Here is a 57671-nt window from a genome sequence, read left to right as displayed (position 1 = left end):
TGCGTTAGAGCTTTCTCATTTAGTGGAAGAAGCAAACGAAGAGTATGAGATTTTAATGAATGATCTTATGTAATATCGAGAAGATCATTTTATCCTGCACGGCGTGTGGCTCTGTACTGAAAAAATAAAAACCTCCCAAGTGGGAGGTTTTTAATATGGAGTGCGTTATCGTTGGATAGGCTCTTCTCTTGGTGGTGTTAGCTCTTGGACGTTATCTTCATTAAAATCATCGGCGTAACCTTTAGGTGGCGGTGTCCAACCACGTTCTGACCGCGATAGTTTGTCATGACGATCTTTTTGCATCTCTTCCGCCATTTTCTCCTCTAACTGAATAAACAGTTGTCGGAAATTGTTGTCATAGCGTTCACCTTCAGAATCATCCTCCCAAGCTTTGTAAAGTATTTCTGACTTACGTGCTTCAACACGCTTATATGTCGCCTTCTGTTGTTCAACAAAGAAGGGGTGAATGCCAAGGGCTTTCATTGTGTGACCGCCCATCTCCAATGCAGAATGGTAGGTCTCTGATTCAATAATATCAGCCCCCGCTTGACGCAAAAGATAGCCATGTCCACGGTCAAAGGCACGTGCAATCACTGTTACTTTTGGGTACGTGTGCTTAACGTACTTCACCAGTTCTACACTCGATTCTTGGTTATCAATCGCCACAACCAAAGCAGCGGCGTGCTCAATGCCGGCTGTATGTAGCATATCTGGTCGAGTCGCGTCGCCAAAATAGGCGCGAGTGCCAATTTGGCGCATGTTATCGATTTGGTCAGATTGATGGTCAAGTACCACGGTAGTCACGCCGTTTGATACCAATAGGCGATTCACTATTTGTCCAAAGCGGCCGATGCCGGCGATGATCACCGTGCCTGTTTCCTCAATCGTATCGCTTTCGCGTTCATTTGACTGGCTTTCAAAGCGCGGCAGAATCACTCTATCAAACAGAATAAACAAACCTGGTGTCAGGAACATCGAAATCGCAACCACTAACGCAAGAGTTTGTGAAAGTTCAAATGGGATGACGTGGTTTTGCACTGAAAAGCTTAGAAGCACAAAGCCGAATTCACCTGCTTGAGCCAAGCTTAGGGTAAACAGCCAGCGGTTGCTTCCTTTCACCCTAAATATCAGTGCAAGAATAAACAGCACCAAGGCTTTCAAAACCATCACGCCAATGGTCAATGCCATGACCAACCAGAAATCACCAAAAAGGACCGAGAAGTTGATCCCTGCGCCAACGGTAATAAAGAACAGACCTAACAATAGGCCTTTAAATGGTTCGATATTGGATTCTAACTCGTGGCGGAATTCACTGTTCGCCAATACAACGCCAGCCAAGAAGGTTCCTAAGGCAGGAGATAAGCCCACTAAACTCATCAGTGCAGCGATACCAATGACAAGCATGAGTGCAGTTGCGGTAAAGATTTCTCGCAAACCAGAGCTAGCCACATAATTGAGCAGAGGTCGACTTAAAAAGTGTCCACCAACGACGACGATTGCAATCGATGCTGTGATTACGATGCCGTATGCCCAGCCTGGCAACCCCGCAACGAGGCTTAATTCTTCATGGTGCGCTGCGGCTGTTTGAGCCGCGGACTGTGCCTGTTCAATTAATTCAGGTAAGGCCAATAGAGGAATGAACGCCAACATTGGTATCACTGCAATATCTTGAAAAAGCAACACGGAGAAAGCGTTTTGTCCACCTTCCGTCTTCGTTAATCCTTTTTCGCTAAAAGTTTGCAAAACAATCGCAGTAGAAGAGAGGGCGAAGATCAAACCTATGGCTAAGGCTATGGTCCAAGGCTGGTCAAAATACAAGGCAATACCCATAATCGCCGCGACGGTACCGCCGACTTGCAGACCTCCTAAACCCATTAAGCGATTGCGCATCGCCCACAACATTTTGGGTTCGAGCTCTAAACCAACGAGAAACAGCATCATCACCACGCCAAACTCGGCAAAGTGCTGGATTGTTGTTGTTTCTTCACCGACTAAACCGATAATTGGGCCAATGACCACACCTGCGATGAGATAGCCTAAAACGGACCCAAGTCCCAAACGCTTAGCAAGTGGGACTGCAATTACAGCAGCAATCAAATATACGAAGGCTTGTAAGAATATCCCTGTCATGAAGCCTCCTTAATGAGCTCTGGCAATGCGCTGTTAAGCTTGATTAATGACGCCGCAGCTTCAACATCCAACCTATCTTCGACTAAAGCTGCTAGCAGGCTCTTGTACCGCTCAACATGACGAGGGATTCGCCCTTCTTCATCTGCTGTACGTGCGCCAAACATCGCGAGAGGGGCAATGTAGTTCATGCCTGTCAGTGCGGACATTTGTTCAATAGGCGCAAGCAGTTGACGAATCGTAAAGTGGTTGTAGCCCTCTGCCTTATAAGCTTCTTCTTTACCCCCTGCAGACAGCACACAAAGCATGGTCTTACCTTGCAGTGCTGTGCCATCTGTACCGTAAGCAAAGCCATATTCCAAAACCAGATCTTGCCACTCTTTTAAAATCGCAGGCGTTGAATACCAATATAGTGGGAATTGGAAAATCACCACGTCATGCTCACGTAAGCGTTGCTGCTCACGGTCGATATTAATATCGAAACGAGGGTATTCGCCATAGAGATCAACACATGTCACGCCTTCAATTTTTTGAGCTTCTTTGAAAAGTGGAGTATTCACTTCTGAACGATGCTGGGAAGGATGAGCAAAGAGAATGAGTACTTTTTTATTTGCCATAGGGATCCTTGCTATCTAAATAACCATGCCCAGTAGGAGCGCGGGTTGGTTAGAAAATGTAACTCATAAATGATCGCCAAGCTAGTTTGGAAAACTGTTTAAGCTGTTTCAATATCAATAAAAAACCACCAAATAAATTGGTGGTTTTGGGAAGCGTTACGTTTTACTAATCATGAATAGGGACGACTAGAATATCCACCGGTGACTTGTTAATTAAGTGTCTGGAGTAAGAAATGATCTTGCTCCAGAAATCTTGGTGGTGACCACAAATCAGCAGATCCACTTCTTGCTCTTTAATGGTGACTTCCAATTTATCAGCCAAATCACCCGTACCTACAAAGAAGTGTTTAAGTGGGTAGTCCATGTAATCACTAAATGTTTTTAAACATTCCATTGAATGCTCATTCAACGGCCTTTGATCCGGGTTTTCTTTAATGTCTACAAGCTCACGATAGATTTCTCCGTGCGTACCATCAATATGAATAAAGGAGATATCGGAGTCGAGATAGTTTGCCATTGATACCGCTCTGTCGATAAGCACGGTGCTTTCATCTGACAGTTCGAGTGCAACAAGGATATGTTTGTATTTCATAACCACGCCCTTATGTGGATTATCTTTACCCTAAGCATAGTATGGCTTGGATAAAAATTGTGTTGCTAAGATCTCGAAATTGTTCAAAGACTTGTTAAAAAGTTAATGTGATATAACAACTTACTGTGAAATTTTCTTTTTGTTCACATTTGGTTAGAAAGCTTGCTTTTTGAACAAAAAAGCAGCTACACTCTACGCATCATTTCTCTAGGAGATTACGCCAACATGAAGAACTAAACCTGTCATCCATATTTTTACTTATTTTTTGGATCTGCAGGGTTAGTAGGCGTAGCTCACTTTCCGATATTTCTTTGCAACAAGACGACTTTTTGATTTGACGTATATCGTCGAGCTTTACATAGAGCTTAATGCGTTTGTGCACGCGTTTTGTTGCAATCTCAAATCATAGCTACGGCTGTTGTCCCTGTCATACAGGAGGCAAATTATGCCAGTTTTACAAGCTTTTAATGTTAGCCATCAGTTTGATAATGGCGATACGCTATTCCAGTCTATTTCTTGTTCCATGACTAAACGACGTGTTGGTTTGGTTGGGCGCAATGGCATCGGCAAGTCGCTTTTGGCTTCCATTTTGGCGGGCGAAACTCAGCCTGCCAGCGGTGTTGTGACTGCTCCCTCTTCTTTCATGATGTATCGCCAGCAGCCCTCTGATCTGCTTTCAGGTCAGCAATCGATCGCCCAATTTCTGGGAACAGACTCGGCCTTACATGCTTTGAAGCAGATTGAACAAGGTGATGTTTCTGAGCATTGGTTCGAACTGGTTGGCGAACAGTGGGATATTGAACTGAAACTCAAACAGCAGCTTGCTGCGATGGGCTTGCCGCAAGACCCTGATTTCTCTTGTGCTCGGCTCAGTGGTGGTCAGTTGGCGCGTTTGCAGTTATGGCAGTTATTTGAAAACGAAACGGATCTTTTGATTCTCGATGAGCCATCCAATCACCTCGATACCGAGGCGAAACAATGGCTGATAGAGTCTATGACGCATTTCAGCGGTGCGATTTTACTCATCAGTCACGATCGTGAGCTGCTGCGAGAGATGGAGGAAATTTGGGAGCTATCGGGCCTAGGTTTACAGGCTTTTGGTGGAAATTACGATGTGTACGCCGAGAAAAAACGCACTGAACTGCAAGCGGTCGAGAGGCAGTTAGCGCAAGTCGATAAACAGAAAAAACGGTTAGCCGAGCAAGCCCAGAAAAATCGCGAAAAAGCAGACCAACGCGCCGCGCAAGGGAACAAACTGCGCAAAGACGGCAGTCAGCCCAAAATTTTGCTTGATGGAAAAAAGGATAGCGCGACCGCCAGCGCTTCAAATCGCAATAAGAATGAGCAACTCAGACAAGCGCATTTACAAGCCAAAGAACAGGCGTTGCAATCGCGACATGAGCAACTCAAGGCGCAAAAGCTTTATCTTACAGATAATCCGAACCGTTCGCGAAAAGTGTTGTCGATACAAGAAGGTATATTACCTTTTGGGAATTCTACGCCTATCACGTTGCAGATTTTTGCGAACGACAAAGTCCATCTCAAAGGGAGAAATGGCTGCGGAAAATCAACCTTGTTAAAGACGTTGCTTGGCGAGTTATCGTTGCAGAGTGGTGAGTTGCAAGTGAATACGCCTTTGTATTATCTCGACCAACATTTTGGTGCAGTGAATCCAAATCTTTCGTTACTTGAGAACGTAATGGAGAGCTGCCAAGAGATGACGGAAAGTGAAGCGAGGACCTTATTGGCCGGGATCGGTTTTCGTCGAGATGCAGTGTTTCGATTGGGGCGCCTACTGAGCGGTGGCGAGAAGATGAAGCTCGCGATGCTGATAGTCAGCCACCAAAATTCTCAGCCTTTGCTGCTGCTTGATGAACCAGATAACCATCTCGACCTCGAGTCAAAAATAATGCTTAGTCAGGCGTTAAATGTATACAAAGGTGGATTTGTTCTGATTAGTCACGACCAAGATTTCGCTTCTGAGTCTGGGGTTTTGCGCCAAATCGAGCTGACTTAGACGAAAGAGAGTAAACGCCATCGTGGCTCTTCAGTATTGTTCCCAAGTTCTACACTTCCACTTACTAGTTTGTAGAACTGGAAGGAAATGAGGGAGTTAGGATGGCTTTCACAACTCGTTTAATGAAATTAGATTCATTTTGTCGATATATAGTAGAGTTCTGATGTATTGCACAAAAAGACAACAGAAAAATAAAAAGGAATTTCATGAAAAAGAACACCCTAGCACTCACAACGGCTCTCGCACTCGGAAGTGTGTTGTCTGTGGCGTATGCAAATGAAGCGGCGCAATCGTCGGTTGAACAGGTAACCCCGAAAACCATCACGTATCCAACCACACAAAAAGTGGATGTTGTCGATGACTACTTTGGTACAAAAGTGAGTGATCCTTATCGCTGGTTGGAAGACGATCTCAGCCCAGAAACCGCAGAATGGGTGAAGGCACAAAATGCAGTGACGTTTGATTATCTGTCGAAAATCCCTTACCGCGAGCAGATTGAAGAGCGCATCACTAAGCTCATGGACTACGAAAAGCAAAGCCAACCGTTCAAAGAGGGTAAGTTCACTTATTTCTACAAAAATGACGGGTTACAAAACCAAGATGTGCTTTATCGGCAGTTAGGTGATGGTGACGCAGAAATTGTCCTCGATCCAAATACTTTTAGTGAGGATGGCACCACATCGTTAGCGGGAGTGAGCTTTTCACGAGACGGTTCTTTGGTCGCATACAGTATTTCGGAAGGCGGTAGCGATTGGCGCAAAGTCATTGTGTTAGACACAGAAACCAAAAAGCCCGTCGGTGAAACGCTGGTGGATATTAAGTTCAGCGGCATCAGTTGGCTCGGCAATCAAGGTTTCTATTACTCGAGTTATGACAAGCCACAGGGGAGTGAACTCTCCGCGAAGACAGATCAACACAAGCTCTACTTTCATAAGCTAGGGACGAAACAAAGTGAAGACCAATTAATTTTCGGTGGTGTAAAGGACGAAAAGTATCGCTACGTTGGGGGTTACACGTCGGAAGATGAACGCTACTTGTTTATCTCAGCCAGCGTATCGACGTCGGGCAACAAACTGTTCTTTAAAGACCTGAGTAAGCCAAATAGCCCGCTGAAAACCATTTTAGATAACACCAGTTCTGATACTTGGGTGATAGACAACCAAGGCACGAAACTGTACTTGGTTACGAACCTTAATGCGCCGAACAAACGCGTCGTGACGGTGGATGCAAGTCAGCCGCAGCCCAAAAACTGGAAAGATGTGATTCCTGAAACAAAGAACGTGTTACGTGTTTCTACCGCGGGTGGCAATTTGTTTGCGAGCTATATTGTTGATGCGATCTCGATGGTGAAGCAATACGACATGAACGGCAAACTCATCCGAGAAATCAAATTGCCTGATATTGGCAGCGCATACGGTTTCTCGGGGAAAAAAGAAGAAACCGAAGTCTACTACTCTTTCACCAACTACAAGATGCCAAGCACTACCTATCGTCTGAACATCAAAGATGGTGATAGCGAGGTGTACTACAAATCTAAAGCGCCATTTGATCCAGCTTTATATGAATCTCGCCAGGTGTTTTACACCTCAAAAGACGGAACAAAAGTGCCGATGATCATCACCTATAAAAAGGGGACTCCGATGGACGGCAGCGCACCAACCATTCTATATGGTTATGGCGGTTTCAACATTAGCCTCACGCCATCTTTTAGCCCGACACGTGCGGCTTGGTTAGAGCTTGGTGGTGTTTACGCGGTAGCGAACATTCGTGGTGGTGGGGAGTATGGTAAAGAGTGGCACAACGCTGGCATTCAAATGCAAAAGCAAAATGTGTTTGATGACTTTATTGCTGCGGCTGAATTCCTAATTGATGAAGAGGTAACGTCATCAAACAAGTTAGCCATTAACGGTGGATCGAATGGTGGCTTGTTAGTGGGGGCCGTTATGACGCAACGTCCAGAGCTGTTTAAAGTGGCGCTGCCAGCAGTCGGTGTACTGGATATGCTGCGTTACCATACTTTTACCGCAGGTGCTGGTTGGGCGTATGACTACGGCACGGCAGAGCAAAGTAAAGAGATGTTCCAATATCTGAAAAGTTATTCGCCGGTGCACAATGTAAAAGCAGGGGTGGAATATCCAGCAACATTGATTACAACCGGTGATCATGATGACCGTGTTGTTCCTGCTCACTCATACAAATTTGCTGCTGAGTTGCAATCGAAGCAAGCGGGTTCAAATCCGACCTTAATTCGCATCGAAACCAATGCAGGACATGGTGCAGGCACACCAACGCGTAAAATAATTGAGACAAATGCAGATATTTATAGTTTTGCACTGTTCAATATGGGAATAGAGAAACTGCAATAGTGCGAATTGTTTGCGTTTTAGTTATCGAAACGCATCGGCGCCTTATCGCTCGATAATAAAAGGGAATCACAGAGAGTGATTCCCTTTTTATTTATTATAGGCCTACTATTCTAATCTGATGCTAGGCTAATCAAACTAAGGTTTTTAAAATTATTATAATGTTCTAATTAATCTGAAGAGTGTTGTACGATCGAAATGAAACATTGATCGCGATCACCTAAATCCATTGCACTCTCTATTTATATGGTAAAATTGATTAATCATTCGTTCTAATGATAATTGAATTTTCATAAGTTTTAATATTTCCTTCTTCATTGTTATTACCAAATTTCAAGTTATATAAGATATAAGTAGCGGTGATTGAACTTTTACGATGCTTTATTTTATTTTAATTAAAACGTCGAATGTTTCGTCATTATTGAATTTGCTTTGATAATTTATGTTATCCAAAGCGAGTTGTGTTGCTTGCTATTTATGATGACCTCATGACGTGAATAATTTTATAATCATTAAAATGGATACAGTTTTATGAATTTAGTGAAACCGTCTGTTGCCATTATGGTTGCAGCCCTACAACTCGCGTCTTCTGCCTATGCGCAGACAAACAATAACGAAGAACTACAAGATATGTCTGACCCACTTGCGGTATACACCCAAGCTGGCTTTGGTATTACTGATAAAGGCGCGAACATCAAAATCGGTCAAACTTACCAATCTAGCCAGCCTGGTACCATGGCGATGAACATCATTGAAATGAAAGGCATTGGTGGTGAGCTATTTGGCATTCGCGACAATGACGATCCAATATATGGCAACGTTGATGACAGCATTGACTCTTTCCGACTACGTAATTTCCAAGTAGAAGTCGCAAAAGGTCTAGGCCGTCAATTAGATGTAAACTACGACGTTGATAACGATAAATTAGATGCATCTTATAGCTTTATTCAAGGTCTACCTAAGTTTGGTATGTTGCAGCTATTTCCTTTAGCTGGTGCGGGTGTCACTATTGCTAATGATTTTAGTGGTGATGACAAAGGTTATGAAATTCCAGGTACTTTCACCGTTGTCGGTATGTACTCAAAAATTGAATTAACCGATAAAATCTGGATTAACTACAACCCAATGTATATGCATACATTGTCAGGGTCTAGTCAATATAAAGATACTTATTACGCGGGTGAAGATAATATCTTGGCTCATGAGTTTGCGTTGTCTTATCAAATTAATCCTCGCGCAAATATTCGTTACTTTGCAAACTGGAATGATCACGTTAATTTCGGTGATGGTGATCACCGTATCGAATTTAACTACCAATTCTAACTCCCTCGTTTATTTCCAGAATAGAAAGTGTGTTTATCCATATATTTAAATATTTAGGCTAGGGCACTTTCTAAATAAAGTAGGTTTATCATGAAAGCCAAATATAAATTTGCGTTGGTATCTATTGCTATATCTTCTGCATTACTAACAGGATGCAAAACTGGCGATATCGCAACGAAAACTGCCCAAGCACCCTCTGTTGAAACCGTTACCCTAACCGAAACAAAAATCACTCCTTATCATACTTTTATCGGTCGAACTGAAGCGGTAAATGACGTTGATATTATGCCGCGAGTCGGTGGAGAATTAACCGCGATTTATTTTAAAGATGGCGATATGGTCGAAAAAGGCCAATTGTTGTTTGAAATCGACGACCGTCCTTACAAAGCGGCACTGGCGTATGCAAAAGCGTCGTTGCAAAAAGCAAAAGCGCAACTCGTTCAAACTACGCGTGATGCAGAACGTGTGAAGAAACTCATCAAAGATAAAAGCATCAGTGAGCAGCAATACGATGACGCCATTGCTGCGCACGCCGCAGCGATTGCTTCGGTAGAAGAGGCGAAGGCGACGCTGGTTTCAGCAAGGCTCGATCTTGAATTTAGCTCTGTGCGTGCTCCTTTCTCTGGTCGCGTGGGTTTCAGCAACTTCCGAGTGGGTGACCGTATTTCGAAAATTCAACTCGTTCCTCTTGTTTCGATCACTCAAGTAGACCCAATTCGCTTTGGCTTTGATGTGGATGAGAAGCTCTACCGCCGCGTAAGAAGTGCGATTGATGTGGCTCATCGTAACGATGACAAACTGGATGTTGATTTAACACTGACGCTTTCAGACGGTTCATTGTATCCGCTTGATGGCAAGATCTACGCCGTTGGTAATAAGATCGATTTAGAAACAGGCTCAATTCGAGCAGAAGCACAATTCGATAATCCAACTTACGCGCTTATGCCGGGTGAATATGGCAACTTGACCATCAAGCTGCGCAACAAAACCATTGATGGTTTGCTTATCCTATCGGCGGCTGTTCAACAAGACCAAGCGGGTGACTACGTCATGGTGGTTGGTGATGATCACGTGGTGTCTCGTCGTAACGTTGAACTCGGTCAGACCTACGGTGTGAAACGTGCTGTGCTGACTGGTTTGGCGGCTAACGAAAAAGTCATCGTCAATGGTCTACAAAAAGTGCGTCCGGGTGCAACGGTGAAAGACGTTGAGCTACAGAGTGAACAAGGCTGAGTGAGTACTGATGTTAAGTAAATTTTTCATTCACCGGCCGAAGTTTGCTTTGGTGATCTCACTGGCGATGACATTGATGGGTATGCTCGCCCTGAAAGTCTTGCCAATTTCTGAGTATCCTCAAATCTCTCCAGCGGTAATTACGGTGAGCACCATGTATCCGGGTGCAAACGCGGACGTGGTTAAAAAGACCGTAGCACAACCGATAGAAGCCAAAGTCAACGGCGTTGAAGACATGATTTACATGTCTTCTGTGATTGGTAACGATGGCTCATACACATTGCGTATTTACTTCCGAGTGGGCGCAGATGGCGATATGGCGCAGGTTCGTGTGAACAACTTGGTGGCACAGGCGACGTCGTCTCTACCACAAGAAGTAAACCAAATCGGTGTGACGGTTAAGAAGAAATCTTCCGACATGCTGGGCGTTATCACACTGCGTTCTCCGAAACAGTCTCACGACAGTATCTACCTTTCTAACTACGCGGATCTCAATATTGTCGAGCGTCTAAAGCGTATCGAAGGTATGAGTGACATTACGCTTCTGGGTAAGAAAGACTACTCAATGCGAATTTGGTTGAACCCAAATAAACTGGCTACCTTGAAGCTTTCTGCTAGCGATGTTATTGGCGCAATTAAAACGCAAAACATCCAAGTGGCGGCGGGTAAGATCGGTGGTATGCCAGCTCCAGGTGATCAGCAATATCAATATGTTTTGCAAACCAAAGGTCGACTCACTTCTGCGGAAGAGTTCGAGAACATCATCATTCGTGCGAGCAAGAAAGGTTCTTTGATTCGCTTGAAAGATGTGGCTCGTGTGGAAGTTGGCGCACAAGGTTACGAAGCTGATGGTCGTATGAATAACGAACCAGCCGCCGTTCTGGCCTTGTACCAGTTACCGACCGCGAACGCGCTAGACGTGATGGAACGCGTGAAAGAGGCAATGAAAGAGTACGAAAAATCGTTTCCTGATGATTTGGTCTATGACATCGCTTATGACTCTACTGAATACGTAGAGACGTCGATTGATGAAGTTTACGAGACGCTGGTGATTGCGGTACTTCTTGTCACCTTCGTTGTGTACGTTTTCTTGCAGAACTGGCGAGCGACCATCATTCCAACCTTAGCGATTCCGGTTTCCATTATTGCGACGTTCGCAATCATGGGCGTGATGGGCATGACCATTAACACGATCTCGTTGTTTGGCTTGATCCTCGCCATCGGTATCGTGGTGGACGATGCGATCATCGTGGTAGAGAACGTGGAGCGGGTTATCCATGAAGAGCATTTAGACCCGATTCCGGCCACGATCCAAGCTATGAAAGAAGTGACGGGGCCAGTATTGGCAACAACGCTTATTTTGTTGGCGGTATTCGTACCGGTTGCGCTATTGCCGGGTATTTCCGGTCGAATGTTCAACCAGTTCGCGGTCACCATCTGTGTGTCGGTGTTGATCTCTGCGATCAACGCGTTAACGTTAACGCCAGCGCTTTGTGCGTTGATGTTGAAATCTACTCACTCGCAACCTATTGCGCCTTTGCGTGCGTTTAATCGAGGTTTTGAAGCAATAACGCGCAAATACCAAGGTTTAGTTGGCTTTTTGAGCCGTCGTATTATGCTGAGTATCGGTGTGTATGGGGCGCTTATTGCGGTGCTGGCATTTGCGTTCATGACCGTACCTTCCTCTTTCGTACCAAACGAAGATAAAGGCGTGTTCATGGTCGAAATGCGTTTGCCAGACGCAGCAGCATTGCAGCGTACTGCACCATTAATGAAGAAGTACGTTGATGAGCTAAAACAGATGGAAGGTGTGGAGAACGTGGTTTCGGTTGCGGGCTTCTCGGTAATTAACATGGCGTCGATTCCAAACTCGGGCATGTTGATCATCAAACTGGATAACTGGAGCAAACGTAAAGACCCTGAACTACACCAACGCGCATTGATGAATAAAGTTAACCAAATGCTGAACTCAACGCCAGATGCCGCTTCGTTCGTTTTCGCGACGCCGGCAATCAAAGGTATGGGTGCGGTGGATGGTTTCAACCTTGTTCTGCAAGACAACTTGGGCCGTTCTCCACAAGAGTTGGCAAAAACAACCGCTGATTTTGTTGCCCAAATCAACCAATTGCCTGAAGTGGCACGTGCGTTCTCGATTTTCCGTGCGAATATTCCGCAACGTTACATCGATATTGATCGCGATAAAGCGATTTCGATGGGCGTACCGTTGAATGAAATCTTCAGCACACTGCAAGCACAGTTGGGCGGCGCCTACATTTCTGACTTCAACTTGTTTGGTCGTTCGTACCAAGTGAAAGTGCAAGCAGAAGAGCAATACCGTGACAACATCGACGACATCAACCATCTGTTTGTTCGCTCAAGCTCTGGAAAAATGGTGTCACTGGCAACGCTAGTGAAAGTGAAGCCGATCTTCGGCCCTGATACTTTGTCGAACTACAACATGTTCAGTTCTGCAACCGTGAACGGTGCGCCAGCGCCAGGCTACAGCTCGGGTGATGTTGTAAAAGCCATTGAAAAACTGGCTGCAGAATCTTTGCCAAGTGGTTACTCGTACGAGTGGTCAGGCATGACTTACCAAGAGATGAAAGCAGGCAACATGGCACCAATCGCGTTCGCATTGTCTTTGCTGTTCACCTACTTGTTCTTGGTAGCTCAGTACGAAAGTTGGACCATTCCTGCTGCGGTAATGATGGCGGTTCCAGTCGCGATTCTCGGCGCAATGGGAACGCTACTGCTGGTAGGACAACCGTTCGATTTGTACGTTCAGATTGGTGTGGTCATCTTGATCGGTATGTCCGCCAAAGTGGCGATTCTTATCGTGGAATTTGCCAAAGTTCTGCGAGAAGAAAAGAGCTTATCCATCATTGATGCTGCCAAAGAAGCTGCTCGAATCCGTTTCCGTGCAGTACAGATGACCGCATTCGCTTTCATCTGGGGGGCATTCCCGTTGGTGATTGCATCGGGTGCCGGTGCGGCATCTCGTCACTCACTGGGCTTTGCAGTATTCGGCGGCATGATTCTCTCTACGTTTGTAGGCACGTTACTGACGCCAGTGTTCTTCGTGATGATGCAATCCCTGCGCGAGAAGTTTAAGCGAAAGAAACCCACTGAACTTGAGGTGAGCGAGCAATAACGCTGATTTCAACTGACTCCACAACACCCCCACGCTGTGTGCGATTGGCCAATGCCTTTCATTGATATACAACCACCGTCGCAGCGTGGGTTCCCCTAACAATAATAGGTTTTAACATGAAAAATCTTTCAAAAATCGTCGTAGCGAGTTCTCTACTGACTTGTGCTGCTGCGCAAGCGGGTGGGTTATACCTTTACGAAACAACAGCATCGGATATTGGTTTGGCATCCGCTGGTATGGCGGCTCGTGCGCAAGATGCCTCAGTAATGGCAGCAAACCCGGCTGGTCTGGCGAATGTTTCTGGTAAATCTTTCTCTGGTAACCTGATTGGCCTTTACGGTGACGCGCAACTAGACACGATGACTGGCGATGCGGGCAACGTGATTGGTTTTGTTCCTATGGCGTCGGCATTTTACAGCCAACAAGTGAACGACAAATGGACGCTGGGTATTGGTCTGTATGGCAACTACGGTCTTGGCCTCGAGTACGAAGGTCTTTTGGGTGATCATTTAGATATTCCTACAGCAACGACGCAAGCCTTGACCATTCAACCTTCCGCTTCTTACCGCATCAATGATCACTGGTCTGTGGGTGCGGCGCTTGGCATTCAGTACGGTATGTATGAAGTGGAAACGAAGGGAGCCTTGAACTTCAATGACGAAGACCAAGATACTCAGCTCAACGGCCGAGTAGGTGTGCTTTATGAAGCAACACCAGGCACGCGTCTTGGTCTGTCTTACTCTTCTGAAACCGAATTTGAATTCGACAATAGTAACTCCATTGCTCCGCAACAACTGATCTTCAGTGCTTACCACGAAGTGAATGATGACCTAGCGGTGATGTGGAACGTGAACTGGCAAGACTGGAGCGAATACACAACCACGCTGAACGTAGAGACACAAGACACTTACCAAATCGCATTGGGTACTCAGTACAAACTGAATGAAAAAATGATGTGGAATGCAGGTTTTGCATTCGATACCAGCATGTATGAAAGCCAATCAAACGGTGACATTACCGTTCCTACTGGCAAGGCGTACCGCATTGGTACAGGCATTGATTACAAATTGGATTCAGAAAACTCAATTGGTTTCGCGTTTGAAGCGATCTTGATGGAATCGTCAGAAACGCCACGCTTCCAAGCGGGCTTTGATGAGCCTGCACTGTACTTCATGAGCATGAGCTACAACTGGAAAAACTAATCATTCCTAATCGCTAAAACGCCTTCCTTACAGGCCATTCTAACCTAACTACCTGCACTGGATGCTGTCACGCCATCTAAGGTAGTTAGGGCGCTTTTGTCACATCCAGTGAGTGATGATTCAAAAAATATCTGCGCAGCTAAGTGCGGGTATTCAACATCTCAAAGGACTAAAAAATGAAAAACAAACTAGCGTTAGTGTGTACGACTTTGTTGGTCAGTACGCTGGCTCATGGTGCCGAGCATCGAGTAAAAGACAATAAAAACAAGTTGGCGGATGACCCAACAAAAGTCATCACGAAATTTGGCGCGTCTTACGCAAACAACTACGATTTTGATGATCAAAACATCTCATTTTCGGGCTCACTTGCGCTTGACCAAGCGCGCAAAATTAACCTGCGTATCAATGATGATGCGAGCGAGTGGCGTATTGGTGGCTCGTGGCTGTTTCCGGTCGGTATCGTGAACTTCAACTTCGGTAAAAATGAATACGTAAACGGCGCGGATCAAACCAACTACAGCGTTGGTACCTTTATGCCGCTAAGTTATTTCGGGATTGAGCCAGCAGGCTTCCAAATTTTCCCAATGGCAGGCTATACGTACAACACTGGTGATGTTCCTGTTTGTGACGGTGCAGAAAGTAGTCTCTGTAGCGAGCCTAACTTTACGGGTACGCCAAGTGCAGAGAATGGCTTCAATATGATGAGCTCTTCAGGCAGTAGCGGTTACGTTGGTGCATTTGCGCTGAAATCGTTTACCAAAGAGCTGACGTTAATCAGCTTCGCAGCAGGCACTTACGGCTCAGAAAACAGTGAAGGAGAGAACTACAAAGGCTTCTTTGGTGGTATCGGCCTTGGTTACCTCGTGAGCAAACGCCACTCTTTTAACGTAATGACGTTTGTCATGGACAACAACACCTATTTGGATGAAGCAGACAAGCGCATCGTATTATCATATCAATATCAATTTGAATAAATAAAAACGCAGCCCAAATAGCTGCGTTTTTACTTTGATAGAATGAACTAGTGAATTGAGTTGTTTTCTTCGATCTTTTTCTGGTACTGGTGTTTTAATATATACATGCGCTTAACATCGCTGTAAGCGCCGTTAATAAAGTATTCTTCTACAAGGTGACCTTCTTCAATAAAGCCGCATTTTTTGTATAAGTGAATAGCGACTTCGTTATCCACTGCGACTAATAAGTAGATTTTACGTAGATTAAGAATTGAGAATGAGTAATCTAACGCACGATTAATCATCTCTGTCGCATAACCTCGGCCTTGATGCTCTGGGGCGATGATTATCTGAAATTCCGCGCTGCGGTGAATGTAGTTAATCTCGATCAGCTCAACTAAGCCAATTACGATGCCGTCTTCATCTTCGACGACAAAACGCCTTTCAGCGTCATCATGTATATGTTTTCGATAAAGTTCTTCGAGCTCGTCATAAGACTCGTAAGGTTCTTCGAACCAGTAGGCCATGATATTTCGGTTGTTATTCAGTTCATGAATAAAGCGCAAATCAGAACGCTCTAATGCACGCATTTTTAGGCCTTTCTTCATCATTTTTCTCCAATGAGGGCGGAGAATACCTCCGCACTTGATGCTAGAAAATATTACCGTATTTCACAAGAATCGCGCATCTTTTTTTGGAAAATATCCTGTGATTTTCAATGTGGAAACTTAGAGTTCACGACAAATATAAATTAATCTTTACGATAAAAAACTCGATTAGGTGCTTTGCCTAATATCGTATTAAATACCGCGCAACGACTTAGTGTCTTAATCTAAACAAACAAGGTATTCAATATGTTTTCAATCGGTGACGTAGTAGTAGCGACTAAAGGTATCGATCTTGGCGAAATGGTTGTTACAGGTTTAAGCAGTGGCGGTTTTTACACACATGTAAAAGCAGGCGAAAAAACACTAACTTACCCAGCTAAAGATCTTAAGAAAGCATAATTAAATTTGCTCATTCTTATTTTTAACTGGCTTAAAGTTCGTACTAGTTATTTTAAGCGGGTTAGAATCGATAAAAGGTAGCGCAATGAGTCGCTACCTTTTTTTATTTTTTCTACCTTTCTTCACCAATATGAAACTCAACGCGATTTCTTCCGGTTTCCTTTGCCTTGTAAAGTGCTAAGTCTGCGCGTTTAACAAGTGGTTCAAATGAGTCGTCGAGACGACAGACTTGAGTTACCCCAATACTCGCGGTGAAGCTCATATCACAACCTGAATGTTGAACGGTCGTCGTTTCTAGTGCATTACGAATTGTTTCTAATGTGTCTAGAGCTTGCTGTGATGAGCGACTTCTTAATACGATGGCAAACTCTTCACCGCCAACTCTGGCAAGTAAGTCACAATCAAGTAGATGACTTTTAATAATATTGACTGCATGGATCAGTGATTTATCGCCTGCGTCATGACCAAATCGGTCATTGAGGCTTTTAAAATTGTCGAGATCTAAAATCGCAACATGGAAGTCAATGCCCTGGGTTCGGTATTCATTTAGGCGGCTTTCGATTTGTCGCATGAACTCTCTGCGGTTTGGAATACCTGTTAGATCATCCGTCGTGGCGAGGTGCTCCATTTTCATAATCTGTATATGAAGAGCAATGTTTAAAGCAATCCAATTAGCGATGCACTGAAGCTGTGCCGCTTGTTCGTTTGTGTAAATGTGCGTTTGATGATGCGCAACATTAAGCGTTCCTAGGCAGACTTTACCGTGCATTAAAGGCGCGTCCATACACGTACCCATACCATTGGATGCGAGCATCACACAATCAATCTCATCAGATTGTGTAACATCATCGCAGATCATCAGTTGTTGTTTTTTGAACACTCGGCCAACAAACGCTTGATGAATGGGCACTAAAAATTCAGCGGGAATCGCTTTACTACCAGAGAAAGAGTAGACCTTTAGATGATCATTGTTTTCATAAAGTGTGATACTCGCACGGTCAGAATTAAATATACGATTTATCCATTCTGCCACCGTATCAAGTACTTGCTGTAGTGTTTCCGATTGAGCTAAAAAGTGAACAAACCCTATCGGCATACATATCGGACTTTCCATGTTTTGCATCGATAAGTCATCAGGGTTAAAAGTTCTTTCAAGTCTCAATAGACATCTCCTTGGCAATGTTGCAAATACCAACAATAAATTACGTGAAGCTATTTTGTAGAAAATGTGCTTCTTGGTAAGAGTATGGTTCAATTATCGCCGTTTGTGTGCGTTTGGTTGCTTAATGTGGGCGTTAACTCACCCTAAATAAGTAAATCTTATACCTATTTATAAGTAAGTCATTACTCAATAAGTGGTGTTTTTAAGATGGAAGTACAGAATGAGCCCTTCTGGAAGAGAAGGGCTAGAAAAGGATACAAATAGGGTCAGGTGAGTGGTGACTTAATTGTCTTTGTACTTTTGTAAAATCAACTGACTTATCTGCGCAACGAGTTGGTCCCTAGCTTGAAGTGAGAGCTCGGTTTCTGTGACATAAATACTAATGTAAACAGGTCGATGATTTTCCTTCCATATAATCGCGTTAATGCCACGCGAACCATGACCTCCCGCACCAGAACGGTCTGCAATAGACCAACCTGTTGGTAATACAGAACGCATTAACGAGTCTGAAACTTTGTTGTCCTGCATCCAGATTTTTAATTGTACACGAGACTCATAAGACAACGTTTCGCCTTCGACCAAAGTTCGAAGAGTGTTTAGTATGGCGTTAGGTGTGGTTGTGTCGCGGCTGTCGCCTGGTGTGGCTTCGTTCAAGCGAGGTTCTATTCTGTCTAGGCGCGTTGCTTTATCTCCAATTGTTCGCAGAAACATTGTTACGGCCTTAGGGCCGCCAATTTCATTTAATACTAAGTTGGCTGCGGTATTATCACTCATTAACATAGCGGCTTCACACGCGTGCTCTATGCGTGTGTTTTGGCCTGCGAGCTTATCCATCACTGGAGACCATACAACGATACTGCGCTCATCGACTTTTGCGGTCGCATTTTTACTTAGCTTACCGCTGTCCATATCACTTAGCATTTTGGCACAAGCTAGGGTTTTGAATGTGCTCATGAGTGGGAAGCGTTCATCGCCACGGTAATCCCAACGCTCGTCTGCTTGGGTATCCCAAACTGACACCCCAATTCTGCTTGAGGTTTGTTGCTCGAGGAGAGAAATGTCCTCATTCAATTGGGACGCGTAACTTAGGGTTGAGCAAACCATTAGCCCAGCCAACAAAAATAACTTTTTCATGGATCGTGTTCTTCAATTTTAGTTTTAGTTCGCACGGTAGCGATGTCACGTAAACTATAACGAGCCAATACTCTAAACACTGTTAAATCTATGTCTATTTTATGTAGGATTCTTTGCAATACGCTTAAACGGTCTCAATATGGGGAGAAGAGTGTTGCTATCAAGGCCTGTAGTTTGGCTTATATATTACGTCGGTGATTCGGTCACAAAAATATCTTAGCGAGAGACACTGGCTCAGAATTTCTTATCATGAGCTAACGAATAGTTTGATCCAGAAATAAAAGGAGCTGAATCATCAGCTCCTTTGTCTATTTGGATAATTACTTACAGTTCAATCTTTTTAACCATGCCCGATTCTGCATGGCCCGGAATGTTGCACGCGAACTCAACCTTGTTGTCAGCGTGGAAGTGCCACAGTAATTGCTTCGCTTTACCTGGTTCTACCGTAACTGCGTTGCCTGAGTCATGCATGTGATCGCCGCTCATCGTCTTCATCATTTCGCGATGTTCTAGCTGCTCTTTAGCCGAACCGATTGTGAACTCGTGGTTGATCTTACCGGTGTTCATCACGACAAATTGCACCACATCGTTTGGTTCAATCTTTACGTCTTTCTTGAACTTGATGGTCATGTCATCACCCAAGATAACGTGTACCACCTTGTCTGGTTTTGCGCCTTTTGCTGGCATACCTACTGCCGACATGCCCGGCATATCCATCATGTTTGAATGGTCCATTTTACTGTGGTCCATCTTCATGCTGCCGTGGTCCATATTTTCATGCTTCATATTGCCATGATCCATGTTCGCGTGGTCCATGTTTGAATGATCCATTTGGGCAAACGCAGTCGTTGTTGTTAGGGCTAGAGCAAGAGTGATTAGTGTCTTTTTCATTTTTATATCCTTGTTTTAATTCATTAATAACTTGGTTGCTTCCCCCCAAACGAATTGATTGAGGGGAAGGTAGGGATTAAGCCTTGTTGCCAGTTTGCGTGCTTGTTTGGCTCGGAGTTGAGTTGTTTGGGCGCAACTCGCGTTGTTTCCACAGCTTGAAGATGGCAGGAAGCACCAACAGCGTCAGTAGCAGTGCTGATGCCATACCACCAATCATTGGCGCAGCGATACGTTGCATTACTTCTGATCCTGTACCTTCGCCGTACATGATCGGAATCAGACCAATAATGACCGTAAGTACCGTCATCATTACTGGACGAACACGCAGGCCTGCACCTTCACGAATGGCATCGGTTAGGTCTTTCGCCTCAAGCTTCTGTTGGCTCTCTTCCGCATCGAGTTTTTTGTAGTGCCATGCTTGGTTGAGGTAGACGAGCATGATGACCCCAATTTCAACCGCGACGCCTGCTAGGGCAATAAAGCCGACCCCAACGGCAATCGAGAAGTTGTAGTTGAGGATATGCATGAGCCATAAACCACCGACCATAGCGAGCGGTAGGGTAAGCATGATGATCATTACTTCGCCGACACGACGGAAGCTGAAGTAAAGCAGCAGCATAATGATGGCGATGGTGATTGGTACCACGACACTCAAGCGGTCTTTCGCACGCTCCATGTATTCGTATTGACCAGACCAAGCCAGCGAGTAACCCGCAGGAAGCTCCAACTGATCGGCCACGACTTGCTGTGCTTCCACGACGTAAGAGCCAAGGTCACGGCCATCGATGTCGACAAACACCCAGCCGTTTGGACGTGCGTTTTCCGTCTTGATCATTGGAGGACCGTCTTCGTAACGAATATCCGCTACATCAGCCAGCGCAATACGAGCGCCATTTGGTGTCACTAACGGTAGGTTTTGCAGTTTAACCACTGAATCACGGTAGTCTTGTGGGTAACGAACGTTGATTGGGTAACGCTCCAAGCCTTCGATGGTTTCACCTACATTCATGCCGCCCACCGCGGTCGAGATCACCTGCTGAACGTCTTTGATGCTCAAGCCGTAACGCGCCGCTGCACGACGTTTAATGTCGATCGTGACATAACGACCACCTGCGACACGTTCTGCGTAAACCGATGCTGTACCTTGTACGCCATTAAGAATTGGCTCCAGCTGGGAACCGATCTTCTCAATCACTTTCAGGTCGGGACCCGCGATTTTAATGCCGATAGGGGTTTTGATGCCCGTTGCCAGCATGTCGATACGCGTTTTGATCGGCATTACCCAAGCATTAGTAAGACCAGGGAACTGAACCAGTTTGTCGAACTCTTTGCGTAGTGACTCGGTTGTTACGCCTTCACGCCATTGGTCGCGTGGCTTCAACTGAATCACGGTTTCGATCATGGTGAGTGGTGCTGGATCGGTTGCGGTCTCAGCTCGGCCAATCTTGCCCCATACGGTTTTCACTTCTGGAACGGTTTTGATCAGCTTGTTGGTCTGTTGTAGAAGCTCGCGCGCCTTACCAATTGAGATACCCGGATAGGTCGTTGGCATGTACATCAAGTCGCCTTCATCCAGCGGAGGGATGAACTCGCTACCCAGTTTACTGGTTGGGTAGTAAGCCGATGCCATTAGACCTAATGCGATAACAATCATGGTCTTAGGGTATTTTAAGCTGGTGTTCAACAGCGGGCGGTACAACGCGACCAAGCCGCGGTTAACCGGGTTTTTGTGTTCCGGTAACACCTTACCGCGAATGAAGTAGCCCATAAGTACAGGCACGAGCGTGATTGCCAAACCTGCTGCCGCTGCCATGGCGTAAGTCTTAGTGAAAGCAAGCGGCGAGAACATCTTGCCTTCTTGGCCTTCTAAGGCGAACACCGGTACGAAGCTAAGTGTAATGATCAGCAACGAGAAGAACAGCGGAGCGCCGACCTCTTCTGCGGCTTTACCTATTACTTGCCAGCGGTTTTTGTCGGTCAGTGGTGTTCGTTCAATGTGCTTGTGAACGTTTTCAATCATCACGATTGCACCATCCACCATGGCACCGATAGCAATCGCAATACCACCCAAAGACATGATGTTGGCGTTGATGCCTTGCCAATGCATTACGATAAACGCACTAAGAATACCGACCGGTAGGCTCAGAGCGATAACCAATGAAGAACGAATGTGGAACAGGAACAACGCACACACAATCGCAACGACGATGAACTCTTCTGCAAGCTTCTTCCAGAGGTTTTCTACCGCTGAATCGATAAGGGTAGAGCGGTCGTAGGTTGCAACAATTTCCACGCCTTCTGGCAGGCTGCGTTGTAGGTCTGCGAGTTTGTCTTTGACTTTCGCAATCACTTCACTGGCGTTTTCACCAAAGCGCATCACGATAACGCCACCGACCGCTTCACCTTCGCCATTCAGCTCTGAGATACCACGGCGCATTTGTGGACCAAGGTTAATGTCTGCGATGTCTCCTAATAGCAACGGCGTGCCTTTCTCAGTGACTTTGAGAGGCAGTGATTTAATGTCTTCAATGCTGGTTAGGTAGCCCGTGGTACGAACCATGTGCTCGGCTTCGGCCACTTCGATAACGGACGCGCCAGTTTCTTGGTTGCCGTTTTGGATTGCCATGTTCACTTGTTGCAGAGTGAGGTTGTAAGCACGCAGCTTGGCAGGGTCAATCTGCACTTGATACTGCTTCACCATACCGCCCACGGTCGCGACTTCAGAAACGCCATCAACGGTTTGCAATTCGTACTTCAAGAACCAGTCTTGCAGGCTGCGAAGATCGGCCAAATCATGCTTGCCGGTTTTGTCTTGTAATACGTAGCTGTAAACCCAGCCCACACCCGTTGCATCAGGACCTAGGGTTGGTTTTGCGTTCGGTGGCAGCTTTGGTGCTACTTGGCTTAAGTACTCCAACACGCGTGAACGTGCCCAGTACATGTCGGTATCATCGTTGAAAATGATATAAACGTAAGAGTCACCAAAGAAGGAGTAGCCACGAACCGTCTCAGCACCCGGCACGGCAAGCATGGCGGTGGTGAGTGGGTAAGTAACTTGATCCTCGACGACTTGAGGAGCTTGACCCGGATAGCTTGTCTTGATGATCACTTGCACATCAGAAAGATCCGGAATCGCATCAACAGGCGTATTCTTTACACTGTAAAGTCCGCCTAATATAAGGGCTAAGGTCGCGACCAACACTAGGAATCGGTTGCTCAGTGACCAACGAATAATTGCATTGATCATAATTAACCCTCGACGGCTGTTGTTGCAGGAACTAGCTGTTTAAGAACGTAGTCAGATCCTTGTTTTTCAACTAGAAACCGAACTTTCTGTCCTTCTTCAAAAACCGATAGATCAACGTCTTCACCCACAGAGAAGTTCATCTCGCCCGCATCCCAGTTCCATTCTGCAACCGGTAGGTGGTTTAAGGTAATCATGCCAAAATCAGCCATCAGCATTGTGATGTCACCAGTCAGCCAAACTTCAGCTGCAATGACGCTGTTGTCTGCCTTATAGTCGATGATTTGGTACTGACCGGACTCTGTCTTTTGCATTTCAAATTCGATAGCCTGACCTTTTTTCAAGTCACCCATCTCAACGCTATCTGCGAAAGTGAAGTTCATTACCATGCCCGGCCAATCCCATTCTGGTACAGGTTGGTGGTTGATGGTCAGCATGCGGTGATCTTTCATCACATCCGTGATCTCACCTTTGGCCCATGCCGTTTCTGCTGCCGCTTCTACACCATTGATGCGAGACAGATCCGCCGACTGGCTTGATTCAGAATCGAGCATGAAGTGAGATGAAGTAACGATCTTGTCGCCCTGTTTAAGTCCTTGTAATACTTCGATTTGTTCGCCAGCTTCACGGCCAACTTCAATTCGAGCAGAACGGTATTTGCCATCACCTTCCGCCAGAACAACGCGAGTCATACCGCCAGAGCGGATAACAGATGATTTAGGAATCGTTAATACTGCGTCGTCAGTGACAGGCTGCAGGGCAATATTGGCGAACATGTTTGGCTTCAATGCGCCATCTGGATTAGGGAATTTAAGGCGCACACGCAACGTACGTGTTTTCGGATCGAGGATTGGGTACACGTAGTCTACGACCCCTTGCCATTCATTGCCCGGAATCGCGTCAAGGGTCATCGTGGCTTGAGAACCCGCTTTCATCCAGTGTGCTTGACGCTCAAAGACTTCTGCATCAACCCAAACATTGTCCAAAGGACCTGCACTGATCACCGCTTGAGCAGGGGACAAATAGCCACCTTCACGCACGTTTAAGCTCGCGATAACGCCATCAGCAGGCGCTTTGATTTCAATGGTTTGCGATGCTTTACCACTACGAGTAATGGATTTGATTTGAGCACGGTCAACCCCAAGCGTTACCAAGCGTTCGGTCGCGCCTTTTACAAGACCTTTGCGGCCTGTGCGGTACGCATTCAGCAATTCTTCTTGTGCTTTAACCAGTTCGGGAGAGTAGAGCGTGAAAAGCACATCGCCTTTCTTCACTTTCTCACCCACGGCATTGATGTAGAGTTTTTCTACCCAACCCGCCACACGAACGTTGGTTTGCCATAACAGACTTTCATCAAAGGCAATATAGCCAACCGTTTCGATGCGTGGTGATAGCTGTTGTAGTGTTGCGTTTGCGGTTTTAACCCCGAGGTTGTTCTCTACTGAAGGGTCAATAGTCACTGTACCCGGTGCGTCTTGTTCACCGGATAGGTCTTCTGCGTAAACCGGAATCAAATCCATGCCCATTGGGGACTTACCCGGCTTGTCGCGTTTGTAGTTCGGATCCATTGGGGCAACCCAGTAAAGCGGATCATTAGAGCTTGCAGCAGACTCGCCACCCATCGCACTCATGTCATGAGTTGAGCCCGTAAGAAAATGATTAGCACCAAACCCTAAAGCACCACCAACAATCAGCGCGATGGTTGCAACTTGTAATGTTTTCATTGTTTTACCTTATTATTTTTTAAATTCAGACAGTTCTGGTTGCTCGACTTGATAGTCGAAACCACCGAGTAGGGTGGCTAAATTGCTGTTTGCGATGTTGAGATCGGTCAGCAGACGTTGTTGCTCCAATTGCAGAGCCAACTCGTCAGTCGTGGCAGAAATCACATCGTTAAACTGCGCTGTGTTGTTTTGATAACCCCGCTCAACGGCTTGAATGCGCGCTTTCGCTTGAGGCAATAAGGTGGATTGATAACGTTCTAAGCGTTGGGTTAAGTTGCCGCGATCAACCAGCAAAGTGTTCACCTTGGCATTCATCTGCGTTAGTAAGGTGTCCTTTTGTGATTGTGCCGCGCCAACTTGGTATTGAGCGGCAGCAAGATTGCGATCTTGGCGGTCACCCGTAAACAGCGGAATGTCCATGGTGAGGTAAGCGCTGACCAAATCTGATGCTGGCTCACCCATCATGTTGTCGGCTTGGCGGTAGGCGTACATTACTTCGACGCCAAATTGTGGGGTGTAGGCTTGCTCAGCAATTTCCACCTGAGTTTTATTGGCAGAGATGCTGACGTCGGCCATCTTAACCATCGGGTGTTGGCTGAGTTGCTGATAATGTTTGGTGGAACCCTGACTCACAGCAAGTTTGCTGTTCAGTGTGTCCCAGTTCAATTGATTGCTCGCGTGCAGAGCCTGTTCGTTTGCTAACCAATCTGACCCCAACCATTCGGAGAGTTGAGAGATAAGACGACGTTGCATTTGTGCATTGGCTTGCAGTTTCTCATCCAACTTGCTGACTTGTAATTGAGCGTTGAGTAGGTCTTGCGCTTCACTCTTACCAATCGAATAGTTGGTTTGAATAAAGCTTTCCATCTCCTTCATCAACTTGCGGTTCTCAAGCATGATTTGCTCCGCGCGTTGCTGGTAACCAAGCTCTAACCACAGTTGAGTCATGCTGTTAGCCACCTCAAGTTCACGAGCGTGAACTTGAAGTCCAAGGCCGTCGGCTTGTTGATTGGCTTTCTTCTGCTGTAAATCAAGCGTAGAGCCACGCTCAAACTGTTGCATTAAACCAACGGAGATGTTGGTCATTGGGTCTTCATCGAATTTGAAGCTGTCGACAGGCAAGCCACCAAAACCCACTTTTAGTTTTGGGTCCATCAAGGTCGCACTCGCGACGCCCGTTTCACGCATGGCAGCAGATTGCGCTGAGTATTGCTTACGATTGCCATCGTTACTCAAAGCGACGTTGATCAGTTGGGCAAGCTTGGTCGTTGAAGCTCGCTCACTTGATGCGGAATTTTGCGCTGCGTGCGTCTCTTTAACTGCGGCGTTAACCAAGGTTGGCGCAGCGACCAGAGCCACCATAAAAATAGGTGCAGCTAAGCGGTATGGTTTGATATCCATAATCTAAATCCAGTGTTCGCCGGATCGATGGAGGTGCGGATTTTATTGCGGGAACAGTAAAGCCTTGTTACCTCATCGTTCAGGCGCATTAAAACAACCTGCGATACACGTGCAGGGTCGAATGCTAGGACGGATTTAGGCTATAGGAGGTCGGTACAGGTCGCGGCTGACGTGTACGACTGGGGAAGCAACTTCAGGAGTAATAGTTGCGCGATAGACGACGGGCATCGGGCTATTGACAGGATTCGGTAGGGGGACGAAAACTATCGTACACGCGGCAGTACAGCAGGTATGAACCATGCCGGAGCCTCCACCACAGTTCATGCTGGTTTCTCTTGCATCGCCATCTTCGGACATAGAACCGTCAGTCATGGAGACGTCCATCATGCCAGGCATACCGCAGTGTTCGCTGTCACTCATCATAGAAGGATGGTGAGCCATGCCAGTAGACATCATTTGAATATTCATCAACGGCTCACTGTTCGCCACACTAGATACCAATAGCACTAGCGTCGTGAAAAGAGTTAACCAGATTGTATGCAGCGATTTTAAGTGCATACCCTTTCCCATGTGTTTGATGAAAATGATGAAAACCCTTCGATTCTAAAGGTTAACCTAAGGGTAAGGTCAATCATTTATTACTCTTATTATCAAAATAGTCCAACCCTTCAGTTTGCGCACTTTCGAGGGAGTAAAACGTTTGTTAAACACCGAGTGTTGAAAGTTAGCGAAAGAAGCCCTCGCTTTTTATGACACGTGAAAAATGTGGTTTATAAGTTTTACATCACACTAACTTGTCTTACAAATGATTATCCTTATAGAATGCATGGTTTTACTTGTGCAGATTTGGATTTGCTTTGCTGCGGGGGTTGCATGATAGAAATTGTCATCGATGGAAAATATAGAATTGTAGAAGAGGGTCTAACCCTTTTAGAAGCAGCAAAAGTGTGTGGGGTCGAGATCCCATCGCTGTGCGGAATGAACAAAAGTAATGAAAAAGTACCGTGTGACTTGTGTGTGGTTGAAGTCGAAAGCGGCGGTACTAAGCGTGCGTGTGAACTCGAAGTTTACCGCGGCCTTAATGTGGTCACGCAATCAGAACAATTAAGCGAGCACCGCAGAAAAGCACTCAACCGCATCATGACGGACCATTACGCCGATTGTGAAGCGCCATGTAAAACCGCGTGTCCTGCGGGCGTTGATATCCAATCGTACCTTTATCACATCGCACAGAACGATCATCAAAAAGCGATTGAAGTGATTAAGCGTACGCTTCCTATGCCGTTATCGATTGGCCGCGTATGCCCGGCATTTTGTGAGAGCGAATGTCGCCGTTCGTTAGTCGATGAGCCTATTGCAATTCGTCAGCTTAAACGTCATGCCGCGGATGCGGATTTGTCTGCGCATGAAGCCTACGTACCAGAAAAGAAACCAAGCAAAGGTTTGAACATTGCCGTCGTCGGCAGTGGTCCTGGTGGTCTGACAGCTGGCTACTACCTATCGAACGAAGGCTACGACGTTACGGTCTTTGAATCCATGCCAAAAGCGGGTGGTTGGTTGCGTTATGGCATTCCAGAATACCGTTTACCAAAAGACATTCTCGATAAAGAAATCGAACTGATGTGCCGCAATGGCATGCAAGTTCACACCAATCAAAAGCTGGGTGTGGATTTCACGCTTTCTCAATTGAGTGAAGAATACGACGCAGTGTGTTTGGCTGTTGGCGCGTCTCAAGCGGTTGAAATGCATTACACAGGCAGCGACCTTGAAGGTTGCTACTTAGGCGTTGATTACCTTAAAGATTACGTTACTGAGCAAAACTATGTAACGGGTCATAAAGTCGCGGTGATCGGTGGTGGTAACACAGCAATTGACTGTGCTCGTACTGCGCGTCGTGCTGGTGCAGACACCACGTTGATTTATCGTCGTACCCGTGACGAAATGCCGGCAGAAGACTACGAGATTGTCGAAGCGGAACACGAAGGGGTGAAATTCCACTTCTTAACCAACCCGGCAGAAAACCTTGCCGATGAAACCGGACGCGTGAATGCGATTCGTCTAGAACGCATGGCGTTGGGTGAGCCGGATGCATCTGGTCGTCGAAGCCCTAAACCAACCGGCGAGTTCTTCACCGAAGAGTTCGACACCGTGATTGCGGCAGTATCGCAAAAGCCAGATCTGAGCTTCCTCGAAGGCGAAGATTTGTCGATTCCACTTACGCGTTGGAACACCTCCGATGCAGATGAAAAGACCATGCACACCGGCACGGGTAACATCTTCAGTATTGGTGATTTCCGCCGTGGTCCAGCAACGGCAGTTGAAGCGGTGGGTGATGGCCGCGTGGCGGCAAAAGCCATTGATCTGTTTTTGAATGGTGATATGGCGGATATGCCAAAGGCAGCGTTCAACTCGCGTAAAGAGAAGAAGCTCTCTCAAGTCGATCCGCTTCACTTCGAGAACATCCAGAAAGTCGCTCGCTCTATCATGCCTGAGCTGACTCCAGCACAACGCGAGCAAAGCTTCGCTGAAGTGGAGTTGGGTTTTGATAACGAAGAAGCAATGAAAGAAGCAGCACGCTGTTTAGAATGTGGCTGTCAGGCAAATACCGATTGTTCGCTGCGTGATTACTCCACCGAATATGAGGCTGAGCAAAGCTTTGACTTCTCCTTGCAGATTAAATCGCATCAAGATTGGTTAGCTCTTCGTGCGAAAGACTTACGTCATAAGTACGAAGTTGACCGCAGCTCTGAGTTTATTGAGTTTGATGCTAACCGCTGTATTAGCTGTGGTCAGTGCATCCAAGCGTGTCGCGACAAAGCCGTGCACGGTGTACTGAACTTTGTGTGCGATAAACAAGGTCGTCCGGCATTACGTCCTGACGATCGTCCGCACTTTGGAAGTAACAAGAATGGCTTAACCCTAATGGGTGATTCGAACTGCGTGCAATGTGGCGCGTGCGTTCAAGTGTGTCCAACGGGCGCAATGGTCGATAGTCGTGACCGTTCGCAAGGCCGTACTGAAGATCTGAAAGCGGTCGACACCATTTGTACATACTGTGGTGTGGGCTGTAAGTTGACCATGTTCGTGGACGAAGCAACCAATACGATTCGTTACGTGAAAGGCGGTGATTCGCCGGTTAACCAAGGCATGCTGTGTGTGAAAGGGCGCTTTGGTTTTGACTTCATTGGCAGTGAAGAGCGTCTTACCACGCCATTGATCCGTAAAGATGGTTGGTTGCAGCCTGCAAGCTGGGAAGAGGCGATTCAACTGATTGCGAGCAAGTTCTCTGGCATCAAGCAAGATTTTGGCAGCAACGCATTGGCGGGTTTCTCTTCAGCGAAAACCACTAACGAAGACAACTACGCGTTCCAAAAATTTGTCCGTCGTGAACTGGGCACTAACAACGTCGACCATTGTGCGCGTTTGTGCCACGCATCGAGTGTAACCGGTCTTGAAGCGTCACTGGGTAGTGGTGCAATGACCAACGACATCCCAAGTATTAAGCACTCGGATGTGATCTTTATTATTGGTTCGGATACCACATCAGCACACCCGATCATCGCTTCACACATTAAACAAGCAATTCGTCACCACGGCGCTCGTTTGATTGTGGCTGACCCGAAACGTGTCGATATGGCAGAGCATGCTGAGCTGTATATGGCGCACCGTCCGGGTACGGATGTGATGCTCCTAAACGGTGTCATGCAGCAGATCATCAAGAACGGTTGGTACGATCAAGAGTACATCGAAGAACGTGTTGACGGCTTTGATACCTTACTGCAAGAAGTGATGTCGCCAGCTTATAACCTCGATAAAGTGGAGTTGGTTACGGGCGTAAAAGCCGAAGACATTCAAGCAATGGCGCGCATGATCGGTACAGCAGATCGTACGGCTGTTTACTACTCGATGGGTATTACTCAGCATACGACAGGTCATGACAACGTCCGTTCTATCGCTAACCTGCAATTGCTGTGTGGCAACATCGGTATTGAAGGTGGTGGTATCAACCCGTTGCGTGGTCAATCAAACGTGCAAGGCGCGTGTGATATGGGCGCTTTGCCAAACAGTTTCCCGGGCTACCAAAAGGTATACAACCCAATTGTGCGTCAGAAATTCGCGATTGAATGGAATGCACCAAATCTGCCTTCTGAGCAAGGTCTAACCCTGACAGAAATCATTGATGCGGCTTGCCATCGTGACGTTCGGGGTATGTACATCATGGGTGAGAACCCAGTGTTGAGTGACCCGAACCAAGCGCATGTGATTGAAGGTTTAGAAGCACTCGACTTCTTGGTGGTTCAAGACATCTTCCTAACGGAGACTGCACAATACGCGGATGTGGTGCTGCCTTCTTGCTCGTTTGCAGAGAAAGCGGGTCACTTCACCAATACGGAGCGTCGTGTTCAGCGTGTGAATCCGGTCGTAACGGCGCCGGGTGAAGCGAAAGAAGATTGGTGGATTATCCAAGAAATCGCCAATGCCATGGGTAGTGATTGGGATTACCACTGCGTGTCTGATATCACCAATGAAATCGCACGTGTGACACCTCAATACGCGGGTCTTCGTTGGGATGCCATTACGCCAAACGGAGTGCAATGGCCGAGTAACAAGAACAACCCAGCAGGTACTCGCATCATGCACCAAACTCAGTTTACTCGTGGTAAAGGGCAAATGGTGGGCGTACCGTTCCGTTATGCGGCTGAGCTGCCAGATGAAGAGTACCCACTTGTGTTAACGACGGGTCGCGTACTTGAGCAGTTCCACACTGGCACCATGACGCGTAAGACCAAAGGGTTGGATAACCTTGCTGGCCCTCGCGCGATGGTGAGCGTGGAAGACGCAGAAGCACTTGGCATCAGTAATGGTCAGCGTCTGACAGTGTCTACACGTCGTGGCAGCATTGAGATTGATGCCTTTGTGACTAAGCGTATTCAAAAAGGTGTGGTGTTCATTCCATTCCACTTTGTTGAGTCGCCGGTTAACCGTTTAACGACAACGGCTACTGACCCGCATGCGAAGATCCCTGAGTTCAAGGTCGCTGCGGTTAAAGTGGAAGTGAGCGAAAAAGCGCAGCTCACAGAGCCAGCAACGGAAGCGGTTCATTCCATTTAAGCCAATCTGTTTAGATACAGTTCAGCAGCGCACTGGCGAGTTGGGCAATTACATATAAGCTTATGATATGTAATCGCTAAATGAGCTGTGCGTGTGCTGAGAGTCATTCAATGGATTGTGTTGTTTTTACCCGCTTCAATTTGGCTGGTGGCAAGGCAATATCATGATATTTGGTGGGCGGAGAATCTAACCTCGATTCCCGCTCTTCTTTTATTCGCCTACCTAGGTTTTGCTTTGGCACTTTTGGTTTGCCGTCACTGGACGAAAGCCACTGCTGCCACTTTGATTGGTTTCGCTTCTATTGCGTATCTCTTACCCACTCAGATCACGAACAACCAAACCTGCGAAAATCCGCTGACGATCGTCCAATTCAATCTGTTTTACGAAAACCCGGACATCAATCAGTTCATCAATTACTTGCTTAAACACCCTGCGGATTTGGTGGTGATGCAAGAGCTCTCGCCTCAAGTGGGGGAGAAACTTCACCTTCTCGACGATGTTTATCCTTTCTATTACGGCGGCCAGCGCGGCGTTGGTTACCCGTCAAATCAGATGATTTTGAGCCGTTATCCTTTGGAGCCAGTTTCGATTTATCACACCCCAGATGGTCAAGAGGTGATTCGAGCAACATGGCAAGTGGACAACCCTATTACCTTGATGACAGCGCATCCTCCTTCGCCAAGAACTGAGCCGTTATGGCAACGCCGCAATGCCCTGATTCGAACCATAGAAACCCTAACTGATTTGTACCCAACACCGGAAATGATCGTGATAGGGGATTTCAATCTTTCTGCTGCAAGCCCAAGGTTTAATGGGCTGTTTTCTCGTTTCCAAACTCAACCTGTTGCCAGTTGGCCAACATCAGTGAAAGGCTTACCGGTTCCTGCTTTTGCCATGATAGGTATTGATCACCTCTGGCTTAAGTCAGAAAACTCAAATCGGAGAATCTGTTCAAGAGCATCGACAGATCAACCGAATGGCTCTGATCACAGGTTGGTGACGACTCTAATCGGGCAATGAGTTAGTACTTTTTATTGGCAAAGTGTCTAGTTATTTAGAATTAGGTTAAATCGCGGTGTGGCTTGTCATGGAATTGACGGAGTCTGACCTTAAGTTGTTATTTGGGTGAATTCTTTAACCTAAACTCCATCCGCTTCCTATACTGAGAATATAGAGAAAAGCAGAAATTCATAATGATAAGAGGCAACTTGTATGACAAGAACTACCTCAGCAGTGTTAATACTTATTTTAATGAGCGCCTATTTTGCCTATAACCGTTTTTACGTTTATCCGCAAAAGCTAGAAACACAGGCGGAATCGATGCTGATCCAAATGGCCAACCGTGAAGAGTGGCTTGACGTACATGAGATGATGGAACGTGTAGAAGCGCACAAGGCGCATCTGGAGTTGAACGCAGATATCACCTCAACCAGCGGCAAACGTGCATACAGCGAAGGTTACATTACCTATAGCGACCGCAGTCGAAATGTATGCAAACAAGTGGTTTTCAATTTCAAAATCAATTCGCTAAGAAGTTATAGCATTTCAGATCTACATGATTGCTCTCTGGGTGAGTACTACTGATCTCGCTACGATAATTGATGATTCAATAAAAACGCCTCCAAATCCGGAGGTGTTTTTAGTTTTGGAATCTGATGGGTTAATCGAGTGATTTTTTGAAACGTAAAGACGCAACAACTAAACCTATCACCGTAAAGCCCAGTAGCCAGACTGTATCTCGCCATAGCTCCATTAAGTCTGCACCACGCAGCACCACACCACGAATAATGCGCATAAAGTGAGTAGCTGGTAGGGCTTCTGATATCCATTGTGCCGCGACGGGCATTCCTTCATAAGGGAACATAAATCCGGACAGAAGAATCGATGGCAAAAGAATAAACACCGTCATCTGCATGGCCTGAAGCTGTGTTGTCGCAATGGTGGATATCACCAAACCTAAGGTTAAACTCGCGGCGATAAACAGCAGCGTGCCAAACAGTATCTGACTAATGGCGCCGTTTATCGGCACGCCAAATATCCAGTGCCCTAATCCTAAAATGATAAACACCTGTATCAGACCAACAAAGATATACGGAATGATCTTCGCCACCATGAGTTCGATGGAGTGAATTGGCGTAGTAATCAGTAACTCCAAATTGCCGCGTTCCCGTTCACGAACAATGGCTGCACTGGTGAACAAGATCATCGTCATGGTCAGAATCACGCCCAATAAACCGGGGACAATGTTCACCGCCGAGCGCCGACTCGGGTTGTAATACAGCGCAACTTCAAAGGTTTTGGTTGGGGCAGGGCGTATCTCAAAATCAAAATCCGTTAACGGCATGGTTTGCAGTGAGAGAATCGCAGAACTGATCATGGTGTCTGAACCATCCACAATCCACTGCCCAAGCTCTCTGCCTTGCACCATACGTTGGGTTAAGTCGCTAGGCAGAATTAAAGCCGCTCGCACCAAACCGTCTTGAATGGCTTGCTCGGCTTCTGAAGCGGTAGCAAAGGTTTCAACCACATCGACCACTTGCGTTACTTTGACGGACTCAGTGATCACGCGCCCGGCAGTACTGCCACTTTGATCGACGACGCCAACGGGAATGTTGCGAATATCGGTATTTATGGCAAAGCCGAACAGCAGGAGCTGAATCAACGGGATCATCACGACCATGCCAAAGGTAATGCGGTCACGTGAAAGCTGACGGATCTCTTTGATCATTACCGCTTTCATACGGGCAATAGATTTCATCATTGGCGACCTTCTCCCGTAACACTGACAAATACATCTTCCAAGCTAGGACGAGCAATGTTCATCTCGCAGCCATCAAGCTCAGGAAAGGTCTGGGTTAACCATTCGATCGGTTGTTCGATGTGCTGGTGGATCAAAATGCGTAAGCGAATGCCGAGCTGTGCGGCTGAGCGTACCTCTTCGCGCTGAATGACTTTCTCTTTTAGCTCGCGTAAGTTATCCGCTTTGACTTCGACGATGTTAACGCCCATTTGCGCCATGAGTTCTTCTGGCTCACCATCGGCGCGGATTTCCCCAGCTTCCATAATCGCCAGACGATGGCAGCGTTCCGCTTCATCCATGTAGTGTGTTGTGACCAAAATCGTCGTGCCTTGGTCAGAGAGATCAAACAATTGCTCCCAGAAATCGCGTCGGTTCTCTGGGTCAACCGCAGACGTGGGTTCATCAAGAAACAACAGTTCTGGTTTATGCATAGTGGCTGCGGCGAGAGACAAGCGCTGCTTCTGGCCGCCACTCATTCCGCCGACGCGCTGCTTACGTAGTTGGTCGAGACCGTAGGTGGCTAGTTGTTCTTCGATGCGAGCTTTCAGCGCCTTGGTTTCCATACCAAAGATTTGTCCAATAAACTCAAGATTCTCTTGAACCGTCAGGTCATCATAGAGGGAGAATTTTTGTGTCATGTAGCCGATCTTGAGGCGCAGCAGTTCCGATTGTTTTGGGATCTCTAGCCCAAGCACATCCACGTTGCCCTCACTTGGGCTAAGCAAGCCCGTCAACACACGGATGGTTGTCGATTTACCGCAGCCGTTGGGACCAAGAAAACCATAAATACTGCCTTTGGGTACATTGAGCGTGATGTTGTTGATGGCGGTGAAGTCACCAAACTTCTTCACTACATTTTCAGCTTGAATCGCGTATTCGGTCATTGGCTTACTCCACCAAATCCACTTGCGCTGGAATGCCCGAAGGCAAGGATTGTGCTGAGTCTTGTAGGTCGACTTCTGCAAGGTACATCAAACGCGAGCGTTCTTCCTCGGTAAGCGCGAAATAAGGTGTGAATGAAGGTTCAGTTGCAACCCAACGAACGGTGCCGCTATATGGTTGCTCAACGCCATCTACATGCACGTTAACCGTTTTACCCGGCACAAAGTCGACTCGATAGTTAGCAGGAACATAAACACGAGCGTATGGGACGCGGCTGGCTTGTATTACAGCAACCACGCCATTCACCGGAACGCGTTCACCAAGGTTAAACGGTAGGTTATCTAACAAGCCATCTCGCGTGGCCGTGATGGTGAGTTCTGCCAGTTTCTGTTCTTGTAGTGCCACATCGGCTTTTGCTGCCATGAGTGCGGCTTTCGCTTGTTCAATATCTTCAGGACGAGAGCCAGCCGTTAGTTTGCTGAACTCTTCTTGTGAGGAGTCTAGCTCTGCACGGGCAGAATCTCTGGCTGCTAAAGCGGTGTCTTTCTCTGATTGGCTGATGAGTTTCTTACGAACTAACTCCGCTTTACGTTGGTAGTTCTTTTGCGCTTCAACCAATTGAGCTTCCGCTCTGGCAACGCGTGCTTGCGCTGCGGCAATGTCTTCTGGTCGCTCACCATTGGTCAATTTCAAAAGATAGGCGTCAGCCTTGGCTTGTTCGGCTACGGCGTGAGCTAAAACGGCTTCTTGGTTCTTTGTATCGAGCTGAACCAGCACTTCTCCTTCGGTGACTTGGCTGCCTTCCTTGATGGGAAGAGCACGAATTATCTCGCTAGAGGTTGCAGTAAAGGTTACGCGGTCACGTTCTAGTGTGCCAAGGGCTTGCTGTCCGTCATCTTTGGAACAAGCAGTTAAAAGAGTCAGGGCTAGGGTGCCAAGAATGATTCGCTTCATCATGCGACGCTTCCTCTAAGAAGGTGAGCTCGAAATCGTATCAAGCTATAGAAGAGTGTGGGACTGCATTCAGTGTAACGTGAGTCAGTTTTGTCCGGCTAGGAAGTTAATTCCTTCAATATTCATCAATTGATTAATTATTGAAACTGGCCTCACTCTTGAATGCGTCTCTAAGAATATTCTCATTCAAATATAGTGGGTTACCGTGATGTTGGTGGGATTAGGAAAGATAAATTAAAGAATCGAGACAAGGATCAGGTTTACCGTGCGCGCGTAAAGAAACAGCGAGATAAAGCAAAGCCCGATGCTGAACATCGGGCTTCATTGTTTGAGTTTTATGAGCGAGTTTTTAGTTATCTAGACCACGTTGGTTTAATCACCAAGAGGCTGTCTTTCTAAGCCGCCACGATAAGAGTCGAGGGCAACTTTGAGTCGGCGAAGTTTATCGCGTGAGCGTCGCTTATGATTAACGGCTAATGCCATCGAAAGTACGTCAACCAAAGCCAACATCGCGTAGCGAGAAGCGGATGGCTTGTAGATGAAATCCGTCTCTTGGTGTTCAATAGGCAGAACCAAATCGGCTTGCTCAGTCAAAGGTGTGTCTTTCGGAGTAATCACAATGACTTTCACGCCGTACTGCTTGGCTAATTGCGCGGTTTCTATGATGGCAGGGGTATAGCCAGTGGCTGAGATCATCACCAACACATCGTTCGCGTCTGCAGTCGCCGCAATCATGCGCGATAACAAGCCATCGTTGTAAGCCACAACAGGGTAACCCAGACGGAACAAACGATGCTGCATCTCCTGTGCTGCAATGGTTGAGCCACCACCCATACCAATACAGATCACTTGTCTTGCGTTGTGCAGCCAGTTCACAGCAGTGTCGATATCTTCTTCAACAATCAAACTGCGGTTTACATCAAGGGATTGCTTGATCGACTCATAAATGCCTTGGTAGCCACTTTGATCAGGCGGCTCAAGGATGAATCGTTGTCCAACCGTTAAGGTTTGTGCCAGTTTGATCTTCATATCACGTACGTTTTTACAGCCAACAGCTTTAGCAAAACGGGTGATGGTGGCTTCACTCACTTCTGCGCTTTCTGCCAGTTCAGTAATGCTGGCATTGGCGGCAGTTTGAATGTCGTCCATGATCAACTTCGCGACCTTCTTTTCGGCATCGCGCAGCGCACTGAAACGTTCAGTGATTTGAGAGATAATATCGACTTCTAAACTCAAGCTGTGTTCCTATCTTTTGCATGGAGGCGATTGTGCCGCCTCCACTGGTTTGGCATGAAGTATAACGAAAAGCCTCACTAAGCTCATCATCAGAAACGGGTTTTCACCCAATGAGTGACTTGATACTCATCATCACAAACCGCCACGGCACGCCACTTATCAAACGTTAAACATGGGTGGGAGGTTGAGAAGGCAATCATATCACCCACTTGAAGGTCGCTGTTTGCGTCTACTTCGATGAACGCGTGCTGATCCATCACCGCGGTCGTTACCGCACTTTCAATAGAGATTGACTCACCATCGCGGTAAGCACGCTCAGGGATTGGCAATCCAGCATCAAACGCCACGTCACGTTTGCCAAAGCCGGCAACTAACTTGGTTGGCTCAGGGCGAGAAATCACATAAGCCCAAAGCTCTAGTGCTGATTCCAAGTCACCGCCTAAATCACACGCGGCACCTTGGTTGTTTTCAGCACGCTGCATGACTTTGTTTTGTGCATCAAGGTAAATGCCTGTGTCATGAATTGCGTAGCAACCTGGGCGAATGATGGCGTCAAAATCTTCTAGGTTGGCAAAGCATTCAGAAACTACGTCATACCAAGCAGAGCCTGCGCCAGTAACAAGAGGTTTGGACTCAATCAACCTGTCGTTTTGTAGTTGGGCTGTGATTTCTAATGTGGTGTTGAGGAAGTCACGGATGTCCTGCTCAGCATTGTCACCATGAATGACACCTTCGTAAACCTCGATACCTTTTAGCGTGAGGTGAGGTTGCTGGTGGATGAATGTGGCGAGCTCAACCACATCTTGTTGATTACGGCATCCACAGCGACCGCCTTCGACACCAAACTCAATCAGTACATTAAGCGGCAATTGATGTTCAGCGAAGGCACGCTCTAGCGCTTTGACATTTCGGCTTGAATCCACACAGCAATAGAAGTTGACCCCGTGGGTTTCAATCAAGTTGGCGATGATAGTCATGTTTGCGCGCCCAACTAGTTGGTTCGCCATGATGATGTTTTTCGCTCCGCCTAGCGCCGCAATCTCTGCCTGAGCCGGCGTTGCGACGGTAATGCCCCAAGCGCCGTTTTCTAATTGCTGCTGGAAGAAAGCGGGAGTCATGGTGGTTTTACCGTGCGGTGACAACTTCACTTTGTGCTGATTGGCGAAACGCTGCATCCAATCGAGGTTGTTCTTCAATGAAGAAGATTTGATCACCGCAGCGGGCAAGGTGATCTCTTCATGGATCAAACTGTGTAACCCATCGGAATTGCACGCAACAGGTTGAGCCTTTTCTCCGTAACCTGGCGTGGTAACACACTCATTATGATAGTTTTTATCACACTTTTGGCGATTGTCTTTCATGGCGTACCTACTTCTAACATGGTCTAAGTGATTGATATTAAGTGTTTGTTGCTAACTACCATAAATAATATGTTAGAAAGTATCAAACAAATCTGAGTTTTTTGTGTGTTTCTTCACTGTTTAAATTTCAAGAATTATTAAGATGGAATCATGTTAACGACGGACGAAGAGAGTGAAGTATGTTGTTCGATACCATTATCAAAAGCGTAGAGGTATTTGACGGTACGGGTGCAGCACCATTCATTGCTGATGTTGCGATTCGTCAAGATCGTATTGAGCAAGTAGGGCAGCTAGACGAGCTTTCTGCAAAGAAGGTTATCAACGGTCAGGGTCTTGCGTTGGCTCCGGGATTTATTGATGTGCACACGCACGATGACACCAATGTGATTCGTTACCCTGACTGCTTGCCAAAGATCAGCCAAGGCGTGACGACGGTAATCGTAGGAAATTGCGGAATTAGCGCGAGCCCTGCGGTACTCAGTGATACTCCGCCAGACCCAATGAATCTATTGGGCAAGCAGGAAGACTTCAAATACCCAACCTTTGCGGAGTATGCGAAGGCGGTACAAGCGGCGAACCCTGCAGTCAACGTTGCTGCGTTAGTCGGTCACACAACTTTACGTAACAACGTGATGGACGACTTACTGCGCACGGCTACCGATGAAGAAATCGAGCAAATGCGCCAAACACTGGCACAAGCGATGGAAGAGGGCGCATTGGGTTTGAGCTCGGGTCTTGCTTATGCGAGTGCCAAGCAAGCCAACGCGGATGAAGTCATGCGCCTAGCGGAAATTCTCGGTCATCACGGTGGTATCTACACCACACACATGCGCACCGAGTTTGAAGAAATCATCAGTGCAATGGAAGAAGCGTTTGAAACTGGGCAGTACGCCAAAGTGCCAGTGGTGATTTCTCATCTGAAATGTGCAGGTGCAGGCAACTGGGGGCGCACGGTAGAAGTGCTGGATTTGATGGATAAGGTTTCTGAGCATCAAGACGTGTCTTGCGATTGCTACCCATATTCTGCCAGTTCTTCAACGCTGGATTTAAAACAGGTGACGGATGAAATCGACATCTTCATCACTTGGTCTGAAAGTAAACCTGAACACGCTGGCAAGATGCTGAAAGACATTGCTGACGAGATGCAGCTGCCTCTTATGGAAGCAGCAAAAGCGTTGCAACCTGCGGGCGCGGTTTATCACTGCATGGATGAAAACGACGTCAAACGTGTCCTTAAGTATAAGTTGACCATGGTGGGCTCGGATGGATTACCAAATGACCCGCATCCACATCCACGTTTGTGGGGCACATTCCCGAAAGTTTTGGGGCATTACTGTCGTGAAGAACAGCTTTTCCCATTGGCAGAAGCGATTCACAAGATGACGGGGATGTCAGCAACACGCTACCAATTGAAAGATCGTGGGGAAATAAAAACAGGTGCTTACGCAGACTTAGTTTTATTTAACCCAAATACAATTAAAGATACTGCAACGTTCGAAAATCCAATTTCCGTCGCGCAAGGTATTGAATCTGTATTTGTAAATGGCGAGTTATCTTATTTAAAAGATAAAGTCACCGAAAATAGAAATGGCGTATTTATTTATAGAAATAATACCCATCAATAACTTATTAAATAAATTAATTTTTTAGATTAAGCATTATCACTGGAGAATATTATGTCAATTAAACGTTATGGTGTAGAAGGCGGCGTAGGTACTGGCGGTCAACATTTACCATTTGCACGTGCAACAGAAGCGGGCGGCTTCTTATACGTCTCGGGTCAAACACCAATGACTGACGGCGAAGTGGTAGAAGGCGGTATCGTTGACCAGTCTCGCCTAGCGATTCAAAACTGTGTCGATATTATGGAAGAAGCAGGCTACACGCTAGCTGATGTGGTGCACGTAAAAGTGGTACTAACGGATTCTCGTTACTTCCAATCGTTCAATAAAGTGTTCAGAGAGTTCTTTGGTGATCACCCACCTGCGCGTATTTGCATGGTGTGTGATCTCGTGGTGGACGTGAAAGTTGAAGTCGATGTGACTTGCTACCGCGAAGATCGCCGATAGAAATCACACTTTACCTAATTAAATAAAATAGAGTGCCGGAAATAATTACTTTCCTGTTATTATCTTTTTGGCACTCTCACTCCCTACATAAATATAATTTCATAAAGCAGTAGTGCCTAATATATTTAGCAAAAGCTATAAAAATAAAATTAGATAATTTCTGGAATAAAATCTAATACTTGCTGCTGGAATTATATCAATCTGAAAGATGGATTTTGATATGAGAGGTGTTCAATGAACAGTACACTTTTTCTTACCGGCTTCGGTGCGTATGTCTTATTTTTAATTTGGTTGGGATGGTTTGTCTCTCGCAACCAAAAATCAGGTGAAGACTTTCTACTCGGTGGTCGAGGCTTACCTCTGTTCCTCGTATTAGGTACCACGGTAGCAACCATGGTTGGCACGGGCTCAAGTATGGGCGCGGTTGGCTTTGGTTACTCAAACGGTTGGGCTGGTGCGCTTTACGGCATTGGCGGCGCAATTGGTATCTTGTTATTGGCGCTGTGGTTTGCGCCAGTTCGTAAACTCAACTTTATGACTATGAGTGAAGAGCTCGCATACTACGTAGGTGCAAATCGCATCGTGAAGAACGTGGTTGGTCTGCTTATCTTTATCGCTTCTATTGGCTGGTTGGGCGCACACATCCTTGGTGGTGGTATGTACCTCGCGTGGATTGCCGATATTGAGCTGAGCACTGCGAAGATGATTATCGCAGCAGCGTTTACTATTTACGTGGTTATTGGCGGCTACACTGCGGTGGTTTGGACAGACACCATTCAAGCTATCATCTTGTTTGTTGGCTTCATCCTAATGGCGGTACTGTCTGTGCAGCACATTGGCGGCTTGGATAACCTGTATTCAGCCATGGATCCAGAAGCGGTTAGCTTCCTTGCGATTGATAAGCTTGGTTTAATCCCAGCGGTTTCTCTTGCTGTTGTGATTGGTGTGGGTGTACTTGCAACGCCTTCATTCCGCCAACGCATCTACTCAGGCAAAGATGTATCAACCATCCGTCGTTCATTCGTAGCGTCTGGTGTGCTGTACTTGTTCTTCTCTATCATCCCTGCAGTTATTGGTATGGCGGCGCATGCGATTGACCCTGAACTGAACAACGCGAACTTTGCTTTCCCATACATCGCGGCAACAGTATTGCCAGTAGGCGTTGGTCTTATCGTTCTGATTGCAGGTCTATCGGCAACCATGTCGAGTGCAAGTTCCGATGCGATTGCGGGCGTGTCTATCTTGCTGCGTGATGTTTACGTCATGTTCACCGGTCGCGTGCCAAACAAAGAATCCATGTTGAATTATTCTCGCTTGGCTTTGGTTGTAGTGATCGGGTGTGCATTGCTGTTCGCGCTAACCTCTAACGACATCATCGGCTACATCACTAAGATGATCTCGACAGTTATGTCTGGCATGTTCGTGTGCGGTATGTTGGGTCGCTTCTGGAAGCGTTACAACTGGCAAGGTGCATTGGCAACATTGGCAGGTGCGTCTATTGCTTCATTTGCAGTAATGCTTAGCCCAGACCTGACTGCTTTCTGGGGCAACCCAGTGATTCCATCTTGCTTGTTTGCCCTAACCGCTGGTGTGGCAGTAAGCCTAGTGACTCCAGCTAACCAAGTGTCACCAGAAATGGCACGAGCAATCCTTGATGATGAGCGTGCTCTGATGGAAATGGAGCTGTCTGACAAAGGCGTTCTGGAAGAAGACGCTTCTCTACAAAACCGCGCAACGGCGGCAAATCAAAACGCTTAACAGCAAAGGGTTTCTGGCTCGAACAGAAACTCGCTTATAAGCTCCTGACAAACTGGTGGCTCCCCCGAGCCACCATTCTAAATTTATCCAAAGTAGGTGAACGATGACCGATTCATCCCAGACTAAAATTGCTTTCTTTGGCGAATGCATGATTGAACTGAGCGGCGACCCAATTCGCAAAGGCTTTGGTGGCGACACGCTCAATACCGCACTTTACCTCTCTCGACTAACGGCTCAACAACCTGTCCAAGTGTCTTACGCGACCGGTCTTGGGGAGGACGTACTTTCTCAAGAGCTTCTGGAAAACTGGCAACAAGAGGGCATTGTGACTGATCTTGTCGAGATATTCCCAGCTCAGCTTCCGGGGTTGTACATGGTGCAGACCGACCAAGAAGGCGAACGCAGCTTTCTTTATTGGCGTGACAGTGCAGCCGTTAAAAGCTACTTCTCTACCTCTTCGCTCAACAAATTAGAAGCTGCGATTGCGAACCGAGAGCTGGATTACCTCTACCTAAGTGGCATCAGCGTCGCGATTCTAAATGACGATAGCAAAGTAAGGCTTAAAAAGGCGTTAAGTCAGTTCTCACAAGGCGGAGGCAAGGTTATCTTCGATAATAACTTCCGTCCTCAACTTTGGTCTGCACAAGAGGCGAAACATTGGTATAGCCAAATTCTGCCTTTAGTCGACATTGCACTTATCACTGAAGACGATGATGTCTTGGTATGGGGTGAAGAGGAAAGTGCTGAGCAGCGCAGCCTTCGCTTTGGTTGCCAAGAAATAGTGATTAAACGTGGCTGTGAGCCTTGCAAACTGGTTTGGTCGCATGGTGATGACAAGCAAACCGCTTACGTAGTCGCCGAGAAGGTTGTGAAAGTAATCGACACCTGTGCCGCCGGCGATTCATTTGCTGCTGGTTACCTTGCAGGACGATTGACCGGACAAAGCTGTGAGCAGTCTGCCCAACTCGGTCACGCACTAGCAGCAACCGTTATTCAATATCCTGGCGCAATCATTCCAAATGACGCCATGACTCATCTAATTCGATAATTTCCGAGAACGTATTATGTCCCAAGCAATGATTAAGCAACTTCAGCAATTCAAAGTTATTCCAGTTATTCAACTCAACAAGGTTGAGCACGCGATTCCATTGGCGAAAGTGTTAGTAGAAAACGGTCTGCCAGTCGCGGAAGTGACGTTTCGAACAGAAGCCGCTGCCGATGCGATTAAAGCCATGCGTGATGCTTACCCGCAAATGTGCATCGGTGCTGGCACGGTACTGACGCCGGAGCAAATTACTCAAGCGAAAGACGCGGGTGCAGAGTTTATTGTTGCGCCGGGGTTGAACCCCAATACCGTGCGTCGCTGCCAAGAGATCAATATGCCAATCGTTCCGGGTGTGAATAACCCAAGTCAGGTTGAACAAGCTCTTGAGCTGGGTTTGAACTTCCTCAAATTCTTCCCGGCGGAAGCGAGCGGTGGTATCGCGATGGTGAAGTCACTACTTGCACCTTATGTTGATGTGAGCCTGATGCCGACAGGCGGTATCGGTAAGAACAACGTTAATGATTACCTAGCCATCGACCGTGTGGTTTGTTGCGGTGGCACTTGGATGGTGGCACCGAGCTTAATTGAAAACGAACAATGGGACGAAATTGGCAAGCTGGTTCGTGAAGCAGTAGAGCTGGTTGCGTAACTCAAACAGAGCTCGTTTACCCAAGTCACCAGACCCCATTAAATAGCGTGACTTGGGTTGAACAATAATAACAACGACAGGATGGCGCGGATGAACAAAGGTACATTAGCACTACTCATTTCAGGCTTAATCACAATTCCAACGGCAGCGATGGCGATGACCCCCAACACCGATCTTAACCTAATGCCTTACCCACAAAATGTAGAGTTGGGGCAGGGTAAAATCACACTGGATAAATCCTTCAGCATATACATCAAAGGCTACGATTCCCCGCGCGTGCAGTTCAACGCAAAGCGCACTATGGACCGTCTATATCGCCAAACCGGCTTACCGATGTTGAACTGGCATGCTGAGTCGCAAAAAGACGCGACCTTGGTGATTGATATTCGTAATGCGCCCAAGTCAGAGGTGCAAGACATTAACAGTGATGAATCGTACCAACTTGAATCGCGTAATGGTCAGATCATCATTCGCTCCGAACGCCCTTACGGCGCTTTCCATGGTTTGGAAACCTTCTTGCAGTTGGTGACTACGGACGCGACTGGGTACTTTGTGCCTGCGGTGTCGATTCAAGATGAACCTCGCTTTCCTTGGCGTGGCGTTTCTTACGACACTTCTCGTCACTTCATTGAACTCGACGTGATTCTTCGTCAACTCAATGCGATGGCATCAGCAAAAATGAACGTTTTCCATTGGCATATTTGGGATGACCAAGCGATTCGTATCCAGCTCGATAATTACCAAAAGCTATGGCAAGACACCGCAGATGGTGATTATTACACCAAAGATGAAATCCGCTATGTAGTGAATTACGCGCGCAACCTTGGTATTCGAGTTATCCCTGAAATCTCTCTGCCGGGACATGCTTCGGCAGTGGCGCACGCTTACCCTGAATTAATGTCTGGTATGGGGGAACAATCTTATTCGCATCAACGTGGCTGGGGTGTGTTTGAGCCGTTAATGGACCCGACCAATCCCGAACTTTACAAGATGCTGGCGAGCGTGTTTGACGAAGTGGTTGAGCTCTTCCCTGATGAGTACTTCCATATCGGCGGTGATGAACCAAATTACCAACAGTGGAAAGACAACCCGAAGATTCAGCAATTCATCAAAGACAACAATCTGGATGGTGAGCGTGGTCTGCAATCGTATCTGAACACCAAGGTTGAACAGATGCTGGAACAGCGCGGTAAGAAGATGACTGGCTGGGATGAAATCTGGCACAAAGACCTTCCAACCTCGATTGTGATTCAAAGCTGGCAAGGGCACGACAGTATAGGTCGAGCAGCAAAAGGGGGCTACCAAGGCATTCTCTCAACAGGCTATTACCTAGACCAGCCACAACCAACCAGTTACCACTACCGCAATGATCCAATGCCGAAAGGAATCACGGTTGATGACCAACTTCATCAAGGTGAGAAATTCGCGACTTATGATTGGGTGAAACCACGCAACAAAGGTGGTCCACGTACAGGTAATCTAACCATTATTGAAGCGACAGACGGCAGCTACCGTGCGTTTACCGATTACAACGGTAAGTCTCGTGAAGAGGTGTTCATCATCGAGTACGTGCCGGGTGTGAAGTTTAAAGGGCACTTCGATAACTTTATGTCTTACACCGAATTCAACTATGACTTTGCGGATGGCAAGTTGAAAGACACCAGTTACCAATTGATTGGCAATGTTCGTTGGCCTGCGATTGGAGAATTGGTCGCGAGCAGTGACATGCAGGGGAGTGTCATTCCTGAGCCGAATGGCGGCTATCCAGCTGAACTGACCGAGAAAGAACAGCATTTGATCTTAGGCGGAGAAATCACCATTTGGGGTGAGAACCTCGATTCAATGACCATCGAGCAACGCTTATGGCCGAGAAGCTACGCAATTGCTGAGCGCCTATGGTCGAGCCAAGACCTGACCGATGAGCGCAGCATGTACAAGCGCATGAAGGTGATGGATACATGGTCTGAGATTTCGCTTGGTCTGCGTCATCATGCCGATGCCAATATGATGTTGAAACGTCTTGCTAATGGTGCAGATGAAACGCCGCTACAAACATTAGCGAAGTACATCGAGCCGGCTCAATACTACGCTCGTCATTGGGAGAAGTGGATCTCTACGCCAAATGAAGGTGATTTGTACAACCAGTATGAGCGACTAAACCGCTTTGCGGATGCATTGCCAGTAGAAAGCCTAGCAGTGTACGAGATGAAAGATTTGGTCGCAGCTTATGCTCAAAGTGATAAAACCGCGTTGGATGCGTTGGCGATGCATTATCAGAGCGTTAAGTTAGCGGCGCAGCAAGCCAAACCTATTTTCGCTGCAAACGTGGCGTCGGTAGAAACGGTGCCAGTTGCAGAAGCCGCAATCAAAGTTGCCGATTTAGGTTTAACTTTGATTGAGCTCGCCAAGCAGGGCAGTGACATTAGCCAATCTGACACTGAAGCGTATCAACGCACTATCGATGAAAATGCGATTATTTTTGATGAAACGATTGTCGCCATCGTAGTACCAACCGAGCAGTTGCTTCACACTTTAACCGATTGATAACTAAAAGGGATTGCCGTCTGGTAACGCAGGCGGCATCTTATCGGTTAAGCACTCTTTTATCTCCTAAAGGTTTCCCATGATAGTAAATGGTCACTTACATTTTTATGTAGGCACCTATACCGATTCACCAAGCCAAAGTCAGGGCATTGCGTGTGTTTCTCTTGATACTGCTACTGGCGCATTAACGCTCATCAATGAACTTGTTCCAGACGCAGTAAAAACGGTTCGTAACCCTTCTTACCTTGCGCTCAGAGGAGAGGGTTTATATACCTTTAATGAAGTCGATCGTTTGGCAGGTGCAGAGCTGATATTTGCTGAAAAAATAGACAGCTATGGATTGCCAATTGAAGGTGACTACCCTTGCCATATCGACATTAAAGAACAGCTACTCGCTGTTGCAAACTACGGTTCCGGCAATGTAAGTGTTTACCAACTTGATGAACAAGGTAAGCCGTTGAAATCCATTGCAGAATTGTATGTAGAAGGCAATGGGCCGAATATTGACCGTCAGACTTCCCCTCATGCCCATCAAGTCACTTTTCTAAAATACTCCGCTCAATTGGCTGTGGTCGATTTAGGCACAGACAGTGTTCACTTTTATGACTACTACAATGATGGTGAGACAGTTAAGTTTCCACTTTCTCAAAGCATCGCGATGCCTGCTGGCTCAGGGCCTCGTCATTTGATCTTCAATCGTGATGAATCTGTCGCGTACGTTGTTTGCGAATTGTCTGAAACGCTGGTGGTACTTCGCAAGCAAAACGGACAATGGAATCTGACTCAACAAGTTAAACTGTTAGCCGATGAAGAGAACAAAGAAGCGGCGTCTGCTATTCGTCTCTCCGTGGATGAGCGCTTTGTCTATGTCTCATGCCGTGCGCAAAATCTGATCAGTACATTTGATGTAACGAGCAATACTCCAGTTCAAATTGCCGAGTCCGATTGTGGTGGCGCGTTCCCAAGAGATTTTGTTTTATCCCGTGACGGGCAGTGGATGCTCGTTGCCAATCAACATTCACATAATGTCGCTAGCTTCCATAGGAATCCGGAAACTGGCGTTATCACTCCAACCGGATATTCGTGCGACATCGGTGCGCCTGTGTGTTTGGTTGAGAAGCCGTAATTAAGAGAAATAACATGACAATTCATCGTATTAATCCATGTAAACGTTGGTCTGATGTAACGGTGTTCAACGGTATTGCCAACTTTGTTGAGGTGGCAGAAGCAGATACAACTGCAGATATGAAAGGGCAAGTGCAGCAGATCTTCGACCAAGCCGAACAAATGCTAGCCAGTGTTGATAGCGATAAATCGCGCATTCTATCTGTGACGATTTACGTGACGGATTTTGCTAACTTCGATGCGCTTAACGAAGTGTGGGATGCGTGGTTCTCTGAGGGCTGCGCACCAAGCCGCGCTTGCGTCAAAGTCGAATTGGCGAACCCTGAACTATTGGTAGAAATGGCGTTCGTTGCCGCTGCGGGTAAGAAGTTCCAGTAGTTCGATATCACTCTACTCAAACCATCAAGTCCAGCGTTATCCTCAAGCTCAGCGTTATATAGCTCAATAACGCTGGGCTTTGTCCTATTGGGCTAATGCTAAAGACAGGCTAAAGGGCTACACAAAAATCTTGCCTTTCATGTAGAGCACGCCGTCGCCAGATACTCTTACTTGTTCGCCAGTAACTTCACAGTGCAAAATGCCTCCGCGCTGAGAAGCTTGGTAAGCGACCAGTGATGTTTTGCCTAACGCTTCTGCCCAGAACGGTGCTAACCCAGCGTGAATCGAGCCAGTTACGGGGTCTTCGTCACCACCATTTGCAGGCCAAAAGTAACGAGATACAAAGTCTTGTTGATCGCCTTTTGCGGTAACGACCACATCGTAAGGAGCGAGTGTCTTGAGGTGATCTGAACGGTATTGAACCTCAAGTACCTCCTGCTGGTTGCCGACCACCACGAAATACGCTTGAGGGCTAAGCAGTACGCGTTCCACATCGCAACTTAGGCCTTCAATCAATGCCGAGGGAATATCAGAAACGGCTTTTGGAGGACGAGCAGGGAACGTCATCTCGATCTTACCTTGCGCATTCTTCTCTACGGTGAGGGGCCCTACTTCCAGAGTATGAAATTCAATCGTGCCATTAATGCCAAACTCATCAAACAGAACTAACGAAGAGGCCAGTGTTGCGTGTCCACAGAAATCGATTTCAGTAATCGGAGAGAACCAACGAATCTCATATTGGTTTGCGCCAATGGACTTTAGGAAAGCCGTCTCTGATAAGTTGTTTTCTGTCGCGATATTTTGCATCAATTCTGGGGCTAGCCATTCCTCTAACGGTATCACCGCTGCTGAGTTGCCTTTGAATTGCGTATCGGTGAAGGCGTCCACCACGTAGATATCCAATTCCATTTTCCTTCCTTATTCCGTGAGCGATTAATTAGCATAAACCAAGTGCAATTAAGAGAGTAAGAAATTTGTGTTAGAATCTTAAAGTGTCAAAATTATAGATTATTTTGTGTTTTTTGATACTTACTGACAAGGATTCGGACTGCTGGGTATTTAGACTAGTGTTGAATTCATTGAAAGGAAGAAAAACATGAAAGCGATCTACAAGTCAGTTTTGGTATTGAGTGTTTTTGCGGTCGGTTCTGCCCATGCATTTGAACTCGTGAGTAGAGATATTCAAGAAGGCCACCCGATGGCGAAGACATTTGAATACTCTGGTTGGGGATGTGATGGCGGGAATCAATCACCACAATTGATGTGGAAAGAAGCTCCAAAGGGCACAAAAAGTTTTGCGATCACCGTGTATGACCCCGATGCACCAACAGGCAGTGGTTTTTGGCATTGGATAGCGTTTAATATTCCATCCACCGTTAGCGAGCTGCCTCGAGGCATTGATATGAACAAGTTAGGAGGCAAAGAATCTCGTATTGACTACGGCACAACGGGGTTCGGCGGCGCGTGTCCTCCAAAGAATGATGGGATGCATCGTTACCAGTTTACGGTGTGGGCATTGCCAACTGAAGAACTGAATTTGGATGAAAACACGCCACCAGCCATTGTAGGGTTTACTTTGAATAGTGTTGCTTTGGGTAAAGCGACATTAACCACGACTTACACGCGATAATTGAATATAAGGGGAGAGAATGGGTCACCAATATCAGGTTACGCTGTTTCGTGCGGAGCAGCAGCAGAAGCTTCGTAATGTCAGGATTCACTCCCCAAGCATTATTCAGATTGTTAAGGGGAGTAAACATCTTTTCTGGAAAGACGAAGTACTCGACATCCATCATCCAAATATCATGCTTTGTGAAGCAAATGCATCCCTAAATTTTGAAAATCTTCCTCTACAAGGGCGATTTCTTTCTCGAATGTTCAGTTTTCACTGTGTGCCTAGCGATGAAATGTTGGAGCTAAGCATGAGCAACGCATTAGGAAACTATGTACCCGTTGTTGAGACAGATAAAGCATTGCAAGCGACGTTAAATGCTTTGTTTTCGTTTGAGCGGGAAAGCTTAAGTGAAGCGACACAACGCTACTGGATTATGGGCCTATATCAGCAGCTAGCTGAGAGAGGGTTATTGCATCGGTTGTTCTCGAGTTCACATATCTCTTTTAGTCAGAAACTTAGTCGTTACTTATCGCGCTCTCCAGGGGAGGAGCATCCATTAGACATGGTCGCGGGGCACTTTGCTATGAGCCGAGCAACATTGATACGCAAACTGAAACAAGAAGGTACCCAGTATCGTGAAGTATTGGCAGAAGTGCGCTTAAATCACGCACTTTACTTGATGCAAAATGGCTCGTATAACGTTGCTATGCTCGCACAGTTGTGTGGTTATCAGTCAGAGGGGCGTTTTAGCCAACGCTTTAAAAGTAAGTTCGGCCTAACGCCCAGTGAGTATATTAAAACGGTAGTGAGTTAATGTTTTACCGCTTTTGTATTTTTTGTGCTTTTTAGGTTAGCCATAATATTTGGCTTTCATTCGCAATGCTACATTCACCAAAGCAATCAATACAGGCACTTCGATCAGCGGGCCAATGACACCAGCAAAAGCTTGGTCTGAGTTTAGGCCAAACACCGCGATAGAAACCGCAATTGCCAATTCAAAGTTGTTGCCTGTTGCCGTGAAAGCAATTGACGCGTTTTTGTCGTAGTCGATGCCCATTTTCTTACCAACGAAGAAGCTGACAAAGAACATCAACACAAAGTAGATAGCCAGTGGAATTGCTACACGGAATACATCCATTGGCAGTTCAAGAATCATTTCACCTTTCAAGCTGAACATCAGTACGATGGTCGCAAGCAGGGCGATAAGCGTAATTGGTGAAATGCGTGGGATGAATACGTCGTTGTACCATTGTTCACCTTTCGCAGCGACCAGCCATTTGCGGCTTAGGAAGCCCGCTAGGAATGGGATACCAAGGTAAATAAGAACGCTTTCCGCGATGTCCATCATCGAGATATCAACTACGAAACCTTCGTAACCAAAGACTGGTGGCAACACAGTGATAAACAACCATGCCATCACACTGTAAGTTACGATTTGGAAAGCGCTGTTTAATGCAACTAGGGCTGCGCCGTATTCTTTGTTACCACCACCGATATCGTTCCATACCAATACCATCGCGATACAACGAGCAAGACCGATCAGAATGATGCCAACCATGTAACCCGGATGATCACCTAGGAAAGTCAATGCAAGGATGAACATTAAAATAGGGCCGACAATCCAGTTCATGACTAAAGACAGCGTGATCGCTTTTTTATCTTTCGTCACTGTACCTAGCAGGTTGTAGTTCACCTTTGCTAGCGGCGGGTACATCATCAAAATCAAACCAATCGCGAGCGGTACGTTCGTGCTGCCGACTGACATTGACTCATTCCACTCAGCAACTTGAGGGAATGCTGCGCCAATACCTACACCGATTGCCATTGCCACAAAAATCCACACCGTTAGGTAACGGTCCAAGAAGCTCATTTTGTCGCTGGCACTATTTAAAACTTGAGTAGTCATAGTGTTCTCTTATTCGTTTATCGTCGAAAGGCGATAGTGAAAGGTATAGTTTATCTCTGCACGCCTGAGCAGCGTGCAAAGGGAATTAATCAAATAACTTGGAAAATCCTAGATTGAACTGATCAAACGCGTCGCGTTGAATGCGGTAACACACCTTAGGTGGGTTTGGCTCGGCGCTGATAAAGCCAGCTTGCTTTAGAATACGCAAGTGCTCGGAAACAGTAGATTGCGCAAGACCCAGTTCAGAAACCAGATCACTATTCAAACAACCGCCCATGGTATCGAGCGTGTGCAGGATATGCAGAATGCGCAAACGTGCTGGATGCGACAAAGCTTTTGCTTGCGCTGCGAGAGTTTGTTCTTTCTCGAGCTGTTGTTGCGTTGTCTGAAAAACAACTTCGCACGTGTCCTTGCACTTATCACTCATTCGCTGGCCTTAATAGTTAATCGTCGAATTGCGATAAAGTGTACGCCTGCTCTGTGGAAGATTCAACAACTCGATGAAAAAATTAATCGTAAAATAACGATGAATAAAAAATTGAAAAAATATATGTTTTAAAAACAGTGATATAATAAAAAATTAAGTAGGTTACTAAAAGTTAACTAATTGCACTATATTTCTAGGTTACCATAATAAACCACATCCGACGCACAATGGTTACTGCGTCATCTTGTGAACTTATTTAAAGGTAATCCCATGAGCAACGTACTGATCATCAATGCACACGAACCATCACCATATTCAGAAGGTCGTCTAAATGCTTCTCTTGTCGACAAAGCACAGACGCTTCTGCAAGCAAAAGGCCATGAGGTTCGCGTTGTGACAATGCAAGATGAGATCAACGTAGATGAGCAACTCGCACACTTTGAGTGGGCTGATCGCGTGATCATCCAAAGCCCAATCAACTGGATGTCTGTGCCTTGGTCATTCAAAAAATACATGGACGACGTGTTTACTGCGGGTATGGGCGGCGCACTATGTGCATTCGATGGCCGTAGCGCAGAAGAACCAAAGAAAAACTATGGTACAGGCGGCACTCAAACCAACAGCAAATACATGCTGTCACTGACATTCAACGCGCCAGAAGAATCGTTTGATGATGAGAACGAATACCTATTCCAAGGTAAAGGCGTGGACGATTTGATGTTCCACATGCACGCTAACTTCCGCTTCTTTGGTATGTCAGCATTACCTACATTCGCTTGTTATGATGTGATGAAGAACGCAGATATCGAAAACGATTTTGTTCGTTTCGAAGCTCACATTAACGAAAACTTCTAATCCTTTTAGAAAGATAGTGCGAACTGAATGATGAATTGAGATGGACTGCTACATGCGGTCCATTTTTATTTGTTTGCGGCGAGGTGACGTTTTTATTACTCTAAAGCACTAAATGTATATAGCTTACTTTTCGTTACCTAGATTAGGTGCGTATCTTGAGGTGTATTGTGGAAAGCAGAATCAGTGTAGATAGCAAAGGTCGTAAGTCAGTGGTGAACGTATGTGCGGAGCCATGTGCTATCGAGAAAGGGATGCGTCTAATTGGTGGTAAATGGAAAGGTTCTCTGATTTATCATTTGAAAGACGGCCCAGTTCGTTTCAATGACTTAGCACGCATGCTAGGCGGTGCAAGTAAAAAGATGATCGACCAACGCCTGAAAGAGCTAGAAGCGGAAGGTATGGTGGTGCGTAAAGTGATCAGCGACCGCCCAATTGCAGTCAGCTATGAACTAACAGAGTTCGGCCGTACCGCACTTAAGATTCTTGATGATTTGCGAATTTGGTCTGAAAAGCATCAAATTGAGCTTCGTTAAGACCAAAGTAGTTAATCGCAAACGTCACTCTCTTTTGAAAGCTGATTAATAATACATCGCCGTTTATACCCAAGTAACTTAGATGTGCTTCATTAAAATCGTAATTTGTTTCGTAAAACAACGTACTCTTTCGAGTCAGGCATATCGAAGCTACTTGAGCATAATCGTACTTTTTAAGTTTTTGATTTTTAGTTATTATTTTATCATACTTAATAAGTTGTAGAATAAATCACTCACTTCAGTTGAATTTAAAAAAGCACTATTTAATTCCAGTTTCTTTTCAAAATCGGAATATTTATCGAATTCCTCTTTCTCAACTAAACCTATTGGTGAGTTGTCGTTAACGTGGCTTTCATATTTTTTGATGGTATATAATTTAGACTTTTCGTCAAAATATTGAATTATCTTAATGTTAACGTCAGGTCTCTCCGTATTATACGTGATCGTAATTTTTTCATAATCTTTATTAATCGGAGTCGTAAGTCCTGTAGGGTAGATGATTTTAAACCCATTAATGTCATTCTTCTTCGTGCTTTTATAATGTTTTGAGTATGAAAAGTTTTCAATTGCACTTTTAGTGACGATAATTGACTCACCTTTCTTTAAACCGTATTCGGTACATTCATAATCGTCAACAACCGTAGAATTTCTTTTCTTTTCAATCAGGTAGGACATGCTTGCAGATGTCCCTCCGTGTTCCAGTTTTTGTTGGTTTACAGAACAATAGAAATGACCTTTTTCCACCGTCATTGCGTTGATTTGTTCCGGATTTGAAATGGTGGGATGTATATCTTTTGCTGGATCGTTGTCGCTTCCTCCTGAACCGCATCCAACTAATCCGATACAAACGGCCATATAAAGCAAAGAGATTTTATTCATACTGTATTTCTCAATTAAGATGTGTGATTGCAAATAACGATTAATTACATTTTTATAAAGTGAAATGTTTTTTATTTTAATTGAACGGTGTTTTATTGGTAAAAAAATCGTTTGCTTTTATTTTGTCTCTTACGGTATCTATGTTTTCATTTATGGTATGAATTATTAGATTTGCACAATTGTGAGTTGCAATAGGATAATAATCGCTAGCCAACTACTTGTGTAGGTACCGTTATGATTTATATATCCGTTAAGTCTAAGTTTTTAGTCTTAATTTCATGTATTTATCGTGAAAGTGACTTAGAAGTAAATAACTAACGTTGTTTGAGGGGAGCCTGGGCTTCACTGATCTTGTTTTTCATCAAGGCGTTGTATAATGAACAAGGACTCTATTTCCAACTTGTTGATACATATCAGATCTCACGGATCTGATATGCATTCCAAGTTATTCTCACTAAGGCAAGAATCTTAGCTTATTTAAGGATAGAAAGTTTACTTGGGTGTAGAAGATATTAGTAATCCAATGTGCCACGGATAGGGTAGTTATTGTTTGGATCGCGAATCCATGCCAATCCGCGTGATAGCGCGCCAAGCTCAGGGCGAACAAACGGGTTGTTTGAAATATCCACCACGTGTAAGTCGCCGTGTTCATTCACCACAAACAGACCTGGTTCTGCGAAATTATGATCGGTTTCCTGTTCAGATCGAGGAATAGATACATACAAGCCTAGCGTTTTCATTTGTTCTTCGGTCAGGCCGTAAGCGATAGGGAAGCTGATTTCGAGTTTCTCTAGATGCCCCTCTAGCTGTGCTTTTGAATCGCCAGAAACGGCAAGAATATCGACGCCAGCATCAGCGAAAGCCTGTTTGTAACTCTCAAGCTCGTTGAGGTACTTAGTACAAAGAGGGCAGTGTTTACCACGATAAACGAATACTGCTTGCCAAGTCGCATCACCTTGCGGCTGACCCAACGTTACGCTTGAACCATCTAGCAAAGTGGCTTGAAGATGAGGGAAGCTGTCGCCCGCTTTAAGTTTCACTGAAGTTGCCATATTGACTCCCGAATTGGTGGTGTATATCCATGAATGCCCCTTTCTCAACAAAGCGATTGGGGGATGAGACTTCAATGTAGACTCTGTTTTGCGGTGTTTCAACTAGTTAACTTTTAGTAACCTGCAATAAGGTAGTAGAGTGCAAAAGATGAAAAAGCAGAACTTAAGATACAACGAAGTGGGGGTGTAGTATCAGGAGCTAAGTTCTGCTTGAGGTTAGGCTATGACCACTGGAACATATCGTTAAGATAGACCAGAGTCATCACTTCTATTTTATTACTCGATTGAGCTACGCGTTGCTGAAAAAAGTACGCCATCATTGGCTTCTTCATTTCTTCCTCCTTTACGCTGACGAGTAAATTATGCGTATAAAAGGGGAGATAAAAAAGAGAGTGATTTTGTTGACTTTGTTCCTAATAACGTAAATATCTGGGGCTTTAAAGCCGAATTTGGAGGTTAATTGTGGAAAAGGGGAACAGATAATTAGGAAGTTTTCTTATTTTATTGCCGCCAACTTAAGTAAACTATTCCTATCCACAAACTTCACAGCTCTAAGGTTGATTCAGTGTCTGATCTCAATTTGTTTCGCTATTACCAACGATTACTCTCGTTTAGCGTTGGTGATGAAACAAAAACCACGTTACAGGACATTGCCGACATCATGTTCACTTCTTCTCGGCATGCTCGTAGCCTGCTAGCGCAGATGCAGCAGAAGGCGTGGTTGAGCTGGCACCCGAAAGCTGGGCGGAACCAACGATCGACTCTTATTCTGAATATGGAGTTAGACGTTTTAAAAGAGAGCTTGGCTCTTGAACGTATCAAGTTAGGCAAGTATGAAAAAGCACTGGCGATATTAGATGAAGACGAAATGGCATTTGGCCGTTTGTTAAAAACAACGTCTGGTGCTTCTGTTCAAGAAGGACAGCTAAATATTCAATTAACCTATAAGCGAATGTTTGAGCGCGTCGTTCCACATCAACTTCAGCGTAGCAGCGAACGTTTCTTATTAAGGCAAATCTATTGTTGCTTAGTTTCGAGTGATAACAATGGGAAAGTGCAACCAGAACTCGCACATCACTGGCGTTATGACGAAGACACCTACGAATGGACTTTCTACCTTCGTCCAGGTCTGACTTTTCATAATGGTAATTCCATTGATGCAGAAACAGTGGTTAGCTTGTTTGCAAAGTTGAGTTCACTACAGTACTACGAAAAAGAGTTGGCACATGTTGCTAACATTACTGCGCCAACGCCATTGAAAGTTGTTTTTAAGCTTAATCGAGCTGACTTGGGCTTTGCTGGACTTATTTCTGGAGTGAAATACGGCATTCAACCAGTAAGCCAAGTTAACGTAGCGAATAACAAGCTGGTGGTCGGAAGTGGCCCATTCTCTGTTGTCGAGCACAATGAAAGTCGTTTAAAACTGCAAGCATTTAATGGTTACTATGCATGTAGAGTTCTAACGGATTTGGTGACTATCTGGATTGTTAATGACGAGCAGATGGAGAACCCGTCATTGGCAGCAAATACGTTGCAAAGGGATACTTCGCCCGAGGAGGATTTGTGTGGACACTATATGTCGACGCAAAACCGAGAACACTCATCGGCGAGCAAGCGTAGTCGAATAGAAGATGGTTGCTTATTCGCCTTATTTAATCAGCACGCTAAGCACAAACTCTCTTTAGCGCAGCGCCGTTATATTAGTGAGCTAATTCAACCTGAGCACTTGGCCGAAGTGATGCGCCGCGAGAATATTGTATTTGGGAGTATACCCGCTTATAACCTGCTACCAGGTTGGAAGCCAGTGCTCCGTCCGTTCAGTGAGCCGCTTAAGTTACCTAAACACATTACGATAGCAGGATATAACTATACCGCGTTGCGTCGCTGTGCGCGGGCTATTTCTAATCGTTTGGTGAGTGTTGGCAGTAAAGTAGAAATTGTTATGTATTCCTATCGTGAGCTGAACGAGAAAGCTAAGAATGGTGAGCTAAATGAGACGATGGTCGTGACGAACATAAACCTAGATGATAATCGTCATGCCTCAGCGTTCACGAACTTCTTTAGCAACGCTGTGCTATTCCACACTTTGGGAGAGAAGAACGCACAATGGTTAGATGAACAACTACAGAGAGTCAGATCTTTCGTTCCACTTGAGGACTACCTTAATGCATTGGAGCCAATTGCATCGACGTTGATCAGCGAATACTGGATTGCACCCATGTTCCACCATACACAAACTTTGCGTTTCCAAGGTGTTTTAGAAGACGTCGCTCTTACGTAACCGTTCACCAGTAGGAGCTTGATTTAATGGATTACAGACTAAATACGTTGGGGTAAGGCTTGCGAAGTG

Annotated in this window: 46 protein-coding genes (1 of these 46 running past the window's edge); 25 read left to right on the top strand and 21 right to left on the bottom strand. The window is 46.0% G+C overall.

What is annotated here, in order from left to right:
- Positions 1–73: the 3' end of a hypothetical protein gene (locus R7E42_RS03995; protein WP_005392536.1), read on the top strand. The gene continues 221 nt to the left of window position 1, outside the view; 73 of the gene's 294 nt are visible here — the last part of the coding sequence; the start codon falls outside the window, past its left edge; it ends in the stop codon at positions 71–73.
- Between the two features lie 92 nt (positions 74–165).
- Here the strand turns inward: R7E42_RS03995 and R7E42_RS03990 are convergent, their stop codons facing one another.
- The 3 genes from R7E42_RS03990 to R7E42_RS03980 form a co-directional block, all read right to left on the bottom strand.
- Positions 166–2130, bottom strand: a complete 1965-nt coding sequence (locus R7E42_RS03990) for a monovalent cation:proton antiporter-2 (CPA2) family protein (protein ID WP_213969315.1) — start codon at positions 2128–2130, stop codon at positions 166–168.
- Positions 2127–2744 carry an NAD(P)H-dependent oxidoreductase gene (locus R7E42_RS03985; protein WP_213969316.1) on the bottom strand — a complete coding sequence of 206 codons (618 nt, stop codon included), beginning with the start codon at positions 2742–2744 and terminating at the stop codon, positions 2127–2129. The genes R7E42_RS03990 and R7E42_RS03985 overlap by 4 nt, the downstream gene beginning before the upstream one ends.
- Positions 2745–2910: 166 nt before the next feature.
- Positions 2911–3336 (bottom strand): universal stress protein, encoded by a 426-nt coding sequence (locus R7E42_RS03980; RefSeq protein ID WP_005375398.1) that lies wholly within the window; start codon positions 3334–3336, stop codon positions 2911–2913.
- A 445-nt stretch (positions 3337–3781) separates the two neighbouring features.
- Here R7E42_RS03980 and R7E42_RS03975 point away from each other — a divergent pair, with 445 nt between their 5' ends.
- The 7 genes from R7E42_RS03975 (at position 3782) to R7E42_RS03945 (ending at position 15599) form a co-directional block, all read left to right on the top strand.
- Complete coding sequence (locus tag R7E42_RS03975) at positions 3782–5353, top strand: ATP-binding cassette domain-containing protein (RefSeq protein WP_213969317.1); 1572 nt, start codon at positions 3782–3784, stop codon at positions 5351–5353.
- Positions 5354–5559: 206 nt separating this feature from the next.
- Positions 5560–7719, top strand: a complete 2160-nt coding sequence (locus R7E42_RS03970; RefSeq protein WP_318072372.1) for a prolyl oligopeptidase family serine peptidase — start codon at positions 5560–5562, stop codon at positions 7717–7719.
- A gap of 528 nt (positions 7720–8247) precedes the next feature.
- Positions 8248–9039, top strand: coding sequence for a hypothetical protein (locus tag R7E42_RS03965; RefSeq protein ID WP_213873891.1), 792 nt, complete (start codon positions 8248–8250; stop codon positions 9037–9039).
- A 90-nt stretch (positions 9040–9129) separates the two neighbouring features.
- Complete coding sequence (gene vmeP / locus R7E42_RS03960) at positions 9130–10272, top strand: efflux RND transporter periplasmic adaptor subunit VmeP (protein WP_318072371.1); 1143 nt, start codon at positions 9130–9132, stop codon at positions 10270–10272.
- Positions 10273–10282: 10 nt separating this feature from the next.
- A complete protein-coding gene (gene vmeQ, locus R7E42_RS03955; RefSeq protein ID WP_318072370.1) occupies positions 10283–13423 on the top strand; it encodes an efflux RND transporter permease subunit VmeQ in 3141 nt (1046 codons plus the stop codon).
- A 116-nt stretch (positions 13424–13539) separates the two neighbouring features.
- A complete protein-coding gene (locus tag R7E42_RS03950; protein ID WP_065275413.1) occupies positions 13540–14625 on the top strand; it encodes an OmpP1/FadL family transporter in 1086 nt (361 codons plus the stop codon).
- Positions 14626–14801: 176 nt separating this feature from the next.
- Entirely contained in the window at positions 14802–15599 is a 798-nt protein-coding gene (locus tag R7E42_RS03945) for a hypothetical protein (RefSeq protein ID WP_005385112.1), read from the top strand.
- 47 nt (positions 15600–15646) lie between these two features.
- Here the strand turns inward: R7E42_RS03945 and speG are convergent, their stop codons facing one another.
- Positions 15647–16186 (bottom strand): spermidine N1-acetyltransferase, encoded by a 540-nt coding sequence (gene speG / locus R7E42_RS03940; RefSeq protein ID WP_005375417.1) that lies wholly within the window; start codon positions 16184–16186, stop codon positions 15647–15649.
- Between the two features lie 246 nt (positions 16187–16432).
- Here speG and R7E42_RS03935 point away from each other — a divergent pair, with 246 nt between their 5' ends.
- On the top strand, positions 16433–16585 hold the full coding sequence (locus R7E42_RS03935; protein ID WP_005375418.1) for a hypothetical protein: 153 nt from the start codon (positions 16433–16435) through the stop codon (positions 16583–16585).
- Between the two features lie 112 nt (positions 16586–16697).
- On the opposite strand, the gene R7E42_RS03930 is transcribed toward R7E42_RS03935, so the two are convergent.
- The 7 genes from R7E42_RS03930 to R7E42_RS03900 all read right to left on the bottom strand — a co-directional run bounded on the left by R7E42_RS03930 (position 16698) and on the right by R7E42_RS03900 (position 26699).
- Complete coding sequence (locus R7E42_RS03930) at positions 16698–17747, bottom strand: sensor domain-containing diguanylate cyclase (RefSeq protein WP_025768490.1); 1050 nt, start codon at positions 17745–17747, stop codon at positions 16698–16700.
- 282 nt (positions 17748–18029) lie between these two features.
- Positions 18030–18881, bottom strand: a complete 852-nt coding sequence (locus R7E42_RS03925) for a carbenicillin-hydrolyzing class A beta-lactamase CARB-42 (protein WP_005375420.1) — start codon at positions 18879–18881, stop codon at positions 18030–18032.
- A gap of 324 nt (positions 18882–19205) precedes the next feature.
- Complete coding sequence (gene copI, locus R7E42_RS03920) at positions 19206–19772, bottom strand: copper-resistant cuproprotein CopI (protein WP_318072369.1); 567 nt, start codon at positions 19770–19772, stop codon at positions 19206–19208.
- Between the two features lie 76 nt (positions 19773–19848).
- Positions 19849–23019, bottom strand: coding sequence for an efflux RND transporter permease subunit (locus tag R7E42_RS03915; RefSeq protein ID WP_318072368.1), 3171 nt, complete (start codon positions 23017–23019; stop codon positions 19849–19851).
- A gap of 2 nt (positions 23020–23021) precedes the next feature.
- Positions 23022–24740 (bottom strand): efflux RND transporter periplasmic adaptor subunit, encoded by a 1719-nt coding sequence (locus R7E42_RS03910; RefSeq protein ID WP_318072367.1) that lies wholly within the window; start codon positions 24738–24740, stop codon positions 23022–23024.
- 12 nt (positions 24741–24752) lie between these two features.
- Positions 24753–26141, bottom strand: coding sequence for a TolC family protein (locus R7E42_RS03905; RefSeq protein ID WP_318072366.1), 1389 nt, complete (start codon positions 26139–26141; stop codon positions 24753–24755).
- 135 nt (positions 26142–26276) lie between these two features.
- Positions 26277–26699 (bottom strand): hypothetical protein, encoded by a 423-nt coding sequence (locus R7E42_RS03900; RefSeq protein WP_318072365.1) that lies wholly within the window; start codon positions 26697–26699, stop codon positions 26277–26279.
- Between the two features lie 315 nt (positions 26700–27014).
- On the opposite strand from R7E42_RS03900, the gene fdhF reads away from it, so the two are divergent.
- The 3 genes from fdhF to R7E42_RS03885 all read left to right on the top strand — a co-directional run bounded on the left by fdhF (position 27015) and on the right by R7E42_RS03885 (position 32837).
- Positions 27015–31253, top strand: coding sequence for a formate dehydrogenase subunit alpha (gene fdhF, locus R7E42_RS03895; protein WP_318072364.1), 4239 nt, complete (start codon positions 27015–27017; stop codon positions 31251–31253).
- Between the two features lie 93 nt (positions 31254–31346).
- Positions 31347–32273 carry an endonuclease/exonuclease/phosphatase family protein gene (locus tag R7E42_RS03890; RefSeq protein WP_213969327.1) on the top strand — a complete coding sequence of 309 codons (927 nt, stop codon included), beginning with the start codon at positions 31347–31349 and terminating at the stop codon, positions 32271–32273.
- A gap of 192 nt (positions 32274–32465) precedes the next feature.
- A complete protein-coding gene (locus R7E42_RS03885) occupies positions 32466–32837 on the top strand; it encodes a hypothetical protein (protein ID WP_027726579.1) in 372 nt (123 codons plus the stop codon).
- 76 nt (positions 32838–32913) lie between these two features.
- Here the strand turns inward: R7E42_RS03885 and R7E42_RS03880 are convergent, their stop codons facing one another.
- The 5 genes from R7E42_RS03880 to R7E42_RS03860 form a co-directional block, all read right to left on the bottom strand.
- Positions 32914–34011 (bottom strand): ABC transporter permease, encoded by a 1098-nt coding sequence (locus tag R7E42_RS03880; RefSeq protein ID WP_009706212.1) that lies wholly within the window; start codon positions 34009–34011, stop codon positions 32914–32916.
- Positions 34011–34937, bottom strand: coding sequence for an ABC transporter ATP-binding protein (locus tag R7E42_RS03875; RefSeq protein ID WP_213965118.1), 927 nt, complete (start codon positions 34935–34937; stop codon positions 34011–34013). The genes R7E42_RS03880 and R7E42_RS03875 overlap by 1 nt, the downstream gene beginning before the upstream one ends.
- Positions 34938–34941: 4 nt before the next feature.
- Positions 34942–35892, bottom strand: a complete 951-nt coding sequence (locus R7E42_RS03870) for an HlyD family secretion protein (RefSeq protein WP_005385136.1) — start codon at positions 35890–35892, stop codon at positions 34942–34944.
- A 369-nt stretch (positions 35893–36261) separates the two neighbouring features.
- Positions 36262–37125 carry a MurR/RpiR family transcriptional regulator gene (locus tag R7E42_RS03865; RefSeq protein WP_005425077.1) on the bottom strand — a complete coding sequence of 288 codons (864 nt, stop codon included), beginning with the start codon at positions 37123–37125 and terminating at the stop codon, positions 36262–36264.
- 89 nt (positions 37126–37214) lie between these two features.
- Positions 37215–38486 (bottom strand): amino acid deaminase, encoded by a 1272-nt coding sequence (locus tag R7E42_RS03860; RefSeq protein WP_318072363.1) that lies wholly within the window; start codon positions 38484–38486, stop codon positions 37215–37217.
- A 179-nt stretch (positions 38487–38665) separates the two neighbouring features.
- Between R7E42_RS03860 and R7E42_RS03855 the strand changes: the two genes are divergently transcribed.
- From R7E42_RS03855 to R7E42_RS03820, 8 genes are all read left to right on the top strand, one after another.
- Positions 38666–40111 (top strand): N-acyl-D-amino-acid deacylase family protein, encoded by a 1446-nt coding sequence (locus R7E42_RS03855; protein WP_005425135.1) that lies wholly within the window; start codon positions 38666–38668, stop codon positions 40109–40111.
- A 51-nt stretch (positions 40112–40162) separates the two neighbouring features.
- Positions 40163–40555, top strand: coding sequence for a RidA family protein (locus R7E42_RS03850; protein ID WP_005425100.1), 393 nt, complete (start codon positions 40163–40165; stop codon positions 40553–40555).
- 234 nt (positions 40556–40789) lie between these two features.
- Positions 40790–42313 carry a sodium:solute symporter family protein gene (locus R7E42_RS03845; RefSeq protein ID WP_005435470.1) on the top strand — a complete coding sequence of 508 codons (1524 nt, stop codon included), beginning with the start codon at positions 40790–40792 and terminating at the stop codon, positions 42311–42313.
- A gap of 103 nt (positions 42314–42416) precedes the next feature.
- Complete coding sequence (locus R7E42_RS03840) at positions 42417–43361, top strand: sugar kinase (protein WP_318072362.1); 945 nt, start codon at positions 42417–42419, stop codon at positions 43359–43361.
- A gap of 16 nt (positions 43362–43377) precedes the next feature.
- Positions 43378–44007, top strand: a complete 630-nt coding sequence (locus R7E42_RS03835) for a bifunctional 4-hydroxy-2-oxoglutarate aldolase/2-dehydro-3-deoxy-phosphogluconate aldolase (protein ID WP_078609815.1) — start codon at positions 43378–43380, stop codon at positions 44005–44007.
- A gap of 90 nt (positions 44008–44097) precedes the next feature.
- Positions 44098–46551 carry a beta-N-acetylhexosaminidase gene (locus tag R7E42_RS03830; protein ID WP_318072361.1) on the top strand — a complete coding sequence of 818 codons (2454 nt, stop codon included), beginning with the start codon at positions 44098–44100 and terminating at the stop codon, positions 46549–46551.
- A 79-nt stretch (positions 46552–46630) separates the two neighbouring features.
- Positions 46631–47677 carry a lactonase family protein gene (locus R7E42_RS03825; protein ID WP_213876020.1) on the top strand — a complete coding sequence of 349 codons (1047 nt, stop codon included), beginning with the start codon at positions 46631–46633 and terminating at the stop codon, positions 47675–47677.
- A 14-nt stretch (positions 47678–47691) separates the two neighbouring features.
- Positions 47692–48054, top strand: coding sequence for a RidA family protein (locus R7E42_RS03820; protein ID WP_213876022.1), 363 nt, complete (start codon positions 47692–47694; stop codon positions 48052–48054).
- A gap of 117 nt (positions 48055–48171) precedes the next feature.
- Here the strand turns inward: R7E42_RS03820 and R7E42_RS03815 are convergent, their stop codons facing one another.
- The gene (locus tag R7E42_RS03815) at positions 48172–48963 is read right to left on the bottom strand and encodes a PhzF family phenazine biosynthesis protein (protein ID WP_318072360.1); all 792 of its coding nucleotides are present in this window, start codon (positions 48961–48963) and stop codon (positions 48172–48174) included.
- Between the two features lie 187 nt (positions 48964–49150).
- Between R7E42_RS03815 and R7E42_RS03810 the strand changes: the two genes are divergently transcribed.
- Positions 49151–49684 carry a YbhB/YbcL family Raf kinase inhibitor-like protein gene (locus R7E42_RS03810; RefSeq protein WP_017635230.1) on the top strand — a complete coding sequence of 178 codons (534 nt, stop codon included), beginning with the start codon at positions 49151–49153 and terminating at the stop codon, positions 49682–49684.
- Positions 49685–49703: 19 nt separating this feature from the next.
- Positions 49704–50483: an AraC family transcriptional regulator gene (locus tag R7E42_RS03805; protein ID WP_047101663.1), complete on the top strand. Its 780-nt coding sequence runs from the start codon at positions 49704–49706 to the stop codon at positions 50481–50483.
- Positions 50484–50519: 36 nt separating this feature from the next.
- Here R7E42_RS03805 and arsB read toward each other — a convergent pair whose 3' ends face one another.
- On the bottom strand, positions 50520–51575 hold the full coding sequence (arsB, locus tag R7E42_RS03800; protein WP_005385145.1) for an ACR3 family arsenite efflux transporter: 1056 nt from the start codon (positions 51573–51575) through the stop codon (positions 50520–50522).
- Positions 51576–51660: 85 nt separating this feature from the next.
- Positions 51661–52002, bottom strand: a complete 342-nt coding sequence (locus R7E42_RS03795; protein WP_005375451.1) for an ArsR/SmtB family transcription factor — start codon at positions 52000–52002, stop codon at positions 51661–51663.
- A 270-nt stretch (positions 52003–52272) separates the two neighbouring features.
- Between R7E42_RS03795 and R7E42_RS03790 the strand changes: the two genes are divergently transcribed.
- Positions 52273–52857: an NAD(P)H-dependent oxidoreductase gene (locus R7E42_RS03790; protein WP_005375454.1), complete on the top strand. Its 585-nt coding sequence runs from the start codon at positions 52273–52275 to the stop codon at positions 52855–52857.
- A 167-nt stretch (positions 52858–53024) separates the two neighbouring features.
- Positions 53025–53390: a winged helix-turn-helix transcriptional regulator gene (locus tag R7E42_RS03785; protein WP_054865851.1), complete on the top strand. Its 366-nt coding sequence runs from the start codon at positions 53025–53027 to the stop codon at positions 53388–53390.
- Between the two features lie 195 nt (positions 53391–53585).
- Here the strand turns inward: R7E42_RS03785 and R7E42_RS03780 are convergent, their stop codons facing one another.
- A complete protein-coding gene (locus tag R7E42_RS03780; RefSeq protein WP_005385150.1) occupies positions 53586–54269 on the bottom strand; it encodes a hypothetical protein in 684 nt (227 codons plus the stop codon).
- A 512-nt stretch (positions 54270–54781) separates the two neighbouring features.
- The gene (locus R7E42_RS03775) at positions 54782–55321 is read right to left on the bottom strand and encodes a redoxin domain-containing protein (RefSeq protein WP_005385152.1); all 540 of its coding nucleotides are present in this window, start codon (positions 55319–55321) and stop codon (positions 54782–54784) included.
- A gap of 565 nt (positions 55322–55886) precedes the next feature.
- Here R7E42_RS03775 and R7E42_RS03770 point away from each other — a divergent pair.
- The gene (locus R7E42_RS03770; protein WP_318072359.1) at positions 55887–57602 is read left to right on the top strand and encodes an SgrR family transcriptional regulator; all 1716 of its coding nucleotides are present in this window, start codon (positions 55887–55889) and stop codon (positions 57600–57602) included.
- Positions 57603–57671: the final 69 nt, after the last annotated feature.

Origin of the sequence: Vibrio sp. Vb1337 (assembly GCF_033338715.1) — a bacterium.
Classification (GTDB): Bacteria; Pseudomonadota; Gammaproteobacteria; order Enterobacterales; family Vibrionaceae; genus Vibrio; species Vibrio alginolyticus.
The sequence above is the reverse complement of the archived record's forward strand: the minus strand, read 5'-3'. Positions and strand labels throughout refer to the sequence as shown.

Excerpts from the sequence above, each read along its gene's own strand:
- R7E42_RS03990 (WP_213969315.1), bottom strand. The coding sequence starts at position 2,130 with ATGACAGGGATATTCTTACAAGCCTTCGTATATTTGATTGCTGCTGTA.
- R7E42_RS03985 (WP_213969316.1), bottom strand. The coding sequence starts at position 2,744 with ATGGCAAATAAAAAAGTACTCATTCTCTTTGCTCATCCTTCCCAGCAT.
- R7E42_RS03980 (WP_005375398.1), bottom strand. The coding sequence starts at position 3,336 with ATGAAATACAAACATATCCTTGTTGCACTCGAACTGTCAGATGAAAGC.
- R7E42_RS03975 (WP_213969317.1), top strand. The coding sequence starts at position 3,782 with ATGCCAGTTTTACAAGCTTTTAATGTTAGCCATCAGTTTGATAATGGC.
- R7E42_RS03970 (WP_318072372.1), top strand. The coding sequence starts at position 5,560 with ATGAAAAAGAACACCCTAGCACTCACAACGGCTCTCGCACTCGGAAGT.
- R7E42_RS03965 (WP_213873891.1), top strand. The coding sequence starts at position 8,248 with ATGAATTTAGTGAAACCGTCTGTTGCCATTATGGTTGCAGCCCTACAA.
- vmeP (WP_318072371.1), top strand. The coding sequence starts at position 9,130 with ATGAAAGCCAAATATAAATTTGCGTTGGTATCTATTGCTATATCTTCT.
- vmeQ (WP_318072370.1), top strand. The coding sequence starts at position 10,283 with ATGTTAAGTAAATTTTTCATTCACCGGCCGAAGTTTGCTTTGGTGATC.
- R7E42_RS03950 (WP_065275413.1), top strand. The coding sequence starts at position 13,540 with ATGAAAAATCTTTCAAAAATCGTCGTAGCGAGTTCTCTACTGACTTGT.
- R7E42_RS03945 (WP_005385112.1), top strand. The coding sequence starts at position 14,802 with ATGAAAAACAAACTAGCGTTAGTGTGTACGACTTTGTTGGTCAGTACG.
- speG (WP_005375417.1), bottom strand. The coding sequence starts at position 16,186 with ATGAAGAAAGGCCTAAAAATGCGTGCATTAGAGCGTTCTGATTTGCGC.
- R7E42_RS03935 (WP_005375418.1), top strand. The coding sequence starts at position 16,433 with ATGTTTTCAATCGGTGACGTAGTAGTAGCGACTAAAGGTATCGATCTT.
- R7E42_RS03925 (WP_005375420.1), bottom strand. The coding sequence starts at position 18,881 with ATGAAAAAGTTATTTTTGTTGGCTGGGCTAATGGTTTGCTCAACCCTA.
- copI (WP_318072369.1), bottom strand. The coding sequence starts at position 19,772 with ATGAAAAAGACACTAATCACTCTTGCTCTAGCCCTAACAACAACGACT.
- R7E42_RS03915 (WP_318072368.1), bottom strand. The coding sequence starts at position 23,019 with ATGATCAATGCAATTATTCGTTGGTCACTGAGCAACCGATTCCTAGTG.
- R7E42_RS03910 (WP_318072367.1), bottom strand. The coding sequence starts at position 24,740 with ATGAAAACATTACAAGTTGCAACCATCGCGCTGATTGTTGGTGGTGCT.
- R7E42_RS03905 (WP_318072366.1), bottom strand. The coding sequence starts at position 26,141 with ATGGATATCAAACCATACCGCTTAGCTGCACCTATTTTTATGGTGGCT.
- R7E42_RS03900 (WP_318072365.1), bottom strand. The coding sequence starts at position 26,699 with ATGCACTTAAAATCGCTGCATACAATCTGGTTAACTCTTTTCACGACG.
- fdhF (WP_318072364.1), top strand. The coding sequence starts at position 27,015 with ATGATAGAAATTGTCATCGATGGAAAATATAGAATTGTAGAAGAGGGT.
- R7E42_RS03885 (WP_027726579.1), top strand. The coding sequence starts at position 32,466 with ATGACAAGAACTACCTCAGCAGTGTTAATACTTATTTTAATGAGCGCC.
- R7E42_RS03880 (WP_009706212.1), bottom strand. The coding sequence starts at position 34,011 with ATGAAATCTATTGCCCGTATGAAAGCGGTAATGATCAAAGAGATCCGT.
- R7E42_RS03875 (WP_213965118.1), bottom strand. The coding sequence starts at position 34,937 with ATGACCGAATACGCGATTCAAGCTGAAAATGTAGTGAAGAAGTTTGGT.
- R7E42_RS03870 (WP_005385136.1), bottom strand. The coding sequence starts at position 35,892 with ATGATGAAGCGAATCATTCTTGGCACCCTAGCCCTGACTCTTTTAACT.
- R7E42_RS03860 (WP_318072363.1), bottom strand. The coding sequence starts at position 38,486 with ATGAAAGACAATCGCCAAAAGTGTGATAAAAACTATCATAATGAGTGT.
- R7E42_RS03855 (WP_005425135.1), top strand. The coding sequence starts at position 38,666 with ATGTTGTTCGATACCATTATCAAAAGCGTAGAGGTATTTGACGGTACG.
- R7E42_RS03850 (WP_005425100.1), top strand. The coding sequence starts at position 40,163 with ATGTCAATTAAACGTTATGGTGTAGAAGGCGGCGTAGGTACTGGCGGT.
- R7E42_RS03845 (WP_005435470.1), top strand. The coding sequence starts at position 40,790 with ATGAACAGTACACTTTTTCTTACCGGCTTCGGTGCGTATGTCTTATTT.
- R7E42_RS03840 (WP_318072362.1), top strand. The coding sequence starts at position 42,417 with ATGACCGATTCATCCCAGACTAAAATTGCTTTCTTTGGCGAATGCATG.
- R7E42_RS03835 (WP_078609815.1), top strand. The coding sequence starts at position 43,378 with ATGTCCCAAGCAATGATTAAGCAACTTCAGCAATTCAAAGTTATTCCA.
- R7E42_RS03830 (WP_318072361.1), top strand. The coding sequence starts at position 44,098 with ATGAACAAAGGTACATTAGCACTACTCATTTCAGGCTTAATCACAATT.
- R7E42_RS03825 (WP_213876020.1), top strand. The coding sequence starts at position 46,631 with ATGATAGTAAATGGTCACTTACATTTTTATGTAGGCACCTATACCGAT.
- R7E42_RS03820 (WP_213876022.1), top strand. The coding sequence starts at position 47,692 with ATGACAATTCATCGTATTAATCCATGTAAACGTTGGTCTGATGTAACG.
- R7E42_RS03815 (WP_318072360.1), bottom strand. The coding sequence starts at position 48,963 with ATGGAATTGGATATCTACGTGGTGGACGCCTTCACCGATACGCAATTC.
- R7E42_RS03810 (WP_017635230.1), top strand. The coding sequence starts at position 49,151 with ATGAAAGCGATCTACAAGTCAGTTTTGGTATTGAGTGTTTTTGCGGTC.
- R7E42_RS03805 (WP_047101663.1), top strand. The coding sequence starts at position 49,704 with ATGGGTCACCAATATCAGGTTACGCTGTTTCGTGCGGAGCAGCAGCAG.
- arsB (WP_005385145.1), bottom strand. The coding sequence starts at position 51,575 with ATGACTACTCAAGTTTTAAATAGTGCCAGCGACAAAATGAGCTTCTTG.
- R7E42_RS03795 (WP_005375451.1), bottom strand. The coding sequence starts at position 52,002 with ATGAGTGATAAGTGCAAGGACACGTGCGAAGTTGTTTTTCAGACAACG.
- R7E42_RS03790 (WP_005375454.1), top strand. The coding sequence starts at position 52,273 with ATGAGCAACGTACTGATCATCAATGCACACGAACCATCACCATATTCA.
- R7E42_RS03780 (WP_005385150.1), bottom strand. The coding sequence starts at position 54,269 with ATGAATAAAATCTCTTTGCTTTATATGGCCGTTTGTATCGGATTAGTT.
- R7E42_RS03775 (WP_005385152.1), bottom strand. The coding sequence starts at position 55,321 with ATGGCAACTTCAGTGAAACTTAAAGCGGGCGACAGCTTCCCTCATCTT.